The sequence below is a fragment of the Micromonospora sp. NPDC005553 genome (assembly GCF_042871765.1).
Lineage (GTDB): Bacteria > Actinomycetota > Actinomycetes > Mycobacteriales > Micromonosporaceae > Micromonospora.
On record NZ_JBIAJD010000001.1, the window covers coordinates 843,118 to 900,788 of the forward strand.

Sequence of the window (57,671 nt, forward strand, 5' to 3'; positions counted from 1 at the left end):
CACGCTGGGCAGGACGCCGCCGGTGCACGTGACACCGTTGAGCGTGAACGACGCCGGTATGGGGTTGCTGCCCGACCAGGCGCCAACGAAACCGATGTTCGCGGAGCCATTGGTGCCCAGGGTCGCGTTCCAGCCCAGATTGGTCGCGCTGACCTGCTGGCCCGCCTGGGCCCAGGTGGCGCTCCAGGTTTGCGTGAGCCGCTGGTCAACTGCGGGGAACGCGAACCGCAGCGTCCACCCGTTGACTAGGTCACCCAAGTTGGTGACCGCGATGTCGGCGTGGAAGCCACCGGTCCACTGGCTGGTGACGACGTAGTTCACCCGACACCCGGCCGCCGCGTTCGCCGCACTGGCGTGTGAGATCGCGGCCATCATCGCGACCATGGCAACAGCGATGGCGGCCACAGCAGTCAGCGACTTCCGCATGGCACACCTCGCCGTAGATAGTTGAACGTCTATGAATATGTCGACTGTCCTGCTGCTCCGCCTTCCTGTCAAGGCACGAACGGCAGTCCTGCCGCCGGCAGGACAACGGACAGCCCGCCCATGGCTGATCGTCCCGGCAGAAACCCGAGCGCCGGGTACGCGACCCCACAATGTGGACCCGGCGAGTGGGCAGATCACCAGACCGACGGCCATCAGTCAGCCTGCGAGACACAGCGCGGGGGCGCCCTCTCGCAGCCAGGCGGGTCCATGCCGGTCCGAACCCAGAGCCAGCCACGCTGCTCCCAGCCTGCTCCCCACGTAAGCCGCACATACGGCGAAGCCCGTTACCGGCTACTCCGGCAAGGGGCTACTGACCTGCACGAACTGAGAGTGGGCGATGCTGGTGTCGAACCAGCGGCCTCTTCGGGGTGAAACAGGACGCCACACCCTCTTTGACCTGCGCAAACGTGGAGCCACAGAAAAGGGTGGGCACAGTTGAGTGACCTTCGATGCCGTTGGACGCAGTTCAAGACCGTTCAGAGCACCCTGTTGCTCCCAACCTGCTCCCCCGGACCGGGCTCGCGGTAGCCAGTGGCGTAGGCGACCACGATCGCGGGCACTGATCCGTTGACTTTCTGTCACTTCGGGTGGTGCTCATCGGCCCGGCGGTCATTGCAAATTCATGCTGTTTCTGTGCTTCGCTCAGTTGCTGCAGCTTCCGAAGCACCCCTCCCAGTTCATCGAACGAGGAGGCTGTCCCGAATCTCATGCCCAGCCGGCCCATGAGTCCCAGTGAGACTCTCAGGTAGCGCGCCGCGATGCTGTGTGGGCCGAGGCGCGACCTGACAGCGCCGATGTTGCTGAGGGCGAGCGCGATGTCGAATAAGCCTATTTCATCGTGACGGGGCTGGTCACGGCGGCGGGGTGGGGGCAGGGATCGACGTAGGGCGAGGCTCCCGGCAAGACACCCAGGATCCGATGCTCCAACCGGAAGCCTCGCTGTTGTCCTACCCTGCCGCGATTCCCCTGTCCGACCGCGCCCTCAATTGCCTCGCTGGCCTGATCCGCGACCACCGAACGCAGGTAGCGCCTGGCCGGCCGTTCAACAAGTTTGACCCGAGTACCACGCGTTGGATACGGCGTTGGCGCCGCCGATGTCCCACGTTCCCGGACCGATGCACCATGTCCAGTCGTCGCGGGGCCACGTCGCGTCGACGTAGATGAGCACATGGGTGTTCCCGCAGTGGTTGTACCAGGCCGTCACCGCGTCTTCGTAGTAGCCGCAGACCTGCGTGGCGAAGTCCTCGCTGCCGGGCTTGGCCTGCTCCGAAACCGCGGTGGTTTCGGGTTGGGACAGGCGGGAGCTGGCGCCCGGACTTGCCTGTGCCACGGTCCCGGACAGGGTGAGTGCGCCGAGGATCGCGGTCACTGCCGAGATCCGAAACGCCGTTCTGCACCACATTTTCACAATGGTCTCCTGTCAGCCGCCGCTGCGGCCTAGATGATGCTGCTGACTGCATGAAGTGATCGATGTACTTCCTCGCGCTCCTTCCATCGCGAAAACACGGATCGATGTAACACGCTCAAGTGAATCTTCTTCCGTAAGCCGGAATCAGATTCAATCCTGACTGAGCGGACTTCCTCAGATAAGAGTGCAGGCCACAGTCGGGTCTGTCGTTACTGGTAAGCGCACAAGTCTTTAGTCTGCGCGTACTCTCGCGCACTGCTCGCGGAACTGGCGTGGCGAAAGACCGTAGGCGCTGCGGAACGCCTGGCTGAAGTGCGCCGGGCTGGTGAACCCCCACTGGGCGGCGATCGCGTGGATCGGGCGCGCGCCTAGTTGGGGGTTGGCGAGGTCGCGTCGGCACTGCTCCAGGCGACGCTCTCGGACCCAGCCGGCAACCGTGCGCCCTTCCTCGTGGAACAGCTTGTGCAGGTATCGCAACGAGATGTGATGCACTGCGGCAATCGCGTCCGGTGTCAGGCGCGGATCGCCGAGATTCTCTCGGACGAAGGCGTGGATCTGAGCCATCAACGCTCGACGTCGGGTGTGGGAGGGCACCGCACTTTGGACGTCCAGCGCGTTGGCCAGTGCCGCTGTCAACACGTCAATGGTGAGGGTGGACAGCTGGGCGGCGTCCAACGGACTGAGTTCGTCCATGTGCCGGGCAAGGTGCAGCAGGAATTGTGAAGATAACGCGCCGATACCTTGGGCGCCAGGGATGCGAACTGCGCTCAGGCGCCGCAACTCCCAAGGGGGCAACGGCAGTAACAAGCGCGGGAAGCGCAGAAGCAGCAGCTGACTAACTGGCACATCCGGGCTGAATTCGGCCAGGTAGGGCCGGGAGGTGTCATACAGAATCAGATCCCCCACGCCGAAATCTGTGCGCTGGCCGTCTTGCGTGATCATGCCGCCACCGCGCACAAGGCAGCCCAGCTTGAACACCTCGGGATCGGCCTGCCGAATGAGCTTGGGAGTGCGGTGGACCGAGTGCGGCATCGTGGTCATTAATGTCGCCTGCACGGGACCGAACTCGCTGATTCCGACCTGAGCTCGAAATCCGGGCTCCCACTGCGATTCACAGCGTAAATCGTAGGGCACCCAGAGCTTCGAGTTCACCTCGCGCCAGAAGGCGAACCCGTCTTCAACCGGGACCTCGGTGGTGCTGACTACGTCCATGACTCACCTTCGCACTGTCGCTGCAGGGGTCAGATCACGATAGCCTGGCGTCGATATACCGGCGTTGCGAGTTAGGGCGCGGGTCAGGCATTGAGGGCTTTTCATCGTGATGGGCCTGGTCGCGATGGGTGGCGGGCAGCGTGTGTCGAGATAGGACGCGGCTCCCGGTAAGACAGCAGGCGACCAAGATCCGATGCCCCAACCGGGAGCCTCACTGTGCTGTCTCACCCGTCTACGGTCGCGCTGTCCGGCCGCACTCTGAACCACCTGGCCGACCTCATCCGCGCCGAACGCACCCGCCGCCGCGGCATCGAGCTCCCGCAACAACGCGGCGCACATAAGCATCCACACTCTGCGTGATCGAGACTTGACGTGGACGCCATCCGACCAGATCGACGGCGGGGCGGGTTCCTCAGACCGCGCCGGCGCCGCGACGGGCGCACCGCGCACGGGTCAGTCGTCTTCGGCACCGTCGAGCAGCGCGCGCCGCAGCGCCAGCCGGTGCTTGCGGCGGATCTCCGCCTCGCGGTACCGCCGCCGGTCACCGTCGGTCTCCGGTAGCAGCGGCGGCACCGTACGAGGCTGGCCGTCGTCGTCGATCGCGACCATGACCAGGTGAGCGGTGGCCACGTCGGTGGGCGGCACCGCCCGGTCCCACCGGTCGGCGGTCACCTTGACCGCCACCTCCATCGAGCTGCGACCGGCCCAGGTGATCCGGGCGTCGACGTGCACGACGTCGCCGACCCGCACCGCGCGCAGGAACGCGGTCTCGTCGATCGCGGCGGTGACCGCCGGCCCGTCGGAGTGGCGGGCGGCGACCACCCCGGCCACCGAGTCGATGAGGTTGAGGATCCGGCCGCCGTGGACCGTACCCATCAGGTTGGTGTGATGCTGGTCCATGATCTGCGACAGGGTCAGGTGCGACGCCGACGGCGCTCGGCCGGCGATCGTGGTGGTGTCGTGCACAGCGGTAGTCCGTCCCTCGGGAAACCACACCGCCGGAACACGGGCACACGCTGACGAGGACACACCGGCGCACACCGCCCGGCACGTCACCCGCTCAGCCCACCCGCGAGGCCGACGGCAGCGCACACGGTTGTGTACGCGGCGCGGGCAGGTCTTCGGACTCGCGGGCCTGACCGGCTCCACGCCGGTCCCCTACTGGCCGTCGCTTCCCAGGCCACTGGCCCAGTGCTGATGACGGCGGTCGTTCCCACTCACCGCTGCGGGGCAGCCCCGGATTCCCACCGGGTTCCCTCTTACGACGCCCAGCCGGTCACGACGGGGCGAACCAGCGCCACCGGGAGCATAGCTGGCCAGGGGCGACGGCCCCTCAGCCCGGCCGACCACCCGGGAGGTGTTCGGCTTTAGCCATGTGAGGAAAAAGTTCGTCACCTCTTGTAAAAAGTCTCAGCCCAGTGAGGATATTCAGATGCGTCGTCACCCTCAGAATCCTGGGCGGGTGGTCTCGGGCCTCCTCGCGCTCCTCCTCGCCTCGGCGGTCGCTCTCCTCGTGTCCGCCCAGCCCGCCGCAGCTCACGGGACCCTCGCCATGTCCACACCGGCGAGCGGCGCAACCGTGCGCGAGCCGTTGACGTCGGTGCAGCTGTTCTTCACCGAGAAGGCCGCTGCCAACGCGTTCTTCACGATCACCGCGCCGGGTGGCATCCGGGTCGACAATGGCTGGTCGTACGGGGAGCCGAAGCCGCTGGACAAGCCGGTGCGCGAGTACTTCCTGGTCAACGGCCAGTTCGAGCCACGCGAGTACACGACCGGGTTCCCCGCGACGGTGGCGGTCGCGCACCTGCCAGCCAAGGGCCAGTACTCGGTGAGCTACCTGTCGGTCGCCTCGGACGGGGACCCCGTACGCGGCACCTTGACCTTCCGCTACGACGGGCCGGTGACGGCGGCGCCCAAGGGGTGGAGCCCGCCGTCGACCCAGCCAGATCCGGCGCTGTTGGCCACCGCCGAGCAACACGGGTCGTCCGGGCAGGCGTCGGCGGTGCCGACAGTCGCGGCCGAGACGGCGGTTCCGCCGTCCGCGGCAGCGGCTGCGCCGACCGGATCGACTGACGAAAGCGGCCCCGGAGCGGTCGCGTGGGTCGGCCTGGCGGTGGTCGCGGTGGCGGCGGCGGCGGCCGGATTCGTCGTCTGGCGTCGGCGGACGACCCCCACCGGCAGACCCGCCGGCCGGGGCCGTACCGCGTCGGCGACATCCGCTCGACGCGGCGCCGGCACCCGTCCCGGGACCAGGACCGCCGGGACCAGGACCGCCGGCACCAGGATCGCCAGCGCCAAGGCCACCGGCGCCAAGGGCGCCGGTAGCAAGCCCGCCGCTGCCAGAACCGGCGGCGGCAGAGCGGTCGGTGGCAGGACCGACGCAGACAGGAGCCTCGCGGCGACCGGCAGCGGTACGCAGACCTCGGACGGTAAGCGGCGACCCAGCGCCGTGCCGGCCGCGCGTAAGGACACCGCCGTCGTCGTGGCTCGGACCGGCGTCGCTGTCGATCCAACTCCGACCGCTGAGGACGCGAAAGCCCCCGCCACGACGGACAGTCGACTGCCCGTCGACTCCGGGGCATCGCCCGACCCGGATTTCGCCACGGCGACGCCCGGGTCCCGGCTGAGCAACACCAGCCTGGCACTGTTCGTCGGTACCCTGGTGCTGGCCCTGCTCGGCGGGTTCGGGTTGGCGCGCATCAGCGGCAACGAGGGCCCGGCCGCCAACAACGCCCGGCAGCCGGCGGGCGGTCCGCCCGCCTCCGGCCCGGAAGGGTCCGCGGCCGACGGACACCAACACCCGGCGGGCACCGGGCCGCACACGCACCGGGGCGACGGCGGCACGGGCGAGACGCTGGCCACCGGGACGACCGTCAGCGCCGGCGGGTACACGCTGCAACCGCTGGAACGAACCCAACCCGCCGGGGTACGCGCCGACTACCGCTTCCGCATCGTCGGCACCGACCGGCAGCCGGCGACTCGCTTCGCGGTCGTCCACGACAAGCCGTTGCACATGATCGTCGTGGGCCGTGACCTGAGCGGCTACCAGCACCTGCACCCGACGATGGCACCCGACGGCACCTGGAGCGTCCCCATGACGCTGGCCCGACCCGGCGGCTACCGCGTCTACGCCGACTTCTCCGTCACCGCTGCCAACGGCACGCCGCTGCCGCTCGTGCTGGGCGTCGACCACACAGTGCCCGGTGCGCACACCCCGACCGCGCTGCCGCCGGCACAGGCGCAGGCGACGGCTGGTCCGTACACGGTGTCGATGACCGGCACCCCGACGGTGGGGGTGACGGCGCCGATCCACTTCCAGGTCGCCAGCGCCGACACGGCAACGCCCGCGCAGCTGGAGCGATACCTTGCCGCGTACGGGCACCTGGTGGTGGTTCGTGAGGGTGACCTCGGCTACGTGCACGTGCACCCCGAGCCGGAGCTGGTCGACGGGACTGTCAAGTTCTGGCTGACCGCGCCGAGTTCAGGCCGGTACCGGGCCTTCTTCGACTTCCAGGTCGCCGGCAAGGTGCACGCCGGGGAGTTCACGATCAACGTTCCCTGAGCCCGGAACTTTCTCCCTGCTGCGGCCGACCAACCTCCCAGCAGCAACCATCGGAGGAAGAACACATGCGCGCCACCAGCCCGAACGTTTCACGCCGCCGCTCGGCCGCGATCCTCGCCGCCGCGATCCTGACGGTGGGCGCCGCCGGGTGCGGATCGTCCGACTCTCCGTCGACCGCGCAGACGAGCCCGTCCGCGTCGGCCCCGGCCAACCCGGACGCTGGTGTGCTCGGCATTCGTGACCCGTGGGTGAAGGCGGCCGACAAGGGCATGACGGCGGCCTTCGGGACCCTGGTCAACGACGGCGACAGCGATGTCACGGTGACGGGCGCCACGAACCCCCTGTCACCGATGGAGCTGCACGAGATGACCATGAAGGACGGCAAGATGGTCATGCAGGCCAAGCAGGGTGGCGTCGTGATCAAGGCCAAGAGCACGCATGCGCTGGAGCCTGGCGGCGACCACCTCATGCTGATGAACCTCACCAAGCCCGTTCAGGCCGGCGACGAGTTGACCTTCACGCTGACCTTCGCCGACGGCAGGACCCAGCAGTTCAGCGCCGTGGCCAAGCCGTTCACCGGGGCGCAGGAGAGCTACGCCCCCGGGCACGGTCAGCCCATGCCCGGCGTGAGCGCCACGCCGGAGATGAGCATGAGCCCGTCATCGTGACGCAGACGCCACCCGTCCGGCCGATGAGCAGGCGCGGCCTGCTCACCGGCGGTGCCCTGGCTGCCGGAGGGGCCCTGGCCGGCGGCGCCGCCATCGCCACGACCCGAACCGGCAGCGGGCAACCACCGGCCGCCGCCGACACCACGCCGGTGGCGAGCGTCGGCGGCCTGGTCGAGCCGTTCCATGGCGCCCGGCAGGCAGGGGTGTCCACCGAACCGCAGGCGCACGCGTCGTTCGTGGCGCTCACAGTGCGGGCCGGCACCGACCGGGCCGCGCTGGGCCGGATGTTGCGGCTGCTCACCGACGACGCCGCCCGGCTCACCCAGGGCCGACCCGCGTTGGCCGACACCGAGGCCGAACTCGGGCTGCTGCCGGCACGGCTGACAGTGACCTTCGGCTTCGGGCCGGGCCTCTACCGGGCGGCCGGCGTCGACGACCGCCGGCCGGCATCAGTCACCGAACTGCCGTCGTTCCGCATCGACCGACTTCAGCCGGCCTGGTCCGGCGGTGATCTGCTGCTGCAGATCTGCGCGGACGACGCGATCTCCGTCGCCCACGCCCAGCGGGTCCTGATCAAGGACAGCCGCCCGTTCGCGACAGTGCGGTGGGTCCAGCAGGGCTTCCGACGCAGCCCTGGTGTCGAGCCGGGCGGCCACACCCAACGCAACCTGTTCGGTCAGCTCGATGGCACCGCCAACCCCAGACCCGGCGCGCCCATGGACACCGCGCTCTGGGTCCCGGAGGGCCCGGCGTGGCTGCGCGACAGCACCACACTGGTGCTCCGGCGGATCAGCATGAACATGGAGACCTGGGACCTGCTCGGCCGGACCGACCGCGAACTCGCCGTCGGGCGACGGCTCGACACCGGCGCCCCGCTCACCGGGACCGCCGAACACGACGAACCCGACTTCGCCGCCAACGACGCCGACGGCCTCACGGTCATCCCCGACTTCTCGCACATGACCCGCGCCCACGTCACCGACGACCGGTTGAGGATTCTGCGCCGGCCCTACAACTACGACGGGGTGCCGACGGCGGAGGGCCACGCGGACAGCGGCTTGATCTTCGCCTCGTACCAGGCCGACATCGCACAGCAGTTCCTGCCCATCCAGCGCCGGCTGGCCGACCGGGACCTGCTCAACGAGTGGACCACTCCGATCGGCTCCGCTGTCTTCGCCATCCCGCCCGGATGTCGTCCCGGCGGTTGGATCGGCGAGCAGGTGCTCGGATGAGCGTCCCCTCCTGTCCCGCGGCCGTCCGACTCGGCGCGGCGGTGCTCGCCGTCCTCGTTGCGGTGCTCATCCCGGCCAGCCCGGCCTGGGCGCACAACTCGCTCCGAACGGCCACGCCCGCTCGGGACGCGACACTGCCGAGCGCACCGACCGAGGTCACGCTCGAATTCATGCAGCGACTCGACCCCGCGTTCACCACCATCGTGCTCACCGACGCCGCCAAGCGGAAGCTTCCCACCGGCGAACCAGTGGTCACCGGAGCGAAGAGCACGATCCAGGTGACCGACCCCCTGCCGAACGGGACATACACGGTCGCCTACCGGGTCGTCTCCGTCGACGGGCACCCGGTTCAGGGTTCGTACCCGTTCACGGTGGCCGATCCCTCGTCGAGCGCCGCGCCAGTTGTCGCCGTCAGCGCGTCAGCGCCCGCCCCGCCCGCCGCCGGGGCTGCGTCCAGCGACGGTCCGAGTGCCGGTGTCCTCACTGCGGCTGCCGCGCTGGCCCTTCTCGTCCTGGTGGCGGCTGGGCTGCTGTGGCGACGGGCGGCCCGACGCTGATCCGACCCGCCCCCGTGCGGTCGGCTCGCCTCATCACCTCATGCAGACGACCACCGTCATCGCCCCCGACTGGTACCTCGCTGTGCACCCCGCCTGGGCATCGTCGCTGCTCGCCGATCAGCAGCTCGGCGCCGGCATCGCCTGGGCGTTCGGCGAGCTGCCCGCCGTCGTCGTCATGATCGTCCTGATTCGCCAGTGGATTCGCGCCGACAAGCGTGAACAGGACCGCCTCGACCGGGCCGCCGATCGGGCCGACGCCACCGGCGCGGAGGACGACCTCGCCCGCTACAACGCGTTTCTCGCCGCGGCCCGACGTCCCGACATCGATCCGCGCCGCACGGCCCGGCCGGACCAGCCCTGACATCGATGACCGATCTTCGGGAACCGCCGGCGTCTTCCCCCCGACTACCAGTCAGGGCCGATGCGACACCTCACCGGGCGACCAGACCAGTACGGGAAACACCTTCGTGCTTCCCGACTCTTCCGATCGGATCACCATGTCTCTGACTGAATTGTCCGGCACCCCGCAGCCGGAGCCCGCCACCACCGTCGAGAAACCGGCCCGAGCCGCCCGGCGCACGTCGCCGTTCGGCGCGCTGCTGCTGCGCCTGCACTTCTACGCCGGGATCCTCGTCGCCCCGTTCCTGGTGGTCGCCGCACTGACCGGCCTTGCCTACACCGTCACCCCGCAACTCGACACGATCCTCTACGGCGACCAGCTGAAGGTCGCCCAGGTGGGTGACCGGCAACTGCCGCTGGCCGAGCAGATCGGGGCCGCGCGCAACGCGCACCCGGACGGCAGCATCACCACAGTGCAACCCGGCGCCGGCGACCAGACCACCACTGTGGTGTTCTCCCTGCCCGAGCTCGGCGAGAACCAGCACACCGTCTACATCAACCCGTACACCGGCGAGTCCCAGGGGCAGCTCACCACCTGGTTCGGGTCCACGCCGATCACCACCTGGCTGGACGACCTGCACCGCCATCTGCACCTGGGAACGGTGGGCGAGCACTACTCCGAGCTGGCCGCGAGTTGGTTGTGGGTGATGGCGCTCGGTGGGGTCGTCCTCTGGTGGCGGCGACGTGGCGCCGCCCGGGCCGCCGCCCGGCACCTGTTGGTGCCGGACCTGTCCACGGGTAAGGGCGTCCGCCGCACCCGTGGGTGGCACGCCACCACGGGCATCTGGCTCACGGTCGGTCTCCTCTTCCTCTCCGTCACCGGCCTGACCTGGTCCCGATACGCTGGCGCGAACTTCGCTGCCGGTCTCGACGCGCTGAGTGCCCGCACTCCGGAGATCTCCACCAGCCTCACCGCCGGCCCCACCGCCCCTGCCGAGACCGGCGGCGGTCACGAGCACGGTGCCGCCGGGGCGGGCGGGATCGTCGAGTCGGCGGCCTTCGATCGGGTCCTGGCTGTCGCTCGCGGCGCGGGCCTCTCCGGTCCGGTTGAGATCAGTCCCGCGCCGGAGCCGGGCTCCGCCTGGACCGTCACGCAGGTCGACAACACCTGGCCGGTCAAGAAGGACCGGATCGCCGTCGACCCAGCCACCGACACGGTCACCGCCCGCAGCGACTTCGCCGACTGGCCCCTGCTGGCCAAACTGAGCGGCCTCGGCATCCAGGCCCACATGGGGATCCTCTTCGGCCTGGTCAACCAGATCCTGCTCGCCGCGCTCGCCCTCGGCCTGCTCTCCGTCATTTTCTGGGGCTACCGCATGTGGTGGCAACGCCGGCCCACCCGCGCCGACCGCCGTGCGATCGCCGGCACCCCACCGGCGCGCGGCGGCGTACGCGGCCTGCCGCTCTGGGCGCTGCTGATCGGCGTACCGGTGACGGTGGCGCTCGGCTGGACGCTGCCCCTGTTCGGGCTCACCCTGCTCGCCTTCCTCCTCATCGACGTGGTGGTGGGTGCGGTGTCCCGACGCCGACGACCTGCGGCAGCTCCCACCTCGCCGGCACCCGCGGGGAGCTGATCCACCGGACCGGCCGTCCGTCGTCGGACGGACGGCCGGCTGGACACTTCGCTCAGATCACCACCTGTTTGGTGGTCGGCAGGCTGTCGACCATCGACTTCTGCACGTTGATCGTGTCGGCGATGATCTCGTGGGGCGTGTTCGCCATCCACTGCATCACCGAGATGTCCTCGAATCGGGGATGGCGGAACATCTCCAGGAACACCAGTGGCTCGTCGCCGGTGTTTTCGATGTAGTGGCCGTACGCGAAGGGGACGTAACCCACGTCGCCGGCCTGGAAGTCGAACGTCCGGGCGGCGGCCTGCGAGGCGAAGACGCCCATCCGCCCGGTGCCGGAGATGTAGTACTGCCACTCGTCGGTGGTGGGATGCCAGTGCAACTCGCGCATCCCTCCCGGCTCGACCTCCACCAGGGCAGCGGCGGTGGTCACGGAGGCGGCGAAGTTTGTCGAGTCGGTGATCCGGACCGTACCCCCGCGGAACCGTTGCGGGGTCTGCGCGAGCATCCGGTGCTTGAAGCTCCGGGGGATGTCACCGGTCGGGCTGACCACCCGGTCCTGTTGCAGGGGCGGTGGGACGTCACCCTGGAAGATGTACCTCTCCCGCTCGGGCAGATTCTCCATCTGTTCCAGCGTCCAGCCGAAGTTCTTCGCCAGGACGTGCCGAGGGGTGTGTGCGAAGAAGTCGCTGAGCAGGAACGTGTTGTTCTCCGAGAACGCCCCGTCGTTGAACACCAGCAGGAACTGTGCGCCGTCCTCCAGGGCCTGGATGTTGTGTGGCACGCCCTGCGGAAAGAACCACAGATCGCCGGCCTTCACGTCCTCGATGAAGTTGCGTCCCTCGTGGTCGACGGCGCTGATCCGGCAACTGCCGCTGAGCATGTACGCCCACTCCGACTGCTGGTGCCAGTGGATCTCCCGGTATCCGCCCGGCTCCAAGCCGAACTGGACACCAGCCAACTGCGTGGCGACCGGGAGGTCGCGGCTGGTGACCTCCCGGGTCCAGCCGCCCTTCTCCACCCGGGTGTGCGCCTGCGAGAAGGAGAACTTGAGGTTGGGCACCAACCGGCTGTCGGTCGTCGGCGGCACCACCAGATCAGGATTCTGCCGCTCAAGCTCGACGTTGCGGCCCGCAAGTGGCGCGGCACCCTGATCGCCGCGCCGCGGCTGGGGGTCGCTGTTCGCCATGATCGCTGCCTCCTCAGTCGGGTTGGATCGGATTGGGCGCGGGAAGGGATCCGCCCCGCAGCCGTAGCCGGGACGAGACCCCCAGCAGGGCACGAAGTCCGGGCCAGCCGTACTGGACCGTGATCGCGACCGGAATCGCCGCGGCGGTCGCCGTCAGCACCAGACGGGTCCACGCCGGAGCGTGACCACCCACCCCGGTGCCGGCGTAGAGGACGAACATCAGCAGTACGACCCGGAGCCGATGCAGACCGGGAAGTTCGATGAGCTGGGCCATGACTCGATGATTGGCGCCGAACACCGTCCGACGCATCACGTGATCGCGCCATTGCCGCCGGTCAGATCCCGGACGGCGCAGGCCATTCCGCCCAATCGAGCCGGTTCGTCGATCTGGTCGCCCCTCCCTGACGCCATGGATAGGCTCGGTCGCAGGACGGCCCTTCGACGAGCCTGGTAACAACCGGGGAGAACGCCATTGTCCGAATCACCCTTCAACGCCGGGACGCTTCCGGCCGACGACATCGCCACCGACGCCGAACAACGACGGCACCGGCTCTTCGCCACGGCGGACCAGCTCCGGCTGGCCGGGCGCGGAGTGGAGGCGCTGCACGTCCTGGCGACGGATATCGCCACGAGTAGCAGCGGCGAGCGCCACCGCACCCTCCTGCTCGGGCGCCTGGCGCAGATCGTGGCACTGGAGCAGCCGGCCATCGCCCTCGCCGGTCTGCGGGAGGCGTTGCACCTCCGACTGGACGCCCCCAGCCGCAGCACTGTGCTCGCCCTGGTCGCCACGATCGCGGCCCGCACGGGACATCCGGACACCGATGCCCTGCTGCGCGACGCGGGTACCGCGCACGCCGCGTCGGGTGATCAGGCGTCCGCTCGCCATCTCGCCCTCGGCCGGGCCGCCCGCTCACTCGCGCACGGCGATCTGCCGGGCGCCCAGGCCGTGCTGGCGGCCCTCGACCCGGACTCCTGGGCGGCACGCGCCGACGCCGCATCCATCCGGGCGGAACGCATCCTCGTGCAGCTCGGTCTGGGCCGGCACCAGGACGCGCGGGCCGCGACCTGTCAGCCGCCCGAGGCGACCGACGTCTCACTCACCGGGCTGACCGCGCTGGACTGCCTGCGCATGGTGGCCGTGGGAGAGCTACCCGAGGCGGCCGCGCTGGCCGTCACGACGCTCAGCTCCGGTTCGGCGAACCTCAGCAGGGAGGTGCGTGCCCTGTTGGTCGCGGTGATCGGCGAGGTCCGCTACCGCCGTGGCGAACACGACGACGCCCGCGCCATCCTCCGCGCCTGCCTGGCCGAGGACCGGTGGCCCGACCGTACAATGTGGACGTTCGCGTTCTGTGTGGCGGTGCGCGACGCCGCCCTCAGCACGCCGGCCGGCCTGCTCACCAGGGTCGTCACCGACCTGCACCGGTCGGTCCGGCCGCTCCTGCCCGTGCCGCACTTCGGCCCCCGACTGGTACGCGCGGCGATGGCCGCCGGCGACACCCATGCTGCCGGTCGGGTCACCGAACTGGTGGAGCTGGTGTCCACCCGTACTCCGGTGCCGCTGTGGCGAGCACTGGCCGACCAGAGCCGAGGGTTGCGCGACGGTGACGCTGGCGCGCTCCGGTCGGCGGTCGACCAACTGCGCACCACCGCCGCCCGGCCGGCGCTGGCCGACGCGTTGCTGGACCTCGCGAACTGCCCTCGGGCGCGGTCCGGAGAAGCGCGCGATGCCGCGCACGAGGCGGCTGCCCTGTACGCCCGGATCGGTGCCCCAGGCGACCAGGCGATCGCGGACCAGCGCTGCGCCGCCCTCGCCGCCACCCCGCGCCACCGGTCCTCGATGGACGAGCTGCCGAGCCGGGGCATCGACGCGCTCACCCCCGCGGAGGAGCGGGTCGCCGAGATGCTCGCCACCGGTGCCACGAAGAAGGAGGCGGCCAGGAGCCTCTTCGTCTCCTTCCACACCGTGGACACCCAACTCCGCTCCATATACCACAAGCTGGGCATTCACAATCGGATGCAGTTGGCGCGGGCCTGGGAACGCGCCCGTCGCTGAACAACATGCGCCGGGCCGGGCTGGTGCCGCTCTACGAACGCCGCAACTGGGTCTGGCGAGCAGCTTCCTGAGCCCGCTTTCCCGCCGTCACTTCTCGCTGTCGAGCAGGCCCATCATGGCGGTCGCGTACCGCTGGCCGGAGGCTGCTCCGGCCGGGACGGCACGCTCGATCTCGTCCACCGCGTCCTGGTCGAGCACCACGTCGACAGCGGCCAGCGACTCGGTCAGCCGGTCCCGCCGCCGCGCCCCGACCAACGGCACGATGTCTTCGCCCTGTGCCGCGACCCAGGCGATCGCCACCTGACTGGTGGTCACCCCGAGCCGCTGTGCAACCCGGCCGAGCGCGTCCACCAGGCGGAGGTTGGCGGCCAGGTTCTCGCCCTGGAACCGTGGGCTGTTCGCCCGGAAGTCCGTGCCGGTCAGCTCACGCTCCGCCGACCAGTGGCCGCTGAGCAGACCTCGGGACAGCACCCCGTAGGCGGTCAGCCCGATGCCCAGCTCGCGCAGCGCCGGCAGGATGGTGGCCTCCGGGCCTCGGGAGAGCAGCGAATACTCGATCTGGACGTCGCTGATCGGTGCGACCGCTGCGGCCCGACGGATGCTGTCGGCACCCACCTCGGAGAGCCCGATGTGCCGGATGTAGCCGGCCTGCTGCATCTCCAACAGCGCACCGACGGTCTCCTCGACCGGTACCTGCGGGTTCAGCCGCGACGGCCGGTAGATGTCGATGTGATCGGTGCCCAACCGTCGCAGCGAGTACGCCAGCCGGTCCTTCACCGCCGCCGCCGACACGTCGTACGGTGCCGCCTGGAAGCCGCCGTCGGGTGTACGGCGTGCGCCGAACTTCACGCTGAGCACCACCTCGTCCCGGCGACGCTCCCGCAGCACCCGGCCGATCAGCATCTCGTTGTGACCCGAACCGTAGAAGTCGCCGGTGTCGATCAGGTTCACGCCGGCATCGATCGCGGCGTGCAGCGTCGCGACGCTCTCCGCCTCGTCGGCCGGCCCGTACAGGTCGGACATGCCCATCGCGCCGAGCCCGATGATCGAAACCTCCGGCCCGGAGGCACCCAGCCGTCGCCGTCGTAGACCCGTCATGTCCCTCGTCTCCTTCGGTCGTCGTCGGTGCGTGGTGGCGACCAGGCACCGCTGTGTACGCTGTGTCCATATAACCAGCAAGTAGACAGCGTGTCCATATAACCGGGAGGACCAGTGGCCGAGCTCACGACGGATGCCCAGCCGCCAGCACGCCGTGGTCGTGGCCGCCGGCCCACCGATCAGGTACGAACGGAGATCCTCACGGCCGCTGGTGAACTCCTGCTGGCCGAGGGCATGGCCGGCTTCACCATCGAGAAGGTCGCCGCCCTCGCCGGGGCCAGCCGGATGACGATCTACAAGTGGTGGCCCTCCAAGGGCGCGCTCGCCCTGGACGGCTACTTCACTGTCGTCGCGCCCACGCTGGCGTTCCCGGACACCGGCGACATCGTGGCCGACCTGACCGACCAACTGGTCGCCTTCGTCCACCTGGTGCGGGACACCACCGCCGGACGGGTCATCAGCCAACTCATCGGGCAGGCGCAGACCGACCCGGAACTGGCCGCCGCCTACCGCGAGCGCTACTCCGCCCCCCGCCGGGCCCTCGCCGTCGAAACCCTCACCCGGGCCATGACCCGGGGGCAGCTACGCGCCGACATCGACCCCGAATCCGTCGTCGACCAGCTCTGGGGCGCCTGCTACCACCGGCTTCTCATCGCCGACCTGCCGCTCACCGAGGACTTCGCCCGCACCCTGATCGACAACCTCATCCGCGGACTGCGCTGACCGACAACCGGTCCGGCCACCACAGGCCACTGACCGACCGGGCGCACAGGCGACCACCCGACCAAACATGAAGATCATGTTCAATCGGTGCTAACGTCATCGATCGATGCTCAAGCGATCGTCAGTCTCGCCCGGCCGGCACCGCAACCTGAGGTGAGGATGCCCCTCCACTTCGACCTGCTCGGGCCGCTGACAGCGTCGCGGGACGGCCGGCCGGTCCCGCTCGGGTCGACGAAACAGCAGCTGGTGCTGGCCGCTCTGCTGCTACGCCCGGGTGAGGCGATCTCCGCCGACCAGCTGATGGCGATGGTGTGGGGCGACCAGCCCCCCGCCTCGGCCGCCGCGAACCTGCGCACCTACCTGCGCGGGCTGCGCCAGGCGCTCGACTGCGCAGCGGACGAGCACCGCCGGATCCTCACCACACCGGGCGGCTACCTGCTTCGCGTCGAGCCGGACGAGCGGGACGTGGACCGGTTCGACGCGGCGGCGGCGCGCGGACGGGCAGCACTGGCCGCCGGCGACCCGGCGGCGGCGCAGCCGGAGCTGGCCCGCGCGCTCGGCATGTGGCGGGGGTCGGCCTTCGCCGGGCTGCCGCTGCCCCGGCTCCTCACCGGCCGGGTCGCGCGGATCACCGAGCGGCGTCTGCTGACCGAGGAGGACCACGCCGCAGCGCGGCTCGCGCTCGGGGAGGCCGCCCAGGTGATCCCCCGACTGCGGGCACTGCTCGACCGTCACCCGCTGCGGCAACGGGCCTGGTCCCAACTCATGACCGGCCTCTACCAGATCGGTGACATCGCCGGGGCACTGGCAGCCTTCCAGCAGGCCAGGCGCACGCTGGCCGAGGAGACCGGGATGGACCCCGGCCCCGAGCTGACCCGGTTGCACGACGACATCCTGCACCACCGCCTCAGCCAGCAGGCCGCGACGACGGGGCCGGTCGACGACACGTCGGCTGGCGCGGCACCGGGCCGCCCTCGGCAACTGCCACTCGCCCTGCCCGGCTTCGTCGGGCGCTGCGCCGAACTCGATTTCCTCGACGCGGCCCTCGGCGCCCGATCCGCACGACACGCCACTGTGGACGTCGTCACCATCAGCGGCATGGCCGGCGTGGGCAAGACGACGCTCGCGCTGCACTGGGCCCACCGGGCCGCCGACCACTTTCCCGACGGCCAGTTGTACGTCAACCTCCGAGGCTACGACGACGCGGACGCGGTATCCCCCGCCGATGCCCTGGTCAACTTCCTCGAGGCGCTCGGCGTACCTGTCGGCCGTATCCCCAGCAGCGTCGACGCTCGGGCCGGGCTGTACCGCAGCCTGCTCGCCTCGCGTCGGATGCTCGTCGTCCTCGACAACTCGCGCGACGCCGACCAGGTGCGCCCGCTGCTGCCCGGCGTGGGTCGGTGTGCGGTCCTGGTGACCAGCCGCGACCAGCTCAGCAGCCTCGCGGTGGCCGAGGGCGCCCGACCGTTGACGCTGGAGGTGCTGACCGCCGCCGAGTCGACGCGGCTGCTCCGCAGCCGACTCGGTGACGTCCGGGTGGCGGCGGAACCGGCGGCGACCAGCGAGGTGATCGAATCGACGGGACGCCTCCCGCTCGCCCTGTCCATCGTGGCGGCCCGGCTGACCGCCCGGTCCACCTTCCCGATCGACGCCGTCGCGGCCCAACTCCGCCAGTCCGAGTCCCGCCTCGAGCAGCTGGCCGACGGGGACGTCCGCCGGATCTTCTCCTGGTCGTACCGGGCGCTGAGCGCCGAGGCGGCCCGCCTGCTGCGCCTGCTGGGCCTGCACCCGGGCCCCGACCTGACCGGAGACGCCGCCGCCGCGCTGCTCGGCCGCCCCCGGGCGGCGGTCACCCCGCTGCTGAAGGAGCTGACCCGGCTGCACCTGCTGACCGAGCACCTACCCGAGCGGTACGCCCTGCACGACCTGCTCCGGTCGTACGCCGCCGAACTGGCCCAGGCATCCGACCTGGCCGAGGAGCGACAGGTCGCCGCGCGCCGGATGCACGACCACTACCTGCACAGCGCGCACCCCGGCGCGGTGCTGCTCCAGCCGACCTGGACACCCATCGAGCTGGAACCACCGATGCTGGCGAACGTGCACGTGCCGATGCCCGATCGGGTCGTCGCGGCGGCCTGGTTCCACGCCGAGCATCCCGTCCTGCTGCGGGTGCTGCGTCAGGCCGCGGAGACCGGCTTCGAGCGGTACGCCTGCCAGCTCGCCTGGGCTCTGGCCGCGTACCTCGCGCCCAGAGGCATGTTCCAGGAGCAGCTCGCGGCCCAGCAGGCGGCGCTCGCGGCGGCGCAGCGGATCGGCGACGTCCGGGCGCAGGCGCAGGCCAGCCGGATGCTCGCCCGCGCGCTCATGCGGCTCGGCGATCAGCACGCGGCCGAGCACCACGTTCAGCGGGCACTGGAACTGTACGAACAGCTTGAGGACCTGGACAGCCTGGCGCTGATCCTGCGCCAGTACACCGAGCACTGCACCCAGTACGGCCGGTTGGACGAGGCGCTCAAGCACAGCGCCGAGGCGCTGCGGGTCTCGCAACTCATCGGCAACCGGTACGCCGAGGCGCGCGCGCTCAACGTCAAGGGTTACCTGCACGCCCTGATCGGTGACTACCAGCAGGCCGTCGTCGACTGCGCCGAGGCGCTGGCCCAACAGGAGGCGATCGACGATCGCGTCGGGCAGGCCGCGACGTTGGACAGTCTGGGCTTCGCGTACCACCGGCTCGGTGACCCGGCCAAGGCTGCGGTCTGTTACGAGCAGTCCGTCCAACGCTTCCAGGAATCGGCCAACCGGTATCACGAGGGGCTGACCCTCGTCCGGCTCGGCGAGGCGCGCGAGGCGATGGCGGACCCTCCGGCCGCTGCCGAGGCATGGCTGCGGGCCATCCGGATCTACGACGACCTGGGCGACCCCGCCGCGGACGTGGTGCGGCAACTGCTGGTACGCGTCGCGCCCGGCCACTCCCGCCTGGTGACCCCGCCCGAGTGAGACCACCGGCTACAGCGGCCGGAGACGGTGTCGACCGGCCCCACGCCCCCAGCGCGTGGTCAGCGCCTCGGCCGACAGGTGCGGGTGGCCGTGGACCCCGGGCGGGTCCTTCGGGAAAACGGCCCGGCCCCGACGGTCGGGCCCAGGTCGCCCCGCAACATCGAGGTGTACGCGGCGAACAACGCCGGGGTCGGCTCGACGCCCAACTCGGTGGCCAGGCGGGTACGGAAGGCCGCGAACACATCCATCGCCTCGCCCTGCCTGCCGGTCTGGTACAGGGCGGTCATCAGCATGATCGCCAGCCGTTCCCGCAGCGGATACTCCGTCTGCAACGCGGTGAGCGCGGGGATCGCCCGGCGGCAGTCGCCCAGCCGCAGGTGCAGTTCCAGCCGGTGTTCCAGGCAGACGATGCGGCGTTCGAGCAGGTGCTGTCGACGGCTTTCCACGTACGGGCCGGTCAGGCCCGCCAATGGTTCGCCCGCCCAACTCTGCTCGGCCTTGGCCAGTAACGCCGCCGCCCCGGCGAGGTCGCCGGCCGCCTCGGCCACGGCGGCCCGTTCCATCGCCTCGTCGAAGTCCGCGACGTCGGTGCGGGCCGAACCGAGACGCAGCCGGTAGCCGATCCGGGAACTGTCGATCGAGGGGTCGTCGGGGCCTCCGCACGCCGCCTGAAGCGTGCGTCGCAGGCGATAGATGTACGGCGGGATCAGCTTGGCGCCGGTCGCCGGGATCTGGCCGCCCCAGACGCCCTGCAGGATCGACGCCGGTGTGACCACACGGTCCGCGTTGAACAGCAGGATCGCGAAGACCGCCTGTTGCCGGACGGGCCCGAGGTCGAGCCACTCTCTGCCGACCTCGGCGTGAAGCGGGCCGAGGGCGTGAAACCGTACCCGCGTCACGGCACCGCACCGCCCGCACCAGGACTCGTCATCGAGGTCTCCTCCCTACCGGCGGCCGGGGAACCGCGCCCCGGCGACGAGGCACGGCACGCCCGATTCAGCTCTGAACCCGGCGGTGCCGCTTGGATCGAAGATCATCGCGTCCGGGGGAATGGTAGGGCGCTCGGCGTACAACTCGCGTATATCGCCCGTACGAACAGCGCGCAGCAGGTGGCGGCGCGCACTCCGAAGCGGAGATGGTGCTGCCGGTGAGTCATCAGGTGACTCACCGGCAGCACGTCGATCAGTAGGTCCCACGCATGGGCGTAGCTCACTCGGGCGGCTTGGCCCCGGACTGCTCGCTGACCATGTACGCCGCGTACCAGTCGGGCCAGTTGTCGTCATGCTCGCCCGTACGCTTCTCGTGTTCACCGTGCGCAGCGGCCGCGCGCCGAAGCGCGCTCGCCAGGTCGCTCGTGGAGCCGAACGACGTGAGGCCGCCCTCGATGCGCCCGGGAAGCCTGCTCGTGATCTCCTGCATCAGCCAGGTGTTCCCGTCCGGGTCGCGCAGCGTGGCACGCGAGAAGTAGCTGCGCCGCTGCGGGTCCGGCCCGTCGACCGGGCCGTCCGGGCTGACGTGGAAGACGTCACCGACCTCGACACCGGCGGCGACGAGGGTGTCGTGGGCCGCCTCGATGTCGGACACGATCAGATACGCCATGGCCGAGCCGGGTGCCGCCGGCGTGAGCCCGGGGCCGAACTGCACGGAGCACGCGGAGCCATGCGGAGTCAGCTGGACGATGCCGGGCGGCGTCTGGTCGAGTCGCCATCCGAGCCGTTCGTAGAACGCCTTCGCCCGGTCGACATCCGACACCGGGATGACGATCACCTCGAGCTTGACGTCGAGGCTCTCGATGCGCGATGTCGCGCCCGCGTCTCCCTGGTCAACCTTCGGGCTCATCCCCCGCTCCCTTCCTGATCATCACGCTACTGTCCGCGTTACTGCTCGACCCCGGCTCTCCGGCATCACCCCGGCGTTGTCCTGGTGGCCCTGCGCACCCCCAACAGGGCGACCACGGCGAGAAGGATGACGGCGACCGAGTACTCGTCGGCGGTCCTCGGCAGGCCGCCGGCGTAGACCACGAGGAAGCCGGCGATCACCGTGGGGAGACCGAAGCCGACGTAGCAGACGACGTAGAGCACCGACAGCACGCTGGCACGTTGGTGAGCCTCGACCAACGGCATGACCGTCTTGAGACTGCCCTGGAAGCCGCTGCCGAAGCCGACGCCCCCGAGCGCGAGGCCGACGAAGAAGCCCGGGACGGACTTCGCCATGACCGACACCAACGTGACCACCATGCCCAGGATGAGCGCGGTGATCCCGGTCAGGATCACGGTCCGCGCGGCGGTGTTGCGCTGTATCAGAACGGCTGCCGACCCGAAGACGGCGAAGACGAAGAGGACGAGACCGCCGATCACGATGGACGTGCTCATGAGACTGCGGACGAGCGCTGGGCCGAGCGCGCCGAAGAACCCGGCCAGCGCCCAGACCGCGAAGAGCACCGGCACCACGACCAGGACCGGCTTGCGCACCGGACGGGGCAGAGCGATGTCCGGCCGGAGGCTGCGGCGCGCGCCGCCCATCGGGCTCACCGTCTCCGGCATCAGCACGACTCCGACGGCCTGGATCAGCAGGATGACGAGCAGCACGACGTACACCAGTCGCGTCGGCGCGGGCAGGAACTGGAGGAGCAACGCCGACAGCAGGGCGCCGCTTCCGGTGCCGATACCGGGGGCGAGAGAGTTCGCCAGCGTGCCACGGGCACGGTCGATGTCGAGCATGGCGGCGCCCACGGCGCCGGTGGCGGCCCCGGCTGCCAGCCCCTGCACGAGTCGGGCGACCAGCAGTGACGCAACGCCGTTGGCGAAGATGAAGACGACAAGCGCGAGCATCTGCACCGCGATCGCGACGCCCAGCACCGGCCGCCGACCGACGTGGTCGGACAACTTGCCGAAGGTGAGCAGCGAAGCGAGCACCGCGAGGGCGTAGACGGCGAACACAATCGTCGTGGTGACAGGCGAGAAGTGCCAGCGCTCCTGGTACGTACCGTAGAGCGGGGTCGGAGCCGCCGACGCGGCCAGGAACGACACGAGGATGGACGCCAACAGCACCAGGGAGACCGTCGGCGTGAGTCGGGCCCGCCCCGCGATTGGCATGTCGGTGCTCCTCGGCTGCGTGGAGAGCGGTCAGCCTGGGCGTTCCGCCGGCCCCCGGGGCCACGACGGCGTACCCGTTCGGCGCCGACACATGCCCACGACTCAGCCCTCGGTGTCCTGGCCGGCCCCGGGAAGGCTCGCCACGCCACGTGCCAGCGCATCCCTGAAGTCGCGGTACCGGTCGGGGCCGAGCGTGTCGGCGAGGTCCTGCTCGATCTGACGCACGAAGCCGTCGGAGGCCGCCATCAAGCTGAGGCCCCGATCCGTCGGCACTATCAACTTCGCCCGCCGGTCGGCCGGGTCGGGCGTACGCCGCACGTAGCCCAGCCGTTCCAACTCGTCGAGGATCGCGCCCATCGTCTGCTTGTTGCGGCCGGCCAGCCGGGCCAGCTCACCGGGGCGGGTGCCCTCGGCGTCCAGGTACGCGAGGACCGCGCCGTGGCGGGGCCGCACGTCGTCGAATCCCTGCTCCGCCGAGCGGCGGAAGATCTCCCGCTGAACGCGCGTGGAGAGCTGCACGACAAGGATCCCGAGGTCGGGGTCCTGCTCCTTCAGTGTGCTGCGCTTCATAATTTGGTCCAATCATTGGACTGTACAGCTTATGGACTATATCGTCGCTGGCGGCGACCGGCGGTCCGACCTCGGTCCGCCTGACCGAGAGGATGACCATGACCATTCTGATAACCGGGGCGAACGGCACCGTGTCGCGGGAGGTGCTGCGGGAGCTGGCCGGCAAGCAGCCGGTTCGCGCCCTCGTCCGGGACGCGTCGAGTACGCCAGGGCTCGACGGGGTCGAGTACGTCGTCGGCGACCTGGACCGCCCCACCACACTGACCCCGGCGTTCGAGGGTGTGACGACGCTCTGGCTGCTGATGCCGATGGGCCCGCTGGCACCGAGCCAGAGCATGAACGCGGTCTGGGCGGCCCGACAGACCGGCGTGCGGCACATCGTCCGGCTCTCCGCGATCGGCGCCGCGCACGACGCGCCAACCCGCAACGGCCGCCTGCACGCGCTCTCCGACGCGGAGCTCCAGGCGTCGGGCATTGCCTGGACCATCCTGCGACCGAGCTACTTCATGCAGAACCTGCTCGCGGCCAAGGCCGGTGACCACCTCTACGGCCTCTTCGGTGACGCCCGGGTCGGCCTGATCGACGCACGGGACATCGCCGCCGCCGGGGCGGCGATCCTCGCCGCGCCACAGCAGCACGAGGGCAGGATCTACACGCCCACCGGCCCGGAGAGCATCACCCTCGACCAAGCGGCCGACGAGATCACCCGCACCCTCGGCCAGCCGGTGCGCTACGTGCCGCAGAGCCCGCAGCAGGCACGCGACGGCCTGCTCCAGGCCGGCCTCGACCAGTGGTCGGCCGAGGTCCTCGCCGAGTACCGGGTCGCCTACGGCTCCGGGTGGGGCGACTTCACCAACGACCATGTCGAGCGGGTCCTCGGCCGGCAGCCGCGGACCTTCGCCGAGTTCGCCAGCGATCACCGCGAGCACTTCGCCAGCGTCTGACCCGTCGACAGCTCGGCGCGGTGCCCTCCGGCGCGATCGGCCGGAGGGCACCGCCGTGCGTGCCCGGCCGGCGCCCCTACAGCTCGGGGTGGCCGAAGAGCCCCGGCAGCCCGCCGCTGTGCAGGAAGACGACCCGGTCGCCGCGCGGGAAGCTGCCGGCCAGCAGCGCCGCCATCGCCCGACCGGTGTACGTCGGGTCCAGGAAGATCCCCTCCGTACGCGCTGTCACCTCCAGCGCGTCGCGAACGGCGTCGGTCAGCGTGCGGTAACCCGCACCCACCTGGGTGCCGTCGATCCGCAGCTCCCCGGGCTCCACCTCGCCGACGAGCAGCCCGGCGACCGTCGCCCGTGGGTCGGGCACAGCGCCGACGTCCACGCCGACCACCCGCCGCGCGCCCAACTCCCGCACCAGGCCGGCCATCGTCCCGCCGGACCCGAGCGCCGTCACGACCTCGGCGCCGTCGGCGTCCGGCAACTGGGCCCGCAGCTCCCGACCGCAGTCCACATAACCCTGTACCGACGCGGGAGAGGTGCCGCCGAACGGGATGACGTACGCCGATCGTCGCTCTCCCTCGGCCGCCGCCACCTCAGCGGGCGGACGGTCTCCGCTCCAGACGATCTCCGCGCCCGCGAACTCGTCGAGCAGCAGGTTTCCCCGCCTGGTCTCCGGGGGCGGGCCGGCGAGCACCAGCACGCAGGGGAGGCCGAGCCGCGCGGCCGCGGCCGCGGTGAGCCGGGCGTGGTTGCTCTGCGGCGCCCCTGAGGTGATGACAGTGGAGGCGCCGACGGCCATCGCCTGCGCGCAGGTGTACTGGAGCTTGCGGATCTTGTTACCACCCCCACCGAGGCCGCTGAGATCGTCACGCTTGAACCAGAGCTCGGCCAGCCCCAGCCGGGCGGCGAGCCGGGGCGCGGCCTCCAGCGGCGTCGGCCAGGTACCGAGGGGAACGGGTGTGATCATCCGTTCAGCTAAGCACTCCGCGCCCAGGCTGTCCGGGACAGCGGTCCGACGTCCGAGTGACGACCGGGACGGAGCGCCGCGTGCCGCTGCCCGGGACCCGCCCCGTCGCGGGCGGCGAGCGCGTCGGCCACCGCTCCGGTGGCGAACGCGTAGATGGACTTGTGCAACACGTCGATGGCGAGCTCGGAGCGGGGCCAGGTGAACGGCGGCGCCCCCACGCCGGTGGCGTTCTCCAGGATCTGGTCGTTACTCAGGCGCAGCGCGGTGAACATCGTCGACGCCCAGACGCCCCGCAACCCGGCCTGCGCCATGACGCTGCGCAGCACACCGACCAGCACGCCCTGGCCGTAGTGCATTGCCAGGTTCTGCCACCGGGGCGGCTGCCCGGAGGATTCCGGCAGGCCAGTCAACCGTGCCAGAACCAGGGCCGGAACGTAGGAGTCGGGTCGACCGGTCACCCGCTGTTCGATCTTCTCCGCGGCCGTCATCACCGCTGCCCCGGCCAGACCCGCCACCAGTCCCTGCCACACCGCTCGCTTCAGCATGTGCGGGCCCTACCCCCCGGGCGCTCCCCTACACCCCCCCACATGCCGGCGGCCCACGATTTGCCGTCCGGTGGGTGCCGGGTTGGTTTGAGCCCCAACCCCCCGGGTAGGGTCTTTGTCGGGTCAAGACACGCGCCCTCCAGTGGTCACCTCGCCTCGGCACGCACGCGGCGGGCGGCCACCCTCGTCGAGGGCGGAGGCATCGTGTGACCGACCAGGACCCCCCAGTCGGGTTTTCAGGACCAGACCCGCAGTACGGCCCGGACCGGCCCATCATGTCGCTGTCGTTGAGCCGTGACGGCTCCGTCAGCCAGATCAGGGTCGTCGGTGAGATCGACATGAGCAACGCCCACCTGCTCACCGAACTGGTGGAGGTCCTCTGCCGCACGCCCACGCCACTGGTGGTCGTCGACCTCGCGGCGGTCCGCTTCCTCGGCGCGCACGCCGTCAGCGCCCTGCTCCACGCCGGCCACGTGGCCGCCCAGGCCGGCGGTCGACTGACGCTTCGCGACCCCTCGCCGTTCGTCCTCCGGGTGCTCGACGTGGCCGGCGTGCTGGGGCATCTCCACCTTCACGGCACATCCACACCGACCAGTGCTCGCCTCAGCGGCGTGGTTCCACCCCTGCCCCGCCGTGCCACACCGCCGCATCAGCCACTCGGCCCGTCCGTCGCCGCCCAACCGTAGGCGGCGCGGCCACCGTCCCCCCGACAAGGAGCTACATGTTCAATCCGCTCGCCCGGACGCTGCCGGGCGGGGACGGTGACGCCAGTGTCGACGACCGGCTCGACGAGGAGCGGCGGGCGTGTTCACCGCTGGGTCCTGCCCTCCGCCTGGGCGACCAGGGACTCCGCGACCTCGCGCACCTTCCGGTTGGTGTCCTGGGAGATCTTCGACAGCAGTGCGAACGCCTCCTCGGACGAGCACCGCCGGCTCCCCATGATGATCCCTTTGGCCTGCTCGATCACCGCCCGATTGCGCATCGCCTCCTGCATCTGGGCCGCCAGCGTGGCGGCGTTCTCGTACAGGTGTGCGTTGGCCAGTGCCACCGCCGCGTACGCGCCGAAGCCCTCCGCGCTGGTGATCGAGGGTGGGTCGAAAGCGTTCACCGAATCGCTGTAGACGTTCAACGCGCCGACCACCGATGCCTGGACGGGAAGCCCGATGGAGAGGGAACTCCCCACCCCGGCGGCGTGAGCCCTCTCCGCCCATACCGGCCAGCGGTCCTCGGTCGCCATGTCCGGCACCGAGATGGTGTCACCGCTGGCGGAGGCATCCAGGCAGGGACCCCGGTGCTCCTCGTACTGCCACTCGTCCAACTGACGGGCCAGTTCGCCGGTGGATGCCCCGGTCCAGCCGACCCGACCCCGAACCAGCGTGACAGTCACCTCTCTCGTCCCGGCGATGCTCGCCTTGGCGAGCTCAGCGATCCGGAGCAGCATCTCGTCGAGGCTGACCTCGTCGAATCTGACCTTGCCCAACTCGGCCAACGCGTCCGCGGGATCCATCGTTGGCTGCGTCATCGCAGTACGCCCTCCTCGATCGGCGTCCGCCGGGACGAAGATTCCGGCGCGGCCGGCATCACGTCGGATACTCGGCAGCCCTGCCCCGGGCCGGTCGTCAGCAACCGTGGTCCTACCCCCTGAATCACCCACTCACACCCACGACGAGGTCGGCCAGTGCCCCCGTCACACCGATCCGGTGAACTGGCTGACGTGGTAGGCGGTGCTGCGGCCGTCCGGGGTGCGGGTCCACTTCGAGACCATCAGGTGCAGGTCGTCGGCGTTCCGGCTGGACCAGGGATGGATGAACCCACCGTAGAGCGCGGGCTCCTGCCAGCCAGTCAGCTGAATCTTCTCCCCCGTCCAGGCCCGGTCGGGCCCGGACGCGGTACGGGTGACCAGACATCCGTTCTGGCAGTTGAGGTAGGCCATCACCCAGGTCCCGTCGGCCAATCGGCGCACCGATGGCTCGCCGAAGCGGCCGGTGAGGATGGGTGTGCAGGGTCTCCCCCAGCCCCAGTTGGTGCCGTTCCAGCCCCAGCCCTCGTACGACTCGGGGAAGAACAGCTGATCCCACCGGACGCGTCGCAGCATCATCGGACCGTCCTGCCGACCCGACCGGACCGAGAAGACGTAGACGTACTCTCCGTCGCGCTGCATGGTCCACATCTGGAACGGGTCCTTGTTGTCCGGGCTGTTCCACCACTTCAGCGGCGTACGGATGAAGTCGTTGCCGTTGTCGGAGTAGGCCAGCCCCGCGTAGCGGGACTTCCAGTGCGGCCCGGCCGGGCCGGCGGAGTTCCAGTTCTCGATGCTCATGTAGGAGATGAGCTGCCGACCGGTCTCCGGAAAGCTGATGCCGTCGTTGGGGATGACGGTCACCTCGGGCAGACCGTCGATGCCGATGCCGTGGTGGCCGTTATGCATCAGCTCCGGTGCCCGTCCGTTGCCGGCGACGCGTGCGGCGCTGTCGAAGACGATTCCGCCCGGCGCGCCGGGGTGGACGGCCGAGCGCAACATGACCGGCGACCGCCAGTCGTTCGGCAGGGGCGGGCCCTCGGGCCACGGCGTGTCGAAGGTGTCGCCGAAGAGGTAGCCGATGGATCCGTTCTCCAGCACGTAGGGGATGCCCAGATCGGTGCCGGCCACCCGCCATCGGCGACTGGTGTCCAGGTCCGCACCGGTCAGCCGCTTCTTCCAGACCGCCGCCTGGGCCGGAGCGGCCGACGTCAGGATCGCGCCGACTGAACCGACCGCGCTGGCGGCCCCGATCGCGGCGGCGCGGCCGAGCAACGAGCGACGACGTACGCCCATGGCTGCCCTCTCCTGTCGCACTCGTCATGGCCCTGCCGCGTGATTGGACAGCGGTTGCGGGCGAGTAAACCCGCGGACGACAACCGCTGTCAATACCTGCCCGCCATGAACGATGCATTGAAGGAATTTTTCATACAACATTGACAGTCGTCAGCGCCCTGAAGAAACTCTCAGCAATCGGTCCCCGGTCGGTGGCGGTCTCGTGACGCCATCAGTCGACCATCTCCGACCCGACGAGGAGCAGCGTGAGACGTATTCTCCTGGCCCTGCTGATGGCCCTCGGCGTCGCCGGCACGACGGTCCCGGCCACTCCGGCGCACGCGGACCCGGTCGGCACCCTGGCCTGCCCCTCCATCCCCGCCAACCGCGACCCGGCGGTGACCCTGGTCGTCTACCGGGTCGCCCGGGCCTACAACGCCAACGACAAGGTGACGCTGTCCGCGTTCGAGGCGGGCTGGGTCGAGTCACACATGAACAACCTGCCGTGTGGCGACAAGTCGTCGCTCGGGGTGTTCCAGCAGCGCTGGGACTACGGGTGGGGCACTCCGGAGCAGATCATGGACCCGGTCTACGCCAGCACCCAGTACGTCACCCGGGCCATCGTCTGCGACCGCGACAACCCCCGATACAGCGCGGGCCAGATCGCCCAGTGCGTCCAACGGTCCGGCTTCCCCGACCGGTACGACCAGGCGGCCGCCACCGCCCGAGCCCAGCTCAACGAGGCGGCCCGCACCCACGCCATCGCCGGTGGATCCGCCACGGACGTTACCGGCGACGGCCGGGACGACATCGTCACCTTCACCCAGAACGCCCTCGCCGACGTCTACGTGAGCACGTCCACCGGCGGCTCCTACAGCGGCACCTCAGCAAAGTGGAACGACTTCTTCTCCCTCGGTGGCGAGACCGCCTCCACCGGCGACGTCAACGGCGACGGCCGCGACGACATCGTCACCTTCGCCCACAGCAACACCGGCGACGTGTACGTCGCGCTCTCCACCGGCACCTCGTTCGGTGCTGGCCTCAAGTGGCACGACTGGTTCGCGCCCGGCGCGGAGATCGGCGCGCTCGGCGACGTCAACGGCGACGGGCGCGACGACATCGTGGCGTTCACCCACAACCCCGCCGGTGACGTGTACGTCGCACTCTCCACCGGCACCGGCTTCGGCGTCGGCCTCAAGTGGCACGAGTTCTTCAGCCCGTTCGGCGAGTTCCCCGCGCTCGGCGACGTCAACGGCGACGGGCGCGACGACCTCATCACCTTCACCCAGGGCCCCGCCACCGCCAGCGACGTCGTCGTCGCCCTGTCGAACGGCAGCTCCTTCGGCGCGGCACAGAAGTGGCACGACCTCTTCGCCGTCGGCGCCGAACTACCCCGGGTCGGTGACGTCAACGGCGACGGCAGAGACGACATCGTCACCTTCACCTGCGATCCCAACGCCGATGTGTACGTCGCCACCTCCACCGGCACCGGCTTCGCCGGGACCACTGTGAAGTGGCATGACTTCTTCTGCCTGGCCGGCGAGTTCCCCTACCTCGGCGACGCCAACGGGGACGGCAGGGACGACCTCATCGTCTTCACCAAGGGCGCCACCAACGATGTCAACGTCGCGCTCTCCACCGGCACCGGCTTCCTCGGCGCCACCCGATGGCACGACTTCTTCGGCCTCAACGGCGAGACGACGCTGTGATCAGCGGATTGGAGATCTCATGCGACTGACCAGACGCACGTGCACCCTCCTCCTGGCGGCGGCGCTGGCCGGCCAGGTCGCGGTCGCGCCGGCCGACGCGGCCGGACCCGCGGCACCCGGCTCGCTCACCGCCGACTTCACCCGGGCCGCCGCCGAGTTCGACGTGCCCCGGGACCTGCTGGTCGCCGTCGCCTACGGGGAGTCCCGGCTGGACGGGCACGGCGGCCTGCCCAGTCAGGCCAACGGGTACGGGGTCATGCACCTGGTCAGCAATCCCACCCAGCACAGCCTGGAGCGGGCGGCCACGCTCACCGGCGAACCGGTCGACCGCCTGCGCTCGGTCACCTTCGCCAACATCCGCGGCGGTGCGGCGGTGCTCCGCGACCTGGCCGACGACGAAGGGCTGTCCGGCGGGGCACGCGACCGGCTCTCCGCCTGGTATCCGGTGGTGGCGCGCTACAGCGCGGCCGTCGACGCGTCGACCGCCCGGCTCTACGCCGACCACGTCTACGACCTGCTGCGTACCGGAATCGCCGCCGGATCGGTACGGGTCGCGCCGCGACCGCTGCGACCCGAACTCGGTCGCTACGCGGGAGTCGCCCCCGCGGGCGCCCCCGGCGCGAACGTCGCGGCGGCGGTGCCGGAGTACGCGCCGGCCCGCTGGGTGTCCGCCTACGGCGGCAACTACCAGGCCGGCCGGTCGGCGCGGATAACCACTGTGGTGGTGCACGTGACCCAGGGGTCGTACGCCGGCACGGTGAGCTGGTTCCAGAACCCGTCGGCGGGGGTGAGCGCGCACTACGTGGTGAAATCGAGCAACGGCGAGATCACCCAGATGGTGCGCGAGGGCGACACGGCGTATCACGCACGCTCGGCCAATCCCTACTCGGTGGGCATCGAGCACGAGGGCTTCGTCGACAATCCGGCCTGGTTCACCGACGCCATGTACCGGTCGTCCGCCGCGCTGACCCGCTACCTCTGCGACAAGTACGGGCTGCCGAAGACCCGTGCGTCGATCAAGGGACACAACGAGCTGCCCGGCAACGACCACACCGACCCGGGGCCGAACTGGAACTGGAACTACTACGTCTCCCTGGTCAACGCCGGCGGCTCGGGGGGCCGGTACCTGGCCGGCTCACCGACAGACTTCACCGGCGACGGCCGTGACGACATCGTCGCGTTCACCCAGGGCAGCCTCAACGACGTCTACGTGGCCACGTCCACCGGCAACGCCTTCGCCGGTACCTCGGTGAAGTGGAACGACTTCTTCGGCCTCAACGGCGAGACCCTGCTCAGCGGCGACGTCAACAGCGACGGCAGGGACGACGTCATCGCCTTCACCCACGGCACTCTCGGTGACGTCTACGTGGCCCTCTCCACCGGCACCAGTTTCGGCGGCGGTCAGAAGTGGCACGAGTGGTTCGCGCCGGGCGCGGAGGTCGGCGCGGTCGGCGACGTCAACGGCGACGGACGCGACGACATCATCGCTTTCACCCACGACACCAACGCCGACGTGTACGTGGCGTTGTCCACCGGCACGAGTTTCGGCCCCGGCCTCAAGTGGCACGAGTACTTCTCGATCGCCGGTGAGTACCCGGCCCTCGGCGACGTCAACGGCGACGGCCGCGACGACATCATCACCTTCACCCAGGGGCCGCCCACGGCATCGGACGTCATCGTCGCCCTGTCCACGGGAGCCTCGTTCGGCGCGCCCCAGACGTGGCACGACCTGTTCGCCGTCCGGACAGAACAACCCCGCGTCGGAGACATCAACGGCGACGGCCGCGACGACATCGTCACCTTCACCTGCAACGCCGACGCCGACGTCTACGCCGCCGTCTCCACCGGCACCTCGTTCGTCGGCACCACAGTCAAATGGAACGACCTCTTCTGCCTACCCGGCGAGTTCCCCTACCTGGGCGACTACAACGGCGACGGCAAGGACGACATCGTCGCCTTCACCAAGGGCAGCTTCAACGACGTCCACGTCGGCCTCTCCACCGGCACCACCTTCCTCGGCGCCACCAAATGGCACGACTTCTTCGGCCTCAACGGCGAAACCACCCTCTGACCCAAGGGAGACCGCACATGTTCGACGTTCCCCCGTCCACGTCGATCAGCCGGCGCCGGTTGATCGGTGGCTCGGCAGCGGCGGCCGCCGCCGGGCTGTTCGGCGGCGCCCTCGCCGGGTCGTCCGCCGCCCAGGCCGCAGGTGACGGGTACGGCCTGCGCATCGTCGACCGCACGAGAACGGCGGCCGGCTGCAGTACTACCGCTTCGCCACCGACGCCGTCGAGTGGGATCCGGGCGTGAACGTGCTGCTACCCGACGGCTACCACACCAGCGGCAAGCGGTATCCGGTGCTGTACCTGCTGCACGGCGGCAACGCCGACTTCCGCACCTTCCACCTACAGGACAACATCGTCGGTCTGACTGCCGGCCGGGAGGTCATCGTCGTCATGCCGGACGCGTCGACCGGCTGGTACTCCAATCCGGTGACCAGCTTCGTTGGACCCCGCAACTGGGAGACGTTCCACATCGCCCAGTTGCTCCCGTGGATAGACGCGAACTTCCGGACGTTCGCCGAGTACAACGGGCGTGCGGTCGCGGGCTTCTCGATGGGCGGCTTCGGCGCGCTGAAGTACGCGGCCAAGTACTACGGCCACTTCTGCTCGGTCAGCTCGCACTCCGGGCCGGCCAGTCTCCGCCGAGACTTCGGACTGGTCGTGCACTGGGCGAATGCCACCTCCGCCGCGCTGGATCTCGGTGGAGGCACCGTCTACGGGGTCCCGCTGTGGGATGAGGCCCGGGTCAGCGCCGACAACCCGGTCCAGCGCATTCCAAGTTTCCAGAACAAGCGGATCTTCCTGGCGGCCGGAACCTCCCCCGACCCGGTCAATTGGTTCGACACCGTCAACGAGACCCAGGTCCTTGCCGGTCAGCGCGAGTTCCGCGCGGCACTCGCCCGAGCCGGCATCCCGCACGAGTGGCGCGAGGTGCCGGGTGGGCACTTCTTCCGCCACGACCTGTTCGTCCAGGACCTCAACGGAATGCTCGGGCGCCTACGCCGCGCGGGCTGACCCCCGGTAGCGTCGACGGTCATGGCCACCAGCGTCGACGTGCGTCGGGCACTCGCCAGCCTCGCCGACCCCCGTCGCGCCGAGGCATCGAGCCGGTTCCTCCAGATGGTTCCCGGCGGGTACGGCGAGGGCGACCGGGCCCTCGGTGTCTCCGTGCCTGACCAGCGCACGGTGGCCGCCCGGTTCTGGCGCGACCTGTCGCTGGCCGAGACGACGAAGCTGCTCATCGAGGGCGCGCACGAGGAGCGGTTGACCGCGCTGTTCATCCTGGTGCGGAAGTTCGCCAAGGGCGACGAGCAGGAACGGGGTCGGATCTTCGGCACCGTCCTGGCCAACACCAGCCGCATCGACAACTGGGACCTGGTGGACTCGTCCGCGCCGTACATCGTCGGCCCCTGGCTGATCGACAGGGACCGGGGCGTCCTGGACCGGTTGGCCGAGTCGAGCCTCGTGTGGGAGCGGCGCACCGCCGTCATGGCGACCTTCGCCTTCATCAAGGCCGGTGACTTCGAGTGGACCTTCCGGCTCGGCGACCGGCTCCTGCACGACCCGCACGACCTCGTTCGGAAGGCGGTGGGCTGGATGCTGCGCGAGGTGGGCAACCGGGACAGAGCGGCGGAGGAGGAGTTCCTCGCCCGCCGCTACCGGGTGATGCCACGGGTGATGCTGCGGTACGCGATCGAGAAGTTCGAACCGCAGCGTCGCCGCGAGTACCTGTCCGGCATGCTCTAGTCGACCGCCCCGGCCGGTGGGATGGGAAAGTTCCGGTTGAAGACGTTGTCCGGGTCGTAGCTGGCCTTGATGGCACGCAGGCGGCCGAGGGTGGGCTCGGGCCAGGCATCCAGCAGTCGAGCCGGATCGGTGTCGCTCTCGAAGCTGAGGTACAGGCCGTCGAGGTGCGGGTACAGCTCGGCCCACAGCTTGTCGAGCTGGGGTCGGCGCTCCGGGACGGTGGCGGCGAGCACCGAGAAGTTCTGCTGCCGGTGCGGGTAGGCGGTCGCGTCCCGGGCGACGTCGTTGACCGCCCCACCGACGGACCGCACCTGCATGATCATCACGTCGCCGGAATGGATCATGTTGTCCATGAGGTCGGCCACCTGCGGTGTGACGTGGTGCAACAGGCCGCTGCGGGTGTCCTCCAGCCCCTGCCCCCGATGCTGGTTGCCCGGCGGCACGACGATCGCCGGGTACGGCACGAGCTGCGCCTGCTGGTCGAGGATCGGCCCGATCTCCAGGAACGGGCCCAGGGCGGACTGCGCCGCCTCGACATCGTCACCGGCGTACACGAGGGTGACCTGGGCAGCCGGAGGGTTGCCACGGCGGCCGGGAAAGAGGGAGAGGAAGCTCGTCAGCTCCCGTGGCGCGTCCTCGACCAGTCGGCCCCACCGGCGCAGCAGTCGGGCGGTGTCGGTCGCGTCCGCGACGAGCTGCGCGTAGACGACGTTGTCGACCTCGTACGCCTCCAGCTCGAGCGCGGTGACCACACCGAAGTTCCCGCCGGCGCCCCGGACGGCCCAGAACAGGTCGGGGTGATGCTCGTCGTCGACGCGGAGCAGGCGGCCGTCCGCGGTGACGATCTCGGCGGCAACGACGTGGTCGATGGTCAGGCCGTACCTGCGCGCCAGGTATCCGACGCCACCGGTGGTGGCGAGACCACCGACGCCCACGTCTCCGTAGTCGCCTGAGCTCATGGCCAGGCCGTGCGGGGCGAGTGCCTGGGCCACGTCGCCCCACCGGGCACCCGGTTCGAGCCGCACCCGACGGGTCGCCCGGTCGAGCACCTGGACCCTGTTCATCCTCGACATGTCGATGACGACTCCCCCGTCGTTCGTCGACCTGCCGCTGATGCCGTGCCCGCCGCTGCGCACCGACAGGGGGACGTCCTGCGTCCGGGCGTACGACACGGCGTCGACCACCTCGGCGGCGTTCCGCGGACGGATCACCAGCGCCGGCGACCCTTGCCGGCTGTAGGTGTGGCGCACCCGCTCGTACTCCGGGTCACCGGGCTCGACGGAGCTGCTGACCAGCGACGGGGGCAGCGCGTCGTAGTCGAGAGCGGGGTGCCGCTCGGCCAACGCGACGGTTGTGCGGGTCGGCCCGCCGCCGACCTCACCGCCGGCGCGCTCCCTGGCTACCGCCTCCCGCAGCGCGGGGGCGATCTCCTGCCCGAGGGTCTGGATGAGGCGTGGCTCGTCACGGCCGATCAGGAAGGTGCTGAACCCCTCCTCGACGACCAGCGGAAGGAGCTGGTCGACCCACTGCGCGACAGGACCCTGGAGGAATCCGCGGCTGCGCGAGGAGACGTCGACAGTGAACAGGTTGAGCAGCCGTCGGATCTCCCGGGGCTCGCGGCCCGCGGCGATGGCCGCCTCGTCGATGAGCCGGTTGGCGGTCACCCGGTCCGGGGACCGCAGGTATTCCAGCGTCGGCAGCCAGCCGTTGGCCTTCTGGCCGGTCAGGGCCAGCATTTTCGGCTGGTACGCGCCGAGCCAGATGTCGATGTCATGTGCCGGCTTCGGGCCGCGCTGCATGCCGGGTACGGGGTAGTACTCCCCGGTCAGCCGCAGCGGTCCGGTGGCGGTGTCGTCCCAGACGCCGCGCAGGACATCGATCGCCTCCCGCAGCGCAGTGACGCCCTGCCCCGCGGTCAGCCGACGAGCCCCCATGCCCTCGACCCCGTCCCAGAACGCTCCGGCGCCGAGGCCCAGCTCGAAACGGCCGTGCGACAGCCGGTCCAGGCTCGCCGCAGCCCGGGCCAGCACGGCCGGCGGGCGCAGCGGCAGGCTGAGGACGTTCCCCGAGATCCGAAGCCGCTGCGTGCGGGCGGCGACCCAACTGAGCAGTGTCCAGGTGTCGAGGAACTCCGCGTTGTACGGGTGGTCCTGGAAGGTGACCAGGTCCAGCCCCGCCGCCTCGGTCTGCTCGGCCAGCGCCACCACCTGGTCCGGGTTGTGCACGCTGGGTGTCAGGAACGACCCAAACCGGAGTTCGTGCCCGTAGTCCGACATTGCTTCACCATCCACCGATCGTTCGATCAACTGATCATGTTGTGCGCCTATCGTTTGTTAGACAACTTATCTGCGACGCAAATCATTCCTGGGTCCCCGTCGGCCCTTCCCTCCTGAGAGGGAGTGCCTTCCCCTGCCAGCGGGGCCCGCCCACGCTGGGACGCCGGCAGGATCGGTCCATGACGACATCGACACGGATCGTCGGGCGAAGCGTCCATGGTCTGACGTACGCGGTGCTCGGCTGGGCCGTGGCATACGGGGGCGTGCGTCTGGCCTGGACGGTCGGCGAGGCTCCGGAGTTCGGGCGGCTCGGGCTCGACCTGCTCGGCTTCACCGGCTGGTGGTCGGTGGCGTTGTGCGCGGCCGCAGGCGGGCTGGCGGTTGCCCTGGACCGGGTGGCGACCTGGCGACCAGCGCTTGCCGGGCTCGCCTGGGCTGTCGCTGGAGCGCTGGTCGCGGCGGCCGCGATCCTGCTGCCGGAGCTGGTGGGCTTCCTGCTGTTCACCGTCGGCCCGTTTTTCGACCCGTTGGCGTTCGTCAGTCGGCTCGGTTGTGTCACCGGAGCGGTACTGCTCGCTCTGGCCACCGGGCGCTATCAGCGGCGCACCCGGGGCGACTGCCCGGCCTGCTGCCGGACGATCCGACCAGGTACGCGGCGCTCGGCACCCGCGCGGTGGGCGCGCTGGGCCGCGTGGGTCGCCGTGGGCGGTCTCGTGACCCGCTTCGCGGCCCAGTTCGTGGTGGGTTTCGACAGCGTCGACCAGAGCGCCTCCCTGCTCGGGTTGGAGATCGGCCTGGTGCTGGCCGGAGTGCTGTTGCCACTGGCGCTGGTGCATCACTGGGGTGAGGTCTGGCCGTGGTGGGTTCCGCTGCTCGCCGGCCGGACGATTCCTCGCCTTGTGCTTCTGGTGCCCGGCTTCGGGCTCGGCGCGGGCATCGTGGCCTACTTCGGCATGGGCATGGTGCAGGTGACGACGGGCTCGCACAGCGAGTTCTCCGACGCGTTCCTGTGGGTGGCGATGTCGGCGTACCTCGTCATCGGGCTGGGCCTGCTCGTCGCCTCCACCGACCACCACCTGCGCACTCGCAGCCCGTGCGGTGCGTGCGGCCGGTGACGGGGCCGCTGAACGAGGGTCGATTGCATTGACAGGAATCGTTGGACGAATTAACTTTCTGAATCAAGCACCTGGGAGCGCTCCCAACCACTCACCGTCCGACCATCGCTCAAACTCGCCACAGCTGAGCCCTCCCGAGGCGTGGATACCACCACCAGTTCAGGAGGAGTTTCAATGAGAAGAAGCGGAAGAGCGAGGAACGTCGCCCTGCTGTCGGCCGGCGCCGTCCTGCTGGCGTCGGTCGGGGTCGCGATGGCGGTGCCGGCGGGAGCCGCAGCCGCCGGCTGCAGGGTGGACTACAGCGTGTCGTCGCAGTGGCAGGGTGGCTTCGGCGCGAACGTCACCATCACCAACCTCGGTGACGCGGTGACGAGTTGGACGCTGACCTGGAACTACAACGCCGGCCAGACCGTCACCCAGGCTTGGAACACGACACTGACGCAGAGCGGGACCGCGGTCACCGCCAGGAACGTCGGCTACAACGGGGCCATACCGACCAACGGGACGGTCTCGTTCGGCTTCAACGGATCCTGGACCGGCAGCAACCCCGATCCCACCACCTTCGCGTTGAACGGGGTGGGCTGCACCGGTGGCACAGAGCCGACCCCGCCACCGACGACGACTCCGCCGCCGACCGACCCGCCGCCACCCACCGGGCCGGCGGACATCACTGTGAACAACGCGACCAGGTACCAGACCGTCGACGGGTTCGGGGCCGCGCAGTCGATCTGGGGTAGCGCCTGGTCGACGACGGACACCCAGACGTTGGTCGGGATGGGTGCCAACCAGTTGGGGCTGTCGATCGTGCGGACCGGGTTGTCGCCAGTGTCCAGCGAGTGGGCGACGCACGTGAACTCGTTGAAGACGGCGAAGTCGTACGGGTCGAACGTGAAGATCCTCGCCTCGCCGTGGACCGCGCCGGCGGCGTGGAAGACCAACAACAGCCGGGTCAACGGCGGCAAGCTGAAGACCGACTACTACGACGACTACGCCAACCACCTCAACAGCTACGTGCAGTACATGCGTGGCCAGGGCGTACCCATCGACGTCACCTCGGTGCAGAACGAGCCGGACTGGCACCCGGACTACGACTCGATGGACTGGAGCGGCACCGAGCTGCGCACCTTCGTCCGCGACCAGGGCACCAGGGTGCAGAACACCAAGCTGATGGTGGCCGAGGCGGTGAACATGAACTACAACTTCACCGACCCGACCCTCAACGACGCGACCGCCCGCAACAACATCGGCTACATCGGCGGGCACCTCTACGGCACCGAGGAGTCCGGCCGACTGCGGCCGTACTCGCTGGCCGAGCAGCACAACAAGCCGGTGTGGATGACCGAGTGGAACCTGCACGCCGCCGACGGTGGCGGCTCCAACATCTGGGGCAACCCCGCCAACGCGGCGGTCTGGAACGAGACCCTCGACGACATCATGCGCACCGTGCACAAGTCGATGGAGGCCAACTGGAACGCCTACATCTGGTGGTACGGCAAGCGCTACTACTCCTTCATCGGTGACGGCGAATCGGCGTTCGGCACCGTCGCGGGCGCACCCCTCAAGCGCGGGTACGCCTTCTCGCAGTACGCGAAGTACGTGCGCCCCGGCTACCAGCGGGTCGCCCTGACGAAGAGCTCGAAAGCCTCTCCGCTGGAGGTGACCGCCTACCAGGGCGACGGGAAGATCACCCTGGTGATCCTCAACCGCTCCAACAGCGCGGTCAACAACGCCGTGGTCCAGGCCCCGCAGAACGTCACCCGGGCCGAGCACTACCTCACCTCGCAGAACGCCAACGCGGCCAGCCAGCCCACCAGCGTCAACGGCGGTCAGGCCACCATCAACGTCGGCGCCCGCAGCATCTCCACCCTCGTGTTCACCCTCTGAACACCTCGGTCACCACGTACGTCGCGGGAGCCCCGGCCATACGCCGGGGCTCCCGCCCGTCGACGGGGTTCGGATGGTCGGCTGGTCAGGTGGCTGTCGGCGACGCCGTGCTCTGCCGCACCACGAGCTTGGGGACGACCAGCGGCAGGCGGTGCGGCACCGTGTCGTCGATGGCCTGGGTGACAGCGGTGATGGCCCGCCGCCCGACCGCGTCGAAGTCCTGCTGGATCGTGGTCAGGGGTGGGATGAGGTAGGGCGCCTCGGGGACGTCGTCGAATCCGACGACGGAGATCTCGTGCGGCACCCGCCGTCCACGCTCGTGCAGCGCGCGCAGCACACCGATGGCCATCTGGTCGTTGGCGGCGAACACCGCCGTGGCCCCGGGCATCTCGTCGACCCGCAGCCCGGCGAGGTAGCCGCTGTGCGCTCTCCAGTCGCCCTCGACCGGCTCCGGCGGGCGTAGACCCGCCGCACTCATCGCCTGACGCCAGCCTTCGAGTCGGGCACGGGCCTCCGCCCAGTTGAGCGGGCCGCTCACGTGCACGATCTCCCGGTGCCCGAGGTCGAGGAGGTGGTCGGTGGCCATCCGGGCGCCGAGCACCTGGTCGACGCCGACTGTCACGCTGGCCCGGGACACGTCGCCCTCCACGACGACGAACGGGACGCTCGATCGCGTCATCCGCACCACCTCGAGGGCCTCGTCGTTGCCGGCGATCATCACGACGCCCTCCACGCCGACGCGCATGAGGTGTTCGGTGGCGTCGCTGAGCGCCCGTACCGTCACCTCGGACAGGCTCACCGAGGTGGCGAAGTAGCCGGCCGCCCGGGCCGCGTCCTCGACGCTGCGATGGATGCTGGTCGGACCGAACAGTGTCCTGGCCGTGCCGATGATGCCGATCATCCCGGACCGTCCGCGAACCAACGCGCGGGCCGCGGTGTTGGGGCGGTAGTCGAGCCGTCGGATCGCTTCGAGGACCCGTTCCCGGGTCTCGCGCCTGATGCTGGGCGCGCCGTTGATGACCCGGGACACCGTCTGGTGTGACACGCCCGCCAGACGAGCGACGTCAGCCATGACCGGTGGCCGGTCGGCCGCCGTCACAGCGGCCTTTGTGTGAACTCGCACTGGCGGGCCATCCGTTCTTCCATGGAGTCAGTTCCTCGTGGGCCTCGTCCGTTCGTGGCCGTCAGTGTGAGTGACGGGGCACCGCGCTGCCGCTGCCACCGACGAGGAAGTCGAGGTCCGCGCCGCTGTCTGCCTGCTGAACGTGTTCGCTGTAGAGCCGTACCCATCCCCGGTCGGCCACCGGCTTCGGAGGCTGCCAGGCGGCGCGGCGTACGGCGAGCTCCGCGTCGTCGACCAGCAGGTCGAGGCGGCGCGTCGCGACGTCGACGGAGATCAGGTCGCCGCTGCGTACCAGCGCGAGCGGACCGCCCACTGACGCCTCCGGTGCCACGTGCAGGACGCAGGTGCCGTAGCCGGTGCCGCTCATTCGGGCGTCGGAGATCCGCACCATGTCCGTGATGGCGTCGGCGAGCAACCGTCGTGGCATGGGCACGTTGCCCACCTCCGGGAAGCCGGGGTAGCCCCGGGGGCCGGCGTTGCGGACGACGATCACCGTGTCGGGGGTGACGTCGAGGTCCGGATCGTCGGCGGCGACGACGTACTCCTCGATCCGGTCGAAGACGAGCGCCGGGCCGGTGTGCGTGAGGAGGTGGGCGGAGGCGGCGGAGACCTTCAGCACCGCCCCGGACGGCGCGAGCGAGCCGCGCAGCACCACGGTGCCCGACCCGGCGGGCTGGAACGGCTCCTCCATGGTGGCGATGACGTCCCGGTTCCAGCACTGGGCGCCGTCGACGTTCTCCGCCACGCTCCTGCCGCTGACGGTGATGTGGTCCATGTGCAGCAGCGGGGCGAGTTCCTTCATCACCACCGGGAGGCCGCCCGCATAGGCGAAGTCCTCCATCAGGTACGTCCCGGACGGCATGAGGTTGACGAGCATGGGCACGTCGGCGGTGAGGGTGTCGAAGTCCTCCAACGACAGGGGGACGCCGAGGCGTCCGGCGATCGCGAGCAGGTGTACGACAGCGTTGGTGGAGCCGCCGATGGCGGCGTTGACCCGGACGGCGTTCTCGAACGCCTGCCTGGTGAGCACCGAGGACAACCGTTGGTCCTGTTCGACCATGGCGACGATCCGGCGTCCGGCGGCCTGCGCGAGCGCGTACCGCCGGGAGTCGACCGCCGGCACCGCGGCCGCCCCCGGTAGCTGCACACCCAGCGCCTCGGTCACACAGGCCATCGTGGAGGCGGTACCCATTGTCATGCAGTGGCCCCGGCTGCGGGACATGCCGACCTCCGCCTCGGAGCAGTCGGCCGCCGTCATCCGACCGGCCCGCATCTCCTCGGTGAAGCGCCAGACGACGGTGCCGGAGCCGATGTCCTGGCCGCGGAACTTGCCGTTGAGCATCGGGCCACCGGTCAACATCAGTGTCGGCAGGTCGACGCTCGCCGCTCCCATCAGCAGGCCGGGGGTGGTCTTGTCACAGCCGGAGAGCAGGACCACCCCGTCGAGCGGGTTGGCGCGGACCGACTCCTCCAGCTCCATCGCCAGCAGGTTGCGGTAGAGCATGGTCGTGGGTCGCATCAGCGGCTCGCCCAGGCTCATCGCCGGGAACTCCAGCGGCAGGCCCCCGCTCTCCCACACGCCCCGCTTCACCGACTCGGCCAGGTCGCGCAGGTGGGCGTTGCAGGGTGTCAGCTCCGACCAGGTGGTGGCGATGCCGATCACCGGGCGACCGTCGAAGACGTCGTCCGCGAACCCCTGGTTGCGCATCCAGGACCGATGGATGAACCCGTTGCGGCCTTCCGCACCGAACCACTCCCCGCTGCGCAGCGGTCGATTCGTCGTCGACATCAGCACACCTCTCTGTCATCCGTCCGGCCGCGTCCTGCGCGGCGATCAATGCGCGTGTGGTGGATTGGCTGGTGGCGCCGCGCGGCCTACCGGAGACCTCCGACGGAGAGGCCGCCGCGCCAGTGTCGTTGCAGGCTGAAGAACGCGATGATCAGCGGAATCACGGACACCAGGGAGCCCAGGATGATGAGGCTCCACAGCGAGGTGGTTCCCGCGTTGTTCGCGGACGCGATTCCCTGCCAGAGGCCAAGGCCGACGGTGACCGGGAAGAGCCGGTTGTCGGAGAGCATGGCCAGCGGCAGGAAGTAGTTGTTCCAGGACGCCACGGCCGACAGGAGCAGCACGGTGACCACAGCGGGACGCATCAGCGGAAGGGCGATCTGGATGAAGGTCCGTATCTCTCCCGCGCCGTCGACCCGCGCCGCGTCCAGGAGCTCGTCGGGCACCGCGTCGCGCGCGTACACGTGCATCAGGTAGACGCCGAACGGGTTGAGCAGCGACGGGAGGATCACCGCCCAGACCGTGTTCGTGAGGCCGAGCCGGGAGAACATGATGAAGGTCGGGATGACCAGAGCGGTGGCGGGCACCATCAGCGCGCCGAGCACGATGGCGAAGCTGAAGCGTCGGGCGGCGAACCGGTACTTGGCGAACCCGTAACCGGCCATGACCGCCAGGACGGTGGCGCCGACCCCGCCGGCGATGGCGTAGAGCGTGGAGTTGAGCATCCACCGCAGGTAGATGCCACCGTCGTAGGTGAAGAGCTGCCGCAGGTTCCCGAGGTAGTCGACCTGGTCGGTGAACCAGAGGGTGTTGCCGCCGCCGAACAGCCCGGGTGCGTCCTTGGAACTGTTGACGATGACCCACCAGAACGGTACGAGGAAGTAGATCACCAGGAAGCCGAGGAGGATCTGCAGGGGGAGATAGCGCTGCGGTCGGCGGGCGCCGGCGCGGACGCTGGTGTGGTTGGTCATCAGAGGAAGCTCCTCCGCTTGCGGGTGAAGAACAGGAAGGCGTACACGCAGATGAACACGAGCCCGCCGAGGGCGAAGGAGATCGCCGACCCGTAGTTGAAGTTGGCGAGCGAGAACGCCTGTTGGTACGCGTACATGTTCGGGGTGAAGTCCGAGCCGATGGTGCCCGCGGCGAGGTATCGCAGGATCTGCGGTTCGTTGAAGAACTGCAGGGTGCCGATGAGCGAGAAGACCAGGATGAGGATCAGGGCGGGCGCGATCAGCGGGATCTTGATCCGGGTCGCGATCTGCCACCGCCCGGCGCCGTCCATCCGGGCCGCCTCGTAGAGCGTCGGGTCGACGCCCTGCAACGCCGCGTACAGGATGATCATGTAGTAGCCGGCCCACTGCCAGGTGACGACGTTGAGCAGCCCATAAAAGATCAGGTCGCTGCTCAGGAAGTCGGGTGCGGTGGCGCCGAACAGCCCGAAGATGTCGGTGAGCGGGCCGAAGCCCCTGCTGTAGAGGAACCCCCACATCACGGCCCCGATGACTGTGGGGATCGCGTACGGCAGGAAGATCATGAGGCGGGAGAAACGGGCGAACACTGTGGTCACCGAGTCCAGGATGAGGGCCAGCGCGAGCGCGATGACGATCTGCAGCGGGATCGAGACCAGCGAGAAGCGGATGACGAACCACGCCCCGGACAGGAAGCTCGGGTCGGTGAACGCCTTCACGTAGTTGTCGAAGAGAACGAAGCTGGTGCCGCCGATCAGCTTCTTCTGGAAGAGACTGAGGTACAGCGCGTAGGCCAGCGGCGCGATGAGGAACGCCAGGAACACGATCCCGAACGGCCCGACGAAGAGCCACCCCATCAGGTGTTCGCGGAGGTGCACCTTGCCACGGATCTTGCGCGTCTCAGGTTGAGGACGCGGTGCGCGCTTCTCGGTCAGGAGTGTCATCTTGGTCTCCGGGACGTGGACGGTGAGGGTGGAGGGTGGGCCGGCCGCTCAGTGCGGCGCGGCCCACCCATCCGGTCACTGAACGGTGAAGCCTTGTTCCTTGGCGTACTTCGCCACGTCCTCCTGGAGCCGGTCGGCAGCCTGCGAACCGGTGACGGAGCCCTTGATGATCTCGCTGACCTGCTTCGTCATGGCGTCGAGGTAGTACTGACCGAACGGGGCGTACGCGACGCCCTTGTAGGCGTCCGCGGCGGGAAGGTAGACCTCCTTGTTCGCCTGCTGGCCGTCGAAGAACGCCACCTTCAGGTCGACGAACGCGGGGTCCTTGAGCGCCGTGAGGTTCAGCGGGAAGATGATCTGGTTGGTCCAGCCGTCGGTGAGTGACTCCTTGTCGGCGTAGAGGCCGTAGGCGACCTTCGCGGCCAGCTCCGGCTTCTTGGCCTGCTTGGTCACCGAGAAGGCCGACCCACCCCAGTTGACCTGCACCGGGTTGGCCGAGTCCCACTGCGGCAGCGGCGCCACCGCGAACTTGCCGGTGTCCTGCCCCTTACCGACACCCGCGCCGGTGAGATAGCCGGGCGCCCAGGCCGCCGAGATGTACGTCGCGTAGTTGCCGTTGATGACGCCGGAGATGTATTCCGGGGTGAACTGGTCCTGCGTACCGACCAGGCCCTTCTTGGCGAGGCCGCCCCAGTAGTCCAGCACGTCCTTGGACGCCTGGTCGTTGAGCTTCACCCCGATCGCCTTCGGCTGCGCCGGATCGTAGGTGAAGGGAGCAGCGCCCTTCTGGATCTGCAGCGCCATGGTGAGCGCCGAGACGTTCGCGCCGAGGTCACCGAAGAGCGGGCCGCCGGCGTCCTTGACCTTCTGGGCGGCCTGCTCGTACTCGGCCCAGGTCTTCGGCGGCGTGATCTTGTACTTGTCGAAGATGTCCTTCCGGTAGATCATCGCCACCGGGCCGCCGTCGACCGGGACGCCGTAGACCTTGTCGCCGACCGACACGTCCTTCCAGGCGCCCTCGCCGTAGTTGGCCTTGACCGCGTCGAAGCCGTACTGCTTGATGTCGACGAGCGCGCCCTGGATCTGGAACGTCGGGATCCGGTCCGCCTCGACCATGATCACGTCTGGTGCGCCGGTGCCCGCCGAGATGGCGGTCTGGAACTTGTCGTACTCGTCACTGCCCTGGCCGACGTTGGTCCAGCAGACCTGCACATCGTCGTGCTGCTTGTTGAAGTTGTCGACGACGAGCTGGGTGTTGGGGTACCAGCCCCACATCGTCACGACCGGCACGTTCTGCTTGGTGATGGTGTTCGTGCAACTGCTCGCGTTGCTGCCGCCCTCGTCGGAGGAGCAGGCGACGAGGCCGGTCCCCGCCGCGAGCATGGCTACCGTGGCGAATATTCGTCTTCTCTTCATTGAGATGGTTCCCTTCGGCGATGGCGGTGCACTGCATCCATGCGCTGGCGGGCGCCACCGGGGGCAGGAAGCCCTGCTCCCGGTGGCGTCGCCAGCGACGGCTCCTAGCGCTTGAACAGACGGGGCGCCAGGTCGATGAGGTTCTTCTGCCACACGTCCCAGCCGTGCGGCCCGGGGGTGACCCCGTCGAACTCGTAGCGGATACCGAGGTTGTCCAACGTGGTCAGCGACGCCATGAAGCTCGGGTACACGAAGTCGGTCTGGTCACCGACGTAGAGGCGCAGCATCCTGGTGCCGTTGTTGATCGCCGCCACGTCGACGCCGGTGCCGCTGCCGAAACCGGCCGAGAACGCGGCGACGTAGGCGAACTCACCCGGGTAGGCCCGCAGCACTCCGAACGCCTGCCCGCCGCCCATCGACAGACCGGCGAGGGCCTGCTGCGACGGATCGCTGGAGATGTTGTAGCGGTCACGGGCCGTCGGAACGATGTTCTCCCGCAGTTCCCGGTTGAAGTTCGACGAGTTGCCGTTGCCCATCACGACGACCATCGGCGTCAGGTCGCCGTCGAGAAACTGATTGTCGAGGATCTGCTTGGCGCGGCCCATCTCCACCCAGTCCGTGTAGTTCTGGCCGCCGCCGTGCTGGAGGTAGAGGACCGGGTACGGCTGCGTACGGTTCGGGTCGTACCCGGGTGGGGTCCACACCAGCGCGGTGCGGTCCTGGCCGGCCACCGTGCTGGGGTAGGTCATGCTCTCGACCTTCCCGCCACGACCGGCGGGTACGTCCGACAGCAGTCGGGCACCCGGCCCGGGGATGAAGAAGGTGCTCCACATCGGCTCGGTGGTGACAGTCGTCGGGTTGGAGGTGTCCTTGACCGCGACCCGGTCCACGATCAGCCGGTAGTAGTAGAACCAGGGCTTCAACGGGCCCACCGTGGCCCGCCACCGGTCACCGTCGCGGGTCAGTGGCAGTCGCAGCCAACTGCCGCCCGGTGCGACGTTCGCCCAGACCGTGACGTGCTGAGCGTCAGCGAAGTCAGTGGTCGTCTCGAAGGTGACGAACCCGTCCTCGGTGACGAAGGGCGTCGGGGTGGTGCCGGCCGGCGGCGGGGTGAACTCCCGCTTGAGCGGCTGGTGACCGGGGCTCGGCCCGTGGTCCCGCACGTGACCGAACAGTCGCGGCAGGAAGTCGACGAGGTTCTCCTGCCAGGTGGTCCAGGTCGCGCCGCCGTCCGGGTTGACCCCGTCGAACTCGAACCGGACGTCGGCCCGTTCCAACGCCTTCGTCAGCCGGTAGGTGGTGTTGTACGCGGGATCGGTGACGTTGCCCGTGTAGAGGCGGAGCAGCTTGACACCGCGGTTGATCGCCTTGGCGTCCTTCCGGTCGATCTCCGGCGCCGACGTGCCCGAGAACCAACCCACGTGACCGAACTGACCCGGCTTGGTGAGCGCGGCCCGCACCGCGTCCGTCGCACCGTCGGACACGCCCGCGATGGCCTGGTGCGCCGGGTCGCGAAGGACCCGGTACCTGTCGGTGACCGACTTCCCGAGGTCCTTCAACCCCTTGTCGTCGGAGCCGTCGACATCGTTGATCACCACCACCATCGGACGGATGGCGCCCGCGGCCGAGAGGTTGTCGAGGATCTGCTTGGCTCGACCGAGGTCGAGCCAGTCGGTGGCGGCCACGCCGTCCCCCGACTGGAGGAAGAGCGCCGGGTAACCCTTCGGGCTCTTGGCCGCGTAACCCGGTGGCGTCCAGACCAGGGCGGAGCGCTGCGCGTTCCCGGCCCGATAGGTCAGCGTCTCGATCTTGCCGCCGGTGCCGGCCGGCGCGTCGAGCAGCCATCGTGCCGAGTCACCCGCGACGAGGAAGGTGCTCAGGAGCGGGTTGGACGCGACACTGGTGCTGTTCGTCGGGTCCTTGATGGTCAAGGTGTCGTCGGCGGTGAGCTGGTAGTTGTAGAGCCCCGGCTCCAACGCGCCGAGAACACCCGACCACACGTCACCCCGACGGGTCAGACCGAACTCCGCCCAGCTGGCCGACGGGCCGAAGTTTCCCTCGACGACGACCTGCGAGACGGTGCCCAGGTGCTCCTGGACGTACGCCGCCGGGACGGCGAACGTGGCGTAGCGGTCCGCGGAGACGTTCAGCCACGGCGTGTCCGCCGCAGCTGGTTGCGGCGCGAGGAGCACCGCCGCGGCGGCGATGACCCCGGCGGTGAACGCTGCCGAGAGTCGACGGCGTACGCCTAGCTGGCGTAAACGCCCGTGATACTGTCCGGTAACCACACTCCACTCCCTTCATGCGCCGGCAGCGGATGCGACCCGTCTGACCGGCTCAACTCAACGGTGGATCTGGCCGTGCGTGCTGCGTACACCTCCTTCAGGCTGCCGCCACGGGCACACCTGCCGTGATCGCTGTATCGGGAGCGATCAGGCTCGCGCACCAGTGGGCTGAGGTCATGGCCGTGCCGCGCTCCTGGGTGGTGCGGTCGAGTCGCGCACGACGAGGCTTGTCGGAAGCACGATCTGGCTCGGCTCGTCCCACTCACCGGTCACCAGCGACTTGAGCATCCGCGCGGCTTCGTACCCGAGCTGATACATCGACTGGTCCACTGTGGTCAAACCCGGTTGGGTCGACGCCGCCTCGGGGATGTTGTCGAAGCCGACGACGGACAGGTCCCCCGGCACTGAGAACCCCAGCTCCCGGGCGACCTCCAGAACCTTGAGGGCCATCCCGTCGCTCGCCGCGAAGATCGCCGATGGAGGCTCCGTTCGTCGCAGCAGGTCACGCGCCAACGGAGTCGCCGACTCGGGGTTGAAGTCCCCTCGACCGATGAGCGTCGGGTCGACCGGGATGCCGGCGTTGGTCAGCGCGGCGCGGTATCCCTCCTCCCGCGACCAGGCCGAGGCCAGGCTGTCGCGGCCGGCGATGAACCCGATGCGCCGATGACCCAGGTCGACCAGGTGCTCGACCGCGGTGGTGGCGCCCGCGAGGTTGTCGGCCATCACCGAGGGCGCCGTCGAGCCCCGCACCGGGTCGATGGCCACGACCGGCGTCCTGCTCCGGATGTCACCCCAGGGCGTCACGACGATGCACCCGTCGGTGAGGGTGCCCGACAGGCGGGTCAGGTGCCGCTGCTCCCAACCCTCCGAATACGAACCGTAGAGGTCGCTGTTGGCGTAGATGATCAGATCGAAGCCTGAGCGGCTCAGCGCCTTCATCACGCCCTTGAGCACTTCCGCCGTGTACGACTGAAAGCTGTGCGCCACGAGGCCCAGGACGTTGGTGCGGCTACGCCGAAGGCTGGTCGCCACCAGACTCGACTCGTAGCCGAGCTGCTCGATGGCGGAGCGCACCTGAGCGACAGTGCGAGCGCTGACGCCGTAATGCCCGTTGACGACACGCGAGACGGTGGCGGTGGAAACGCCAGCAGCTCGGGCGACATCACTCATTGTCACCGGCGCATTGACTTCAATCATGCCGCTCTCTCTGGACTGCAATCGTTATCGGTTACGTTTCCAGGATGTTGCCAAGGTAACTGAGAACTATTACGAACACAAGACCTCTTCACCCTTACCCGACCCCTTCGAATGGGCTGTCCTAAGTGGAGCTCGGCGAGGATGCCGGTGATCCTCGGATGCCGTTGCGGATAACGCAATCGGCGTCGTCTGCCAGGGGTCGAAGTGGGGGCCGATTCCGCGTCGGTACTACCCGTCGACAACAGGACGGCACGCTCCGTCAAGAACCATTCTCCGACCCGGGTGAACGATCACAGCTGCCGAACTTCAACGGTCCCGGTAAAGACCTTCGACGTCGACCGGTCCGAGTCGGCACCGATGACGAAAGTGCCGGCATGGGTGTGGTCGGCAGCCGAGAAGCCCACGTACACCTCGATCTGCCCGGCCTCCACCGCGTAGGCCATGCTCCGGTCGTAGAAACCGAGCTGGCCGGTGGGGAGCGCGAACCGCACCGCCACCCGCTGGCCGGCGGCGGCCTCGACGCGGGCGAAGGACTTCAGCTCCAGCACCGGCCGGGTGACAGTGGCCTGTGGGTCGCGGACGTAGAGCTGCACTACCTGCTCCCCCGCCCGGTGTCCGGTGTTCGCGACAGTGACCTCGACACCGACGCTGTCCCCGGCGCGGACCTCGGCGCTGTCCACGACGGCGTCCTCGATCACGAACGAGGTGTACCCGAGGCCGTGGCCGAAGGCGTAGCGCGGGGAGACTGGCGAGTCCACGTAGTCGCCGTGCCAGTGTGACCGCCCGCCGGACACCTTGTGGCCGTAGAACACGGGGATCTGACCAACGCTTCGGGGGTACGAGATCGGCAGCTTCCCGCTCGGGTTGACCTCACCGAGCAGCACCTCGGCGATCGCCTGCGCCCCGGTCTCCCCCGGCAGCCAGGCCATCAGCACGGCGGCGCACTCCTCGTGCAGGAAGTCACTGCCCACCGGTCGGCCGGCGACGAGCACCGCCACGACGGGTGTGCCGGTGGCGACGACGGCACGGACCAGCTCCTCCTGCACGCCTGGCAGGTCCAGACTGGACCGGTCCCGCGACTCGCCGGTGGTGGCCCCGGGCGTCAGCCCCGAGCGGTCACCCAGTACCAGCACCGCGACATCGGCCGCCGCGGCGGCAGCGACCGCCTCGGTGAACCCCTCGGTCGACGGGTCGAGCACGTCGCAGCCCGGCGCAAAGCGCAGCCGGTCACCCAGCCGTGCCACGAGTTCGTCGCGCACCGTGGGCACACCGCCGGTGCTCTCATCGATCTCCAGATCGTCCGGGATCGTCATCATCTCGCCGAGCAGACCGCGCCGCTTGCGCGCCTCGACCAACGCCTCGATGTGCGCCGCGAACGAGTAGTCACCGAGCAGGTGCCGGGCGTCGTCGGCGTTGGGGCCGATGAGCGCGACAGTTCCGGTGCCCCCGAGCAGCGGCAGGACGCCGTCGTTCTTGAGCAGGACGAGGCTGCGGCGGGCGATCTCCAGCGCGACGTCCCGGTGCCGCTCGGCGTTGGCCGACGTCGAGGCAGCGTCCTCGTCGACGTACGGGTTCTCGAAGAGCCCGAGTTCGATCTTGTGCCGGAGGACTCGTGCGACCGACTCGTCGAGCCGGGCCTCGCTGACCTCGCCGGCGTCCAGGGCATTGGTGAGGGCGTCCGCGTACGCGTCGGTCGCCGGAAGCTCGACGTCGACGCCCGCGCCGAGGCCCACCGTCGCGGCCTGCTGCTTGTCCTGCGCGAAGTGGTGGTACGAGTGGAGGTCGTTGACGGCGAAGTAGTCGGAGACCACGCTGCCGGTGAACCCCCACTGCCCCCGCAGGACGTCAGCGAGGAGTTCCTGGTTGGCATGGCACGGGACGCCGTCGAGCTCGTGGTAGCCCGCCATCACCGACTGGAGCCCGCCGTCGCGGACCGCCGCCTCGAACGGATACAGGTACACCTCGCGCAGCAGACGCGGCGGCAGGTGGGCCGGCGCCCAGTTCAGCCCACCCTCGGACGCCCCGTAGCCGACGAAGTGCTTGGCGGTGGCGAGGACGCCGTCGGTCAGGTCGGCGCCCTGCAGGCCCCGAACGAACGCCACCCCCATCCGGGACACCAGGTACGGGTCTTCGCCGTAGGTCTCCTCCGTCCGGCCCCACCGCGGGTCGCGCACGACGTCCAGCACCGGCGAGAGCCCCTGGTGGCTTCCCATGGCGCGCATCTGTGCGCGAACGGCGTCGGCCAGCTGCCGGTTGAGTTCCGGCGCCCACGTGCTCGCCACGCCGATCGCCTGCGGGAAGATGGTCGCCTCGCGGGCCATGACCCCCGAGCAGACCTCCTCGTGCACGATCGCCGGGATCCCCAGCCGGGTCTCGGTCACCAGGAAGCGCTGGATCGCATTGGCGGCCCGCGCCACCTGCGCCGCCTTCAGGCTGGTCGCGCCCGCGACGCGGGTCACGTGCCCCAGGCCGTGTCGAAGGATCGGTCGGGCCCGCTCCGCCGCGAACCGACCGCCCTCCAGAAGGGCGAACGCCCACGTGCTGCCCAGCTGCGCGAGCTTTTCCTCGCGGGTCATCCGGGCCAGCAGGTCGGACACCCGATCCTCGACAGACGCTGTCGCATCCGCGTAGGTCGCCTTGATCTCCGGCTCAACAGTGGTCACCCGGTCACCCCAATCACCGCGACAAGCTGGTCGTTCGGCCCCGGAGGGCGTGCCGGCCGGACATTGATCCAGGTGCCATGTTCCCTTACGTAAACGTAATCGGTAACGTTTACATAGATCGAGAACGTAATCGAAGACGATCACGTTGTCCAGAGCTCACACCGCCTCCACCACCCCTCGGTCCCGGCGTTCGAGCAGTGCTGTCGCGTCGGACCCGCACGAAGGGAGCCAGCCCTGAACACCCACCTCGACAGCGCGCCGGACAACGGCGTGCACACGGCCCGCCTGACCCTGGACCCCCGCCGACGCGTCGCACCGGTGCCACGTCGACTCTTCGGCTCGTTCGTCGAGCACCTGGGGCGCTGCGTCTACAACGGAATCTACGAGCCGGGGCACCCGACGGCCGATGCCGACGGCTTTCGGGGCGACGTCCTCGCGCTGGTGCGCGAGTTGGGCGTCACCACCGTCCGCTATCCCGGCGGCAACTTCGTCTCCTCCTACCGCTGGGAGGACGGCGTCGGTCCGGTCGACAAACGCCCGGCGAGACTCGACCTCGCCTGGCACAGCCTGGAGACCAACGCGTTCGGGCTCGACGAGTTCATGCGGTGGGTCGGCAAGGCCGGTGTGGATCCGATCATGGCGGTCAACCTCGGCACCCGTGGCACCGCCGAGGCCGTCGACCTGCTCGAGTACGCCAATCACCGCGGTGGGAGCCACCTCGCCGACCAGCGCCGCGACAACGGCGCTGTCGACCCGTACGGCATCAAGCTGTGGTGTCTGGGCAACGAGATGGACGGCCCGTGGCAGGTGGGTCAGCGCAGCGCGACCGAGTACGGGCGACTCGCTGCGCAGACCGCCAAGGCCATGCGACGCTTCGATCCCGATCTCGAACTCGTCGCCTGCGGCTCCTCACACCTCGGTATGCCGACCTTCGGCAGCTGGGAACGCGACGTGCTGACCGAGGCGTACGACGACGTCGAATTGATCTCGCTGCACGCGTACTACCAGCCGGTCGACGACGACCTGGCCAGCTTCCTCGCCTCGGCCGAGGACATGGACAGGTACATCGACGCCGTCACCGCCATCGCCGACTCGGTCGGAGCGATCCGTCGGTCGACCAAGAAGATCATGATCGCGTTCGACGAGTGGAACGTCTGGTACCAGTCCGCCGCCCCGTCCACGCCCCCGAGCGGCGAGGACTGGCCGGTCGCGCCGCCCCTGCTGGAGGACCACTACAGCGTTGCCGACGCTGTCGTCGTCGGCGGCCTGCTCATCAGCCTGCTCCGGCACAGCGACCGGGTGAGCGCGGCCTGCCAGGCCCAACTGGTCAACGTCATCGCGCCGATCATGACCGAGACGGGCGGCCCGGCCTGGCGGCAGACCATCTTCCACCCCTTCGCCCGCACCGCCCGGCACGCCCAGGGCACCGTGTTGGACGTGCTGCGCGAGGGCAGCACGACGACCACCGACCGCTACGGTGAGATCGACGCTGTCGACGCGGTCTCCACCTGGGACGACACCACCGGGGAGATGACGGTCTTCCTCGTCAACCGTGCCCTCGACACCCCGGCCGAGGTGACCATCGACGTCGCCGGCGCGCAGGTCGGCGACATCGTCGAATGCGTCACCGTCGGTGGCACCGACCTGCACGCCAAGAACACGGCCGACGGTCCGGACCACGCCGCGCCGCGTTCCAACGGCACGGCACGGGGCGCCGACGCCAGCGTGCAGCTGACTCTCCCGCCCGCGTCCTGGACCATGCTGCGACTCCGCGCCACCGACACGACCCCCGTGACCGGCTGACGAACGGACCGGGACGTGCCCCGGCCGCGCACACCCTGGCTTCACCAGGGGCCGCGCGGCCGGGGCTTCCCCACCACAGGGAGTACGGCGTCGAGCCGGCTGTTACCGGAACCCGAGGTGCGTGTCACCCGCGTAGAAGTCGACAGTGCCGGAGGGCGCAGACGTGCTGGTGCTGACCGTGCCGACCGTCGCGGTGGCGGTGACCTTCGTGTGCTGCGAGCCGCCCACCGGTGACGTGGTGACGACGAGGTCGGTGGTGGTGGCCCGGAACGTCAGCGTACGCAGGTAGTGGTTCAGCAGCGGACGCCACACGTGCCAGGTGTGCACGCCCGGCACGTTGTACTCGTCCAGCTCGACGCCGGCGGCGCGCAGGGCAGCGGCGTTGCGCTGCGAGTTCTCGGCGATGTTGCCCAGCCGGTCCTGCAACCCGGTGCCGATCATGATGCCGCCGGCCACCGCCTTCATGCTGTCGACCTGGGCCTGGGTGGCGGCCGGGCCGCCCGCACTCCAGGCCGCGTGGTAGCCGAACAGGTCGGTGTGGTTGTACATGATGGTGTACGCCCGGCTGCCACCGGCGGAGAAGCCGGCGAACGCGCGGTCCTGCGCCCGGGTCGAGACGCGGTAGTTCTGCTCGACGAACGGGAAGATGTTGTTCCGTAGTTCGTTGACGTAGCCCTCGTTGCCACCGGGGAGGCCGTTGAAGTCGGTGGACACGATCACCATGGGCTGCGCCGCACGTTCCTTGATCGCGTTCTCCAGGATGAGGTGGGCAACGCCCTGCATCGTCCAGGCGGTCGAGTGGTCGCCGCTGCCATGGCTCAGGTAGAGGGTCGGGTACGGCGTGGCCCGGTTGGGGTCGTAGCCGTGTGGCAGGTAGACGACGATGTCGTGGACTCCCGCCGGGTTGGTCGACAGCGGCGAGGTGTACCGCCGGGACTCCAGCCGGCCGACCCTGGCGACCGGAGCCTGGTAACCGGTGTCGTACGTCGGGAACTTCTTGCTGGTCGGGACGTAGATCGTGCTGCGTACCGCGCCGGGCGCTCCCGGGTACTGCGGCTGGATCTGCCAGCGGTTGGCGGGGTCGTCGTGCAGGGCGCAGCCGGTGGCGAGCTCGTTGGCGCAGTCGTGGGTGAACGCGTAGCGGAAGGTGCCCGCCGGCAGCGGAGTGGTGAAGGTCCAGACCCCGTCCGGGCCCTTCCGCATCGCCTGGGTGTGCCACGGGGTGGCCGCGACGTCGCCGGGTTGCCACTCGGCGGGCGGTCGCGCGTCACCGCAGTCCTGGCATGCGATGTTCTCCGGTCGGGAATAGAACCAGTCGCCGTAGACGTGGACCTGCCCGACGTCCTCGGGCGCCCGGTACCGGAAGGTGACTGTGTAGCCGGTCGGGGGCTTGTCGGTGCGGGTGACGGTCGGGCCCAGCGGCGCCGGCGGTGCGGCCGAGGCCGCCGGAGCGGCGACCGTTGCGGCCGTCACTGTGACGGCGGCGAGCAGCGCGAGCAGCAGCCGGCGTGTCGGTGCCGGCGTCGGGGGACGGGGAGGTGCGACGGGCATGTTCCTGCTCCCTCTTCGGCGTGTGGTCAGACCGCACCGAGCGGTCGACCGACCATTCGATGGTGAGGTGAAGGGATACCAGTAACGAGCGATGCAGTGATGCGAGCGCTAACATCGTTCCCTGTCGAAAACACAACCATGAATTGCATTGACGGTCAAGGCGGAAATTCGATCGGAAAATCGCATCCCCACCATTCGGGCGCGCTTCAGCAACACCGGGCAACTGGCGCGCAAATTCTCTGTCGGATTGATTCTTCAAGGAATTCGCGCGCCAGTCACAGGTGGCCCGGAACGCGCCCGGGAAAAGCCAACGGACGCGGTTATTCGACCGCTGGCTGCAACCTCCCGTCGACCCGCCGGGAGATGGCGGTGTACTCGTCGCGCAACTCCTCGGGCAGGATCCAGGCCGGGGCGTCCTGCCACGCCAGCGGGCGCAGGAACCGTCGGATCGACGTGGCGCCCACCGAAGTGTGCACGGCGTTCGTCGACGGCCACGGTCCACCGTGGTGCTGGGCCCACGACACCCGGACCCCGGTGGGGTATCCGTCGAACACGATGCGACCCGCGCGGGCGGCGAGCACGTCGACCAGTCGACGTACGACCTCGGCGTCGTCGCCCGGTCCGCGGTGCAGCGAACCGGTCAGCGACGGCGGGACGGCGGCCAGCGCGGCGTCGAGGTCGGCGGCGTCGTCGTAGCGGACCACGATCAGGAGCGGGCCGAAGCACTCGTCGGCGATCTCGGCGCTCAGCCCGGCGAGGCCGACCTCCAGGAGGGTCGGCGCCACTGTGAAGCCCGCCCCGGGTTCGACAGTGGGCCGCGCCGACACCCGGGCGCCGGCCCGCTCGAACTCCGTGGACCGGTTCTCGTACGCGTCCCGGATGCGCTCGTTGAGCAGGACCGTGCCGCCCGACGCGTCGACCTTCGCCCGCAGCGTCTTGACCAGGCCGTCACCACCTGGATCCGACGGAACGAACGCCAGGCCGGGCTTGGTGCACAGTTGGCCGCCCGAGTTCGTGAAGGAGCCGAAGAGGCCCTCGGCGATCTGGTCTGCCCGAACGGCGGCCGCGTCGGGCAGGACGACGATCGGGTTCACGCTGCTCAGTTCGGCGTACAGGGGAATCGGGTCGGGTCGTTCGTCGATGGCCGCCTGGATGGCGCGGGCGGCGTTGACCGAGCCGGTCAGGGCGGCCGCGCGGATCGCCGGGTGACGCACCAGTGAGCGGCCGGCCTGCTCCCCGTACACGGTCGCGACGACACCCCCGGGTCCGCCGAGGTCGCGGACGGCCGACTCGATAGCGGCGGCGGAGGCGTGCGAGGTCAGGGGGTGGGACGGGTGGGCCTTCAGGATCGTCGGACACCCGGCGGCGAGCGCGGCGGCCGTGTCACCGCCGGCGACCGAGAAGGCGAACGGGAAGTTGCTGGCGCCGAAGACGGCGACCGGCCCGAGGGGTACGAGCATCCGCCGCAGGTCCGGGCCCGGTCCGAGTGGTGTGTCGGCGGCGTGGTCGATGGCGGCCTCGACGTACGCTCCGTCGCGCAGCACCTCGCCGAACATCCGGAACTGGAGCGCCGCCCGGCTGAGTTCCCCGTTGAGGCGCGCGTGGCTCAGCCCGGTCTCCGCCTCCGCGGCAGCGACCAGAACCTCCCGGCGGGATTCCAGCGACGCGGCGATCGCGTCCAGCAGCTCCGCGCGGCCGAGCCTCCCACGGGCGGCCAACCACTGCGCCGCCGCCGACGTCTGACCGGCGATCACCTCCAGCCGAGACTCGTCGGTCTCGGTGAGATCCGTCGCGCGACTCTTACCGTCGCGCGGATCGACAGTGTTGACCACGTTCACAGCAGTCCTCTCCTCACCAGATTGCCCATGAGATCGCGGACGCCGAAGTGCCAGGGCTCGCACTCCTCCGCGTGCCGCACCCGGTTGACCAGGGTCCCGAGCGCTGGGCAGCTGATCCGTACCACGTCGTCGACCTTGTGGGTGAAACCCTCACCAGGGCGGTCCCGGTCCTGGATGGGCGCGAACATGGTGCCGAGCATCAGGGCGGCGCCGTCGGGATAGTGGTGGTGCGGCCCGATCAGCTGCCGGACCAGTTCCTCGGGGTCACGCGACATCTGGGTCATCTCCGAGACCGCCTCCAGGTGGAAGCCGTCCACGCCTCGAACCTCCAGGCGCACCTCGAGTTCGCGTACCCGATCCATGCCGAACCGGTCGTCGAAGAGCCGGATCAGAGGGCCGAGGGCGCAGGAGGCGTTGTTGTCCTTGGCCAGGGGAAGCAGGAGCGCCGAGCGGCCCTCGATGTCGCGCAGGTTCACGTCGTTGCCGAGGGTGGCGCCCACGATCCGGCCACTGGACTGGACGATGAGCGTGACCTCGGGTTCCGGGTTGTTCCAGGTCGAGGCGGCGAGTACGCCGACCGGAACGGCGGTGCCGACAGCGGAGAGGATCTGCCCCTTGGTGAAGATCTCGGCGTCCGGGCCGATGCCGACCTCCAGGTACTGGCTCCACATGCCCTCGGCGATCAGCAGACTCTTGAGCCGATCCGCCTCCGGTGAGCCCGCCTCCAGGCTGTGCAGGTCGACACCGACGTCGGCGAGCATGCGGTGCCGGAGGTCCGCCGCCAGTGCCAGGTCTCCCCGCGCCCGCTCCTCGATCACGCGCTCGATCATCGAGATCGGGAAGGTGACCCCGGCTGCCTTGAGCGCCTGGAGGTCGACCGGGGCGAGCAACCAGGGCCGGCTGCGGTCGCGGGTCGCGGCCCCCGTGTTGGCCAGTATCTCGGCGAAGTCGCCAACCCTCGGCCCGTCGAGCCCAGCCACTGTCGCGGCGGGATCGGGCAGCTCACAGATGTCGCGGACGGTCGGGAACCGGCGGCTGATGTCGATGACCTCGCCGTCGCGGACGGTCACCGGTGAGGGTCCGTCGCTGGACGGGTCCCAGATCCGGCCGATGAGGACGCTGTCGGCATCGTCCGGCAACGCTTCGGCGGCGGTACCGACCCAGTCCGCGGCCGACCCTCGGGGCCGTGGCAGCGTCATGAGTCGCTCTCCAGGTTGAAGAAGGACCGCTCGTC

General features: G+C 69.6%; 45 protein-coding genes, 2 pseudogenes and 1 riboswitch (2 of these 48 only partly in view). Of the genes and pseudogenes, 19 read left to right on the forward strand and 28 right to left on the reverse strand.

Annotated elements, in window-relative coordinates:
* A protein-coding gene (locus tag ACFYPG_RS03885; RefSeq protein WP_387350098.1) for a cellulose binding domain-containing protein crosses the window boundary here: on the reverse strand, positions 1 to 426 show its 5' end (the start). 651 nt of this gene lie to the left of the window's left edge; only the first 426 of its 1,077 coding nucleotides appear in the window; the start codon lies at positions 424 to 426; its stop codon lies off the left edge, out of view.
* Between the two features lie 999 nt (positions 427 to 1,425).
* Between ACFYPG_RS03885 and ACFYPG_RS03890 the strand changes: the two are divergent.
* A pseudogene (locus ACFYPG_RS03890) lies at positions 1,426 to 1,524 on the forward strand (IS5/IS1182 family transposase); the annotation flags it as partial.
* Positions 1,525 to 1,528: 4 nt separating this feature from the next.
* Here the strand turns inward: ACFYPG_RS03890 and ACFYPG_RS03895 are convergent.
* The 3 genes from ACFYPG_RS03895 to ACFYPG_RS03905 form a co-directional block, all read right to left on the reverse strand.
* Positions 1,529 to 1,855 carry a DUF6355 family natural product biosynthesis protein gene (locus tag ACFYPG_RS03895; RefSeq protein WP_387350100.1) on the reverse strand — a complete coding sequence of 109 codons (327 nt, stop codon included), beginning with the start codon at positions 1,853 to 1,855 and terminating at the stop codon, positions 1,529 to 1,531.
* A gap of 270 nt (positions 1,856 to 2,125) precedes the next feature.
* Complete coding sequence (locus ACFYPG_RS03900) at positions 2,126 to 3,106, reverse strand: helix-turn-helix domain-containing protein (protein WP_387350102.1); 981 nt, start codon at positions 3,104 to 3,106, stop codon at positions 2,126 to 2,128.
* A 453-nt stretch (positions 3,107 to 3,559) separates the two neighbouring features.
* Entirely contained in the window at positions 3,560 to 4,006 is a 447-nt protein-coding gene (locus tag ACFYPG_RS03905) for an acyl-CoA thioesterase (RefSeq protein WP_238684380.1), read from the reverse strand.
* 194 nt (positions 4,007 to 4,200) lie between these two features.
* Positions 4,201 to 4,417, reverse strand: a riboswitch (cobalamin riboswitch).
* 121 nt (positions 4,418 to 4,538) lie between these two features.
* Between ACFYPG_RS03905 and ACFYPG_RS03910 the strand changes: the two genes are divergently transcribed.
* The 6 genes from ACFYPG_RS03910 (at position 4,539) to ACFYPG_RS03935 (ending at position 11,098) form a co-directional block, all read left to right on the forward strand.
* A complete protein-coding gene (locus ACFYPG_RS03910) occupies positions 4,539 to 6,668 on the forward strand; it encodes a copper resistance protein CopC (RefSeq protein WP_387350103.1) in 2,130 nt (709 codons plus the stop codon).
* Between the two features lie 65 nt (positions 6,669 to 6,733).
* Positions 6,734 to 7,336: a copper chaperone PCu(A)C gene (locus tag ACFYPG_RS03915; RefSeq protein WP_355006214.1), complete on the forward strand. Its 603-nt coding sequence runs from the start codon at positions 6,734 to 6,736 to the stop codon at positions 7,334 to 7,336.
* A gap of 23 nt (positions 7,337 to 7,359) precedes the next feature.
* On the forward strand, positions 7,360 to 8,568 hold the full coding sequence (locus ACFYPG_RS03920) for a Dyp-type peroxidase (RefSeq protein WP_387350105.1): 1,209 nt from the start codon (positions 7,360 to 7,362) through the stop codon (positions 8,566 to 8,568).
* On the forward strand, positions 8,565 to 9,125 hold the full coding sequence (locus ACFYPG_RS03925; protein WP_355006216.1) for a copper resistance CopC family protein: 561 nt from the start codon (positions 8,565 to 8,567) through the stop codon (positions 9,123 to 9,125). The genes ACFYPG_RS03920 and ACFYPG_RS03925 overlap by 4 nt, the downstream gene beginning before the upstream one ends.
* Positions 9,126 to 9,165: 40 nt before the next feature.
* A complete protein-coding gene (locus ACFYPG_RS03930; RefSeq protein ID WP_355006217.1) occupies positions 9,166 to 9,486 on the forward strand; it encodes a cytochrome c oxidase assembly protein in 321 nt (106 codons plus the stop codon).
* A gap of 136 nt (positions 9,487 to 9,622) precedes the next feature.
* Positions 9,623 to 11,098 carry a PepSY-associated TM helix domain-containing protein gene (locus ACFYPG_RS03935; protein ID WP_387350107.1) on the forward strand — a complete coding sequence of 492 codons (1,476 nt, stop codon included), beginning with the start codon at positions 9,623 to 9,625 and terminating at the stop codon, positions 11,096 to 11,098.
* Between the two features lie 52 nt (positions 11,099 to 11,150).
* On the opposite strand, the gene ACFYPG_RS03940 is transcribed toward ACFYPG_RS03935, so the two are convergent.
* Both ACFYPG_RS03940 and ACFYPG_RS03945 read right to left on the reverse strand, forming a co-directional pair.
* On the reverse strand, positions 11,151 to 12,284 hold the full coding sequence (locus tag ACFYPG_RS03940; RefSeq protein WP_355006219.1) for a cupin domain-containing protein: 1,134 nt from the start codon (positions 12,282 to 12,284) through the stop codon (positions 11,151 to 11,153).
* A 13-nt stretch (positions 12,285 to 12,297) separates the two neighbouring features.
* Complete coding sequence (locus ACFYPG_RS03945) at positions 12,298 to 12,558, reverse strand: hypothetical protein (protein ID WP_355006220.1); 261 nt, start codon at positions 12,556 to 12,558, stop codon at positions 12,298 to 12,300.
* Between the two features lie 198 nt (positions 12,559 to 12,756).
* On the opposite strand from ACFYPG_RS03945, the gene ACFYPG_RS03950 reads away from it, so the two are divergent.
* Positions 12,757 to 14,337 carry a LuxR C-terminal-related transcriptional regulator gene (locus ACFYPG_RS03950; protein ID WP_387350109.1) on the forward strand — a complete coding sequence of 527 codons (1,581 nt, stop codon included), beginning with the start codon at positions 12,757 to 12,759 and terminating at the stop codon, positions 14,335 to 14,337.
* An 87-nt stretch (positions 14,338 to 14,424) separates the two neighbouring features.
* On the opposite strand, the gene ACFYPG_RS03955 is transcribed toward ACFYPG_RS03950, so the two are convergent.
* The gene (locus ACFYPG_RS03955) at positions 14,425 to 15,435 is read right to left on the reverse strand and encodes an aldo/keto reductase (protein ID WP_355006222.1); all 1,011 of its coding nucleotides are present in this window, start codon (positions 15,433 to 15,435) and stop codon (positions 14,425 to 14,427) included.
* 114 nt (positions 15,436 to 15,549) lie between these two features.
* Between ACFYPG_RS03955 and ACFYPG_RS03960 the strand changes: the two genes are divergently transcribed.
* Positions 15,550 to 16,158 carry a TetR/AcrR family transcriptional regulator gene (locus ACFYPG_RS03960; RefSeq protein WP_355006223.1) on the forward strand — a complete coding sequence of 203 codons (609 nt, stop codon included), beginning with the start codon at positions 15,550 to 15,552 and terminating at the stop codon, positions 16,156 to 16,158.
* A gap of 159 nt (positions 16,159 to 16,317) precedes the next feature.
* The gene (locus tag ACFYPG_RS03965) at positions 16,318 to 19,155 is read left to right on the forward strand and encodes a BTAD domain-containing putative transcriptional regulator (protein ID WP_387350111.1); all 2,838 of its coding nucleotides are present in this window, start codon (positions 16,318 to 16,320) and stop codon (positions 19,153 to 19,155) included.
* Positions 19,156 to 19,214: 59 nt separating this feature from the next.
* Here ACFYPG_RS03965 and ACFYPG_RS03970 read toward each other — a convergent pair whose 3' ends face one another.
* The 4 genes from ACFYPG_RS03970 to ACFYPG_RS03985 form a co-directional block, all read right to left on the reverse strand.
* Positions 19,215 to 20,054 (reverse strand): BTAD domain-containing putative transcriptional regulator, encoded by an 840-nt coding sequence (locus ACFYPG_RS03970; RefSeq protein WP_387350113.1) that lies wholly within the window; start codon positions 20,052 to 20,054, stop codon positions 19,215 to 19,217.
* Between the two features lie 310 nt (positions 20,055 to 20,364).
* A complete protein-coding gene (locus tag ACFYPG_RS03975) occupies positions 20,365 to 20,994 on the reverse strand; it encodes a VOC family protein (protein WP_357222439.1) in 630 nt (209 codons plus the stop codon).
* Positions 20,995 to 21,059: 65 nt separating this feature from the next.
* The gene (locus ACFYPG_RS03980; protein ID WP_355006227.1) at positions 21,060 to 22,250 is read right to left on the reverse strand and encodes an MFS transporter; all 1,191 of its coding nucleotides are present in this window, start codon (positions 22,248 to 22,250) and stop codon (positions 21,060 to 21,062) included.
* Between the two features lie 102 nt (positions 22,251 to 22,352).
* Positions 22,353 to 22,832 carry a MarR family transcriptional regulator gene (locus ACFYPG_RS03985; protein WP_355006228.1) on the reverse strand — a complete coding sequence of 160 codons (480 nt, stop codon included), beginning with the start codon at positions 22,830 to 22,832 and terminating at the stop codon, positions 22,353 to 22,355.
* A gap of 86 nt (positions 22,833 to 22,918) precedes the next feature.
* Between ACFYPG_RS03985 and ACFYPG_RS03990 the strand changes: the two genes are divergently transcribed.
* Positions 22,919 to 23,764, forward strand: a complete 846-nt coding sequence (locus tag ACFYPG_RS03990; protein WP_387350115.1) for an NAD(P)H-binding protein — start codon at positions 22,919 to 22,921, stop codon at positions 23,762 to 23,764.
* Positions 23,765 to 23,840: 76 nt separating this feature from the next.
* Here ACFYPG_RS03990 and ACFYPG_RS03995 read toward each other — a convergent pair whose 3' ends face one another.
* Positions 23,841 to 24,725 (reverse strand): pyridoxal-phosphate dependent enzyme, encoded by an 885-nt coding sequence (locus ACFYPG_RS03995; RefSeq protein WP_355006230.1) that lies wholly within the window; start codon positions 24,723 to 24,725, stop codon positions 23,841 to 23,843.
* 8 nt (positions 24,726 to 24,733) lie between these two features.
* Positions 24,734 to 25,270, reverse strand: coding sequence for a hypothetical protein (locus ACFYPG_RS04000; RefSeq protein ID WP_355006231.1), 537 nt, complete (start codon positions 25,268 to 25,270; stop codon positions 24,734 to 24,736).
* 275 nt (positions 25,271 to 25,545) lie between these two features.
* Between ACFYPG_RS04000 and ACFYPG_RS04005 the strand changes: the two genes are divergently transcribed.
* Entirely contained in the window at positions 25,546 to 25,956 is a 411-nt protein-coding gene (locus tag ACFYPG_RS04005; protein WP_355006232.1) for an STAS domain-containing protein, read from the forward strand.
* Positions 25,957 to 26,078: 122 nt separating this feature from the next.
* On the opposite strand, the gene ACFYPG_RS04010 is transcribed toward ACFYPG_RS04005, so the two are convergent.
* Both ACFYPG_RS04010 and ACFYPG_RS04015 read right to left on the reverse strand, forming a co-directional pair.
* On the reverse strand, positions 26,079 to 26,792 hold the full coding sequence (locus tag ACFYPG_RS04010; protein WP_355006233.1) for a GAF and ANTAR domain-containing protein: 714 nt from the start codon (positions 26,790 to 26,792) through the stop codon (positions 26,079 to 26,081).
* Between the two features lie 165 nt (positions 26,793 to 26,957).
* The gene (locus ACFYPG_RS04015) at positions 26,958 to 28,085 is read right to left on the reverse strand and encodes a DUF4185 domain-containing protein (RefSeq protein WP_387350116.1); all 1,128 of its coding nucleotides are present in this window, start codon (positions 28,083 to 28,085) and stop codon (positions 26,958 to 26,960) included.
* 245 nt (positions 28,086 to 28,330) lie between these two features.
* Here ACFYPG_RS04015 and ACFYPG_RS04020 point away from each other — a divergent pair, with 245 nt between their 5' ends.
* From ACFYPG_RS04020 to ACFYPG_RS04035, 4 genes and pseudogenes are all read left to right on the forward strand, one after another.
* A complete protein-coding gene (locus ACFYPG_RS04020) occupies positions 28,331 to 29,773 on the forward strand; it encodes an FG-GAP repeat domain-containing protein (RefSeq protein WP_387350117.1) in 1,443 nt (480 codons plus the stop codon).
* A 19-nt stretch (positions 29,774 to 29,792) separates the two neighbouring features.
* Entirely contained in the window at positions 29,793 to 31,844 is a 2,052-nt protein-coding gene (locus tag ACFYPG_RS04025; protein ID WP_387350118.1) for an N-acetylmuramoyl-L-alanine amidase, read from the forward strand.
* A gap of 17 nt (positions 31,845 to 31,861) precedes the next feature.
* Positions 31,862 to 32,853: pseudogene (locus ACFYPG_RS04030) on the forward strand (alpha/beta hydrolase).
* A gap of 21 nt (positions 32,854 to 32,874) precedes the next feature.
* Positions 32,875 to 33,585 (forward strand): DNA alkylation repair protein, encoded by a 711-nt coding sequence (locus tag ACFYPG_RS04035; protein ID WP_387350119.1) that lies wholly within the window; start codon positions 32,875 to 32,877, stop codon positions 33,583 to 33,585.
* Here the strand turns inward: ACFYPG_RS04035 and ACFYPG_RS04040 are convergent.
* On the reverse strand, positions 33,582 to 35,861 hold the full coding sequence (locus ACFYPG_RS04040; protein WP_387350120.1) for an LLM class flavin-dependent oxidoreductase: 2,280 nt from the start codon (positions 35,859 to 35,861) through the stop codon (positions 33,582 to 33,584). The two genes, ACFYPG_RS04035 and ACFYPG_RS04040, sit on opposite strands and share 4 nt — an antisense overlap.
* 179 nt (positions 35,862 to 36,040) lie before the next feature.
* On the opposite strand from ACFYPG_RS04040, the gene ACFYPG_RS04045 reads away from it, so the two are divergent.
* On the forward strand, positions 36,041 to 36,976 hold the full coding sequence (locus ACFYPG_RS04045) for a hypothetical protein (RefSeq protein ID WP_387350121.1): 936 nt from the start codon (positions 36,041 to 36,043) through the stop codon (positions 36,974 to 36,976).
* Between the two features lie 174 nt (positions 36,977 to 37,150).
* On the forward strand, positions 37,151 to 38,860 hold the full coding sequence (locus tag ACFYPG_RS04050; RefSeq protein ID WP_387350122.1) for a cellulose binding domain-containing protein: 1,710 nt from the start codon (positions 37,151 to 37,153) through the stop codon (positions 38,858 to 38,860).
* Positions 38,861 to 38,945: 85 nt separating this feature from the next.
* Here the strand turns inward: ACFYPG_RS04050 and ACFYPG_RS04055 are convergent, their stop codons facing one another.
* The 8 genes from ACFYPG_RS04055 to ACFYPG_RS04090 all read right to left on the reverse strand — a co-directional run bounded on the left by ACFYPG_RS04055 (position 38,946) and on the right by ACFYPG_RS04090 (position 51,245).
* Positions 38,946 to 39,932: a LacI family DNA-binding transcriptional regulator gene (locus tag ACFYPG_RS04055; protein ID WP_355006242.1), complete on the reverse strand. Its 987-nt coding sequence runs from the start codon at positions 39,930 to 39,932 to the stop codon at positions 38,946 to 38,948.
* 112 nt (positions 39,933 to 40,044) lie between these two features.
* Positions 40,045 to 41,772 (reverse strand): IlvD/Edd family dehydratase, encoded by a 1,728-nt coding sequence (locus ACFYPG_RS04060; RefSeq protein WP_387350123.1) that lies wholly within the window; start codon positions 41,770 to 41,772, stop codon positions 40,045 to 40,047.
* A gap of 86 nt (positions 41,773 to 41,858) precedes the next feature.
* A complete protein-coding gene (locus tag ACFYPG_RS04065; protein WP_355006244.1) occupies positions 41,859 to 42,743 on the reverse strand; it encodes a carbohydrate ABC transporter permease in 885 nt (294 codons plus the stop codon).
* A complete protein-coding gene (locus ACFYPG_RS04070; protein ID WP_355006245.1) occupies positions 42,743 to 43,684 on the reverse strand; it encodes a sugar ABC transporter permease in 942 nt (313 codons plus the stop codon). Before ACFYPG_RS04070 ends, ACFYPG_RS04065 begins: the two co-directional genes overlap by 1 nt.
* A gap of 75 nt (positions 43,685 to 43,759) precedes the next feature.
* Positions 43,760 to 45,100: an extracellular solute-binding protein gene (locus ACFYPG_RS04075; RefSeq protein ID WP_355006246.1), complete on the reverse strand. Its 1,341-nt coding sequence runs from the start codon at positions 45,098 to 45,100 to the stop codon at positions 43,760 to 43,762.
* A 104-nt stretch (positions 45,101 to 45,204) separates the two neighbouring features.
* A complete protein-coding gene (locus tag ACFYPG_RS04080; RefSeq protein ID WP_355006247.1) occupies positions 45,205 to 47,388 on the reverse strand; it encodes an alpha/beta hydrolase-fold protein in 2,184 nt (727 codons plus the stop codon).
* Positions 47,389 to 47,559: 171 nt separating this feature from the next.
* The gene (locus ACFYPG_RS04085; RefSeq protein WP_355006248.1) at positions 47,560 to 48,582 is read right to left on the reverse strand and encodes a LacI family DNA-binding transcriptional regulator; all 1,023 of its coding nucleotides are present in this window, start codon (positions 48,580 to 48,582) and stop codon (positions 47,560 to 47,562) included.
* Positions 48,583 to 48,872: 290 nt separating this feature from the next.
* Entirely contained in the window at positions 48,873 to 51,245 is a 2,373-nt protein-coding gene (locus tag ACFYPG_RS04090) for a glycoside hydrolase family 3 N-terminal domain-containing protein (protein WP_387350126.1), read from the reverse strand.
* Positions 51,246 to 51,515: 270 nt separating this feature from the next.
* On the opposite strand from ACFYPG_RS04090, the gene ACFYPG_RS04095 reads away from it, so the two are divergent.
* A complete protein-coding gene (locus ACFYPG_RS04095; RefSeq protein ID WP_387350127.1) occupies positions 51,516 to 53,048 on the forward strand; it encodes an alpha-N-arabinofuranosidase in 1,533 nt (510 codons plus the stop codon).
* 102 nt (positions 53,049 to 53,150) lie between these two features.
* Here the strand turns inward: ACFYPG_RS04095 and ACFYPG_RS04100 are convergent, their stop codons facing one another.
* The 4 genes from ACFYPG_RS04100 to ACFYPG_RS04115 all read right to left on the reverse strand — a co-directional run.
* The gene (locus ACFYPG_RS04100) at positions 53,151 to 54,599 is read right to left on the reverse strand and encodes an alpha/beta hydrolase-fold protein (RefSeq protein WP_387350129.1); all 1,449 of its coding nucleotides are present in this window, start codon (positions 54,597 to 54,599) and stop codon (positions 53,151 to 53,153) included.
* Between the two features lie 320 nt (positions 54,600 to 54,919).
* Positions 54,920 to 56,437, reverse strand: coding sequence for an aldehyde dehydrogenase family protein (locus ACFYPG_RS04105; protein ID WP_387350131.1), 1,518 nt, complete (start codon positions 56,435 to 56,437; stop codon positions 54,920 to 54,922).
* On the reverse strand, positions 56,434 to 57,636 hold the full coding sequence (locus tag ACFYPG_RS04110; RefSeq protein WP_355006253.1) for a fumarylacetoacetate hydrolase family protein: 1,203 nt from the start codon (positions 57,634 to 57,636) through the stop codon (positions 56,434 to 56,436). The genes ACFYPG_RS04105 and ACFYPG_RS04110 overlap by 4 nt, the downstream gene beginning before the upstream one ends.
* Positions 57,633 to 57,671: the final stretch of a mandelate racemase/muconate lactonizing enzyme family protein gene (locus ACFYPG_RS04115; protein WP_387350133.1), read on the reverse strand. The gene runs 1,143 nt beyond the window's last position; only the last 39 of its 1,182 coding nucleotides appear in the window; its start codon lies off the right edge, out of view; the stop codon is at positions 57,633 to 57,635. The genes ACFYPG_RS04110 and ACFYPG_RS04115 overlap by 4 nt, the downstream gene beginning before the upstream one ends.

What these genes read in the sequence shown, in the direction of transcription:
- ACFYPG_RS03980 (WP_355006227.1), bottom strand. Translation starts at nt 22,250, where the DNA reads ATGCCAATCGCGGGGCGGGCCCGACTCACGCCGACGGTCTCCCTGGTG.
- ACFYPG_RS04075 (WP_355006246.1), bottom strand. Translation starts at nt 45,100, where the DNA reads ATGAAGAGAAGACGAATATTCGCCACGGTAGCCATGCTCGCGGCGGGG.
- ACFYPG_RS04015 (WP_387350116.1), bottom strand. Translation starts at nt 28,085, where the DNA reads ATGGGCGTACGTCGTCGCTCGTTGCTCGGCCGCGCCGCCGCGATCGGG.
- ACFYPG_RS03920 (WP_387350105.1), top strand. Translation starts at nt 7,360, where the DNA reads ATGAGCAGGCGCGGCCTGCTCACCGGCGGTGCCCTGGCTGCCGGAGGG.
- ACFYPG_RS03930 (WP_355006217.1), top strand. Translation starts at nt 9,166, where the DNA reads ATGCAGACGACCACCGTCATCGCCCCCGACTGGTACCTCGCTGTGCAC.
- ACFYPG_RS04065 (WP_355006244.1), bottom strand. Translation starts at nt 42,743, where the DNA reads ATGACCAACCACACCAGCGTCCGCGCCGGCGCCCGCCGACCGCAGCGC.
- ACFYPG_RS04085 (WP_355006248.1), bottom strand. Translation starts at nt 48,582, where the DNA reads ATGATTGAAGTCAATGCGCCGGTGACAATGAGTGATGTCGCCCGAGCT.
- ACFYPG_RS04100 (WP_387350129.1), bottom strand. Translation starts at nt 54,599, where the DNA reads ATGCCCGTCGCACCTCCCCGTCCCCCGACGCCGGCACCGACACGCCGG.
- ACFYPG_RS03990 (WP_387350115.1), top strand. Translation starts at nt 22,919, where the DNA reads ATGACCATTCTGATAACCGGGGCGAACGGCACCGTGTCGCGGGAGGTG.
- ACFYPG_RS03935 (WP_387350107.1), top strand. Translation starts at nt 9,623, where the DNA reads ATGTCTCTGACTGAATTGTCCGGCACCCCGCAGCCGGAGCCCGCCACC.
- ACFYPG_RS04110 (WP_355006253.1), bottom strand. Translation starts at nt 57,636, where the DNA reads ATGACGCTGCCACGGCCCCGAGGGTCGGCCGCGGACTGGGTCGGTACC.
- ACFYPG_RS03905 (WP_238684380.1), bottom strand. Translation starts at nt 4,006, where the DNA reads ATGGACCAGCATCACACCAACCTGATGGGTACGGTCCACGGCGGCCGG.
- ACFYPG_RS03940 (WP_355006219.1), bottom strand. Translation starts at nt 12,284, where the DNA reads ATGGCGAACAGCGACCCCCAGCCGCGGCGCGGCGATCAGGGTGCCGCG.
- ACFYPG_RS03945 (WP_355006220.1), bottom strand. Translation starts at nt 12,558, where the DNA reads ATGGCCCAGCTCATCGAACTTCCCGGTCTGCATCGGCTCCGGGTCGTA.
- ACFYPG_RS04025 (WP_387350118.1), top strand. Translation starts at nt 29,793, where the DNA reads ATGCGACTGACCAGACGCACGTGCACCCTCCTCCTGGCGGCGGCGCTG.
- ACFYPG_RS04000 (WP_355006231.1), bottom strand. Translation starts at nt 25,270, where the DNA reads ATGCTGAAGCGAGCGGTGTGGCAGGGACTGGTGGCGGGTCTGGCCGGG.
- ACFYPG_RS04010 (WP_355006233.1), bottom strand. Translation starts at nt 26,792, where the DNA reads ATGACGCAGCCAACGATGGATCCCGCGGACGCGTTGGCCGAGTTGGGC.
- ACFYPG_RS03955 (WP_355006222.1), bottom strand. Translation starts at nt 15,435, where the DNA reads ATGACGGGTCTACGACGGCGACGGCTGGGTGCCTCCGGGCCGGAGGTT.
- ACFYPG_RS04060 (WP_387350123.1), bottom strand. Translation starts at nt 41,772, where the DNA reads ATGTCGACGACGAATCGACCGCTGCGCAGCGGGGAGTGGTTCGGTGCG.
- ACFYPG_RS04055 (WP_355006242.1), bottom strand. Translation starts at nt 39,932, where the DNA reads ATGGCTGACGTCGCTCGTCTGGCGGGCGTGTCACACCAGACGGTGTCC.
- ACFYPG_RS03910 (WP_387350103.1), top strand. Translation starts at nt 4,539, where the DNA reads ATGCGTCGTCACCCTCAGAATCCTGGGCGGGTGGTCTCGGGCCTCCTC.
- ACFYPG_RS03925 (WP_355006216.1), top strand. Translation starts at nt 8,565, where the DNA reads ATGAGCGTCCCCTCCTGTCCCGCGGCCGTCCGACTCGGCGCGGCGGTG.
- ACFYPG_RS03995 (WP_355006230.1), bottom strand. Translation starts at nt 24,725, where the DNA reads ATGATCACACCCGTTCCCCTCGGTACCTGGCCGACGCCGCTGGAGGCC.
- ACFYPG_RS04040 (WP_387350120.1), bottom strand. Translation starts at nt 35,861, where the DNA reads ATGTCGGACTACGGGCACGAACTCCGGTTTGGGTCGTTCCTGACACCC.
- ACFYPG_RS04050 (WP_387350122.1), top strand. Translation starts at nt 37,151, where the DNA reads ATGAGAAGAAGCGGAAGAGCGAGGAACGTCGCCCTGCTGTCGGCCGGC.
- ACFYPG_RS03965 (WP_387350111.1), top strand. Translation starts at nt 16,318, where the DNA reads ATGCCCCTCCACTTCGACCTGCTCGGGCCGCTGACAGCGTCGCGGGAC.
- ACFYPG_RS03975 (WP_357222439.1), bottom strand. Translation starts at nt 20,994, where the DNA reads ATGAGCCCGAAGGTTGACCAGGGAGACGCGGGCGCGACATCGCGCATC.
- ACFYPG_RS03900 (WP_387350102.1), bottom strand. Translation starts at nt 3,106, where the DNA reads ATGGACGTAGTCAGCACCACCGAGGTCCCGGTTGAAGACGGGTTCGCC.
- ACFYPG_RS04045 (WP_387350121.1), top strand. Translation starts at nt 36,041, where the DNA reads ATGACGACATCGACACGGATCGTCGGGCGAAGCGTCCATGGTCTGACG.
- ACFYPG_RS04035 (WP_387350119.1), top strand. Translation starts at nt 32,875, where the DNA reads ATGGCCACCAGCGTCGACGTGCGTCGGGCACTCGCCAGCCTCGCCGAC.
- ACFYPG_RS03915 (WP_355006214.1), top strand. Translation starts at nt 6,734, where the DNA reads ATGCGCGCCACCAGCCCGAACGTTTCACGCCGCCGCTCGGCCGCGATC.
- ACFYPG_RS04070 (WP_355006245.1), bottom strand. Translation starts at nt 43,684, where the DNA reads ATGACACTCCTGACCGAGAAGCGCGCACCGCGTCCTCAACCTGAGACG.
- ACFYPG_RS04005 (WP_355006232.1), top strand. Translation starts at nt 25,546, where the DNA reads ATGTCGCTGTCGTTGAGCCGTGACGGCTCCGTCAGCCAGATCAGGGTC.